Origin of the sequence: Pseudomonas sp. VS40 (assembly GCF_018587885.1) — a bacterium.
In the GTDB taxonomy this organism is placed as follows: domain Bacteria; phylum Pseudomonadota; class Gammaproteobacteria; order Pseudomonadales; family Pseudomonadaceae; genus Aquipseudomonas; species Aquipseudomonas pergaminensis.
Map to the genome: position 1 here is coordinate 55,199 of NZ_JAGYWD010000009.1, position 54,479 is coordinate 109,677.

Annotated in this window: 62 protein-coding genes (2 of these 62 running past the window's edge); 37 read left to right on the plus strand and 25 right to left on the minus strand. The window is 61.8% G+C overall.

Annotation, left to right across the window (positions count from 1 at the left end; translation table 11 throughout):
- The 5 genes from KHP07_RS23970 to KHP07_RS23990 all read right to left on the minus strand — a co-directional run.
- A protein-coding gene (locus KHP07_RS23970) for a deoxyguanosinetriphosphate triphosphohydrolase (RefSeq protein ID WP_099492409.1) crosses the window boundary here: on the minus strand, nt 1–535 show its start. It extends 797 nt beyond the left edge of the window; only the first 535 of its 1,332 coding nucleotides appear in the window; it begins with the start codon at nt 533–535; the stop codon falls past the left edge of the window.
- Between the two features lie 71 nt (nt 536–606).
- Nucleotides 607–1,770 carry an EAL domain-containing protein gene (locus tag KHP07_RS23975; RefSeq protein WP_078047576.1) on the minus strand — a complete coding sequence of 388 codons (1,164 nt, stop codon included), beginning with the start codon at nt 1,768–1,770 and terminating at the stop codon, nt 607–609.
- 92 nt (nt 1,771–1,862) lie between these two features.
- The gene (locus KHP07_RS23980; RefSeq protein WP_078047577.1) at nt 1,863–2,204 is read right to left on the minus strand and encodes a hypothetical protein; all 342 of its coding nucleotides are present in this window, start codon (nt 2,202–2,204) and stop codon (nt 1,863–1,865) included.
- Nucleotides 2,201–2,584 carry a phage holin family protein gene (locus tag KHP07_RS23985; RefSeq protein ID WP_033901397.1) on the minus strand — a complete coding sequence of 128 codons (384 nt, stop codon included), beginning with the start codon at nt 2,582–2,584 and terminating at the stop codon, nt 2,201–2,203. Before KHP07_RS23985 ends, KHP07_RS23980 begins: the two co-directional genes overlap by 4 nt.
- Before the next feature lie 3 nt (nt 2,585–2,587).
- Nucleotides 2,588–2,902: an ElaB/YgaM/YqjD family protein gene (locus KHP07_RS23990; RefSeq protein WP_012723021.1), complete on the minus strand. Its 315-nt coding sequence runs from the start codon at nt 2,900–2,902 to the stop codon at nt 2,588–2,590.
- Nucleotides 2,903–3,249: 347 nt separating this feature from the next.
- Here KHP07_RS23990 and KHP07_RS23995 point away from each other — a divergent pair, with 347 nt between their 5' ends.
- Complete coding sequence (locus tag KHP07_RS23995) at nt 3,250–4,458, plus strand: ammonium transporter (RefSeq protein WP_078050887.1); 1,209 nt, start codon at nt 3,250–3,252, stop codon at nt 4,456–4,458.
- Here the strand turns inward: KHP07_RS23995 and KHP07_RS24000 are convergent.
- Nucleotides 4,445–6,169, minus strand: a complete 1,725-nt coding sequence (locus KHP07_RS24000) for a cation:proton antiporter (protein ID WP_100491208.1) — start codon at nt 6,167–6,169, stop codon at nt 4,445–4,447. The two genes, KHP07_RS23995 and KHP07_RS24000, sit on opposite strands and share 14 nt — an antisense overlap.
- 150 nt (nt 6,170–6,319) lie before the next feature.
- Here KHP07_RS24000 and KHP07_RS24005 point away from each other — a divergent pair, with 150 nt between their 5' ends.
- From KHP07_RS24005 to KHP07_RS24015, 3 genes are all read left to right on the plus strand, one after another.
- The gene (locus KHP07_RS24005) at nt 6,320–6,556 is read left to right on the plus strand and encodes a glutaredoxin family protein (RefSeq protein WP_078047579.1); all 237 of its coding nucleotides are present in this window, start codon (nt 6,320–6,322) and stop codon (nt 6,554–6,556) included.
- A 74-nt stretch (nt 6,557–6,630) separates the two neighbouring features.
- Nucleotides 6,631–6,966 carry a transcriptional regulator gene (locus KHP07_RS24010; RefSeq protein WP_078047580.1) on the plus strand — a complete coding sequence of 112 codons (336 nt, stop codon included), beginning with the start codon at nt 6,631–6,633 and terminating at the stop codon, nt 6,964–6,966.
- Between the two features lie 73 nt (nt 6,967–7,039).
- Nucleotides 7,040–7,930 (plus strand): pseudouridine synthase, encoded by an 891-nt coding sequence (locus KHP07_RS24015; RefSeq protein ID WP_214498142.1) that lies wholly within the window; start codon nt 7,040–7,042, stop codon nt 7,928–7,930.
- 55 nt (nt 7,931–7,985) lie between these two features.
- Here KHP07_RS24015 and KHP07_RS24020 read toward each other — a convergent pair whose 3' ends face one another.
- The gene (locus KHP07_RS24020) at nt 7,986–8,207 is read right to left on the minus strand and encodes a YgdI/YgdR family lipoprotein (RefSeq protein ID WP_010211805.1); all 222 of its coding nucleotides are present in this window, start codon (nt 8,205–8,207) and stop codon (nt 7,986–7,988) included.
- A gap of 79 nt (nt 8,208–8,286) precedes the next feature.
- Nucleotides 8,287–8,889 carry a molybdenum cofactor guanylyltransferase MobA gene (gene mobA / locus KHP07_RS24025; RefSeq protein ID WP_078047582.1) on the minus strand — a complete coding sequence of 201 codons (603 nt, stop codon included), beginning with the start codon at nt 8,887–8,889 and terminating at the stop codon, nt 8,287–8,289.
- Between the two features lie 76 nt (nt 8,890–8,965).
- On the opposite strand from mobA, the gene moaB reads away from it, so the two are divergent.
- Entirely contained in the window at nt 8,966–9,505 is a 540-nt protein-coding gene (gene moaB / locus KHP07_RS24030) for a molybdenum cofactor biosynthesis protein B (RefSeq protein WP_214498143.1), read from the plus strand.
- Nucleotides 9,489–10,715, plus strand: coding sequence for a molybdopterin molybdotransferase MoeA (locus KHP07_RS24035; RefSeq protein WP_214498144.1), 1,227 nt, complete (start codon nt 9,489–9,491; stop codon nt 10,713–10,715). Before moaB ends, KHP07_RS24035 begins: the two co-directional genes overlap by 17 nt.
- 127 nt (nt 10,716–10,842) lie before the next feature.
- Here KHP07_RS24035 and KHP07_RS24040 read toward each other — a convergent pair whose 3' ends face one another.
- Together KHP07_RS24040 and fliK are read right to left on the minus strand one after the other, a co-directional pair.
- Nucleotides 10,843–11,172 (minus strand): EscU/YscU/HrcU family type III secretion system export apparatus switch protein, encoded by a 330-nt coding sequence (locus KHP07_RS24040; RefSeq protein ID WP_078047584.1) that lies wholly within the window; start codon nt 11,170–11,172, stop codon nt 10,843–10,845.
- Entirely contained in the window at nt 11,169–12,746 is a 1,578-nt protein-coding gene (gene fliK, locus KHP07_RS24045; RefSeq protein WP_078047585.1) for a flagellar hook-length control protein FliK, read from the minus strand. The genes KHP07_RS24040 and fliK overlap by 4 nt, the downstream gene beginning before the upstream one ends.
- A gap of 200 nt (nt 12,747–12,946) precedes the next feature.
- Between fliK and ccmA the strand changes: the two genes are divergently transcribed.
- The 10 genes from ccmA to KHP07_RS24095 all read left to right on the plus strand — a co-directional run bounded on the left by ccmA (nt 12,947) and on the right by KHP07_RS24095 (nt 20,300).
- Complete coding sequence (gene ccmA, locus KHP07_RS24050) at nt 12,947–13,582, plus strand: cytochrome c biogenesis heme-transporting ATPase CcmA (RefSeq protein WP_078047586.1); 636 nt, start codon at nt 12,947–12,949, stop codon at nt 13,580–13,582.
- The gene (ccmB, locus tag KHP07_RS24055) at nt 13,579–14,247 is read left to right on the plus strand and encodes a heme exporter protein CcmB (RefSeq protein WP_025857894.1); all 669 of its coding nucleotides are present in this window, start codon (nt 13,579–13,581) and stop codon (nt 14,245–14,247) included. The genes ccmA and ccmB overlap by 4 nt, the downstream gene beginning before the upstream one ends.
- Nucleotides 14,248–14,334: 87 nt before the next feature.
- Entirely contained in the window at nt 14,335–15,090 is a 756-nt protein-coding gene (locus KHP07_RS24060; protein WP_214498145.1) for a heme ABC transporter permease, read from the plus strand.
- Nucleotides 15,087–15,263, plus strand: coding sequence for a heme exporter protein CcmD (gene ccmD, locus KHP07_RS24065; RefSeq protein WP_078047588.1), 177 nt, complete (start codon nt 15,087–15,089; stop codon nt 15,261–15,263). The genes KHP07_RS24060 and ccmD overlap by 4 nt, the downstream gene beginning before the upstream one ends.
- The gene (ccmE, locus tag KHP07_RS24070) at nt 15,260–15,715 is read left to right on the plus strand and encodes a cytochrome c maturation protein CcmE (RefSeq protein WP_078047589.1); all 456 of its coding nucleotides are present in this window, start codon (nt 15,260–15,262) and stop codon (nt 15,713–15,715) included. The genes ccmD and ccmE overlap by 4 nt, the downstream gene beginning before the upstream one ends.
- Nucleotides 15,716–15,718: 3 nt before the next feature.
- A complete protein-coding gene (locus KHP07_RS24075) occupies nt 15,719–17,707 on the plus strand; it encodes a heme lyase CcmF/NrfE family subunit (protein WP_078047590.1) in 1,989 nt (662 codons plus the stop codon).
- Entirely contained in the window at nt 17,704–18,240 is a 537-nt protein-coding gene (locus KHP07_RS24080) for a DsbE family thiol:disulfide interchange protein (RefSeq protein WP_016978490.1), read from the plus strand. Before KHP07_RS24075 ends, KHP07_RS24080 begins: the two co-directional genes overlap by 4 nt.
- Entirely contained in the window at nt 18,237–18,710 is a 474-nt protein-coding gene (locus tag KHP07_RS24085) for a cytochrome c-type biogenesis protein (RefSeq protein WP_078047592.1), read from the plus strand. The genes KHP07_RS24080 and KHP07_RS24085 overlap by 4 nt, the downstream gene beginning before the upstream one ends.
- Nucleotides 18,703–19,890, plus strand: coding sequence for a c-type cytochrome biogenesis protein CcmI (ccmI, locus tag KHP07_RS24090; RefSeq protein ID WP_214498146.1), 1,188 nt, complete (start codon nt 18,703–18,705; stop codon nt 19,888–19,890). Before KHP07_RS24085 ends, ccmI begins: the two co-directional genes overlap by 8 nt.
- Before the next feature lie 14 nt (nt 19,891–19,904).
- Nucleotides 19,905–20,300 (plus strand): hypothetical protein, encoded by a 396-nt coding sequence (locus tag KHP07_RS24095; protein ID WP_028615689.1) that lies wholly within the window; start codon nt 19,905–19,907, stop codon nt 20,298–20,300.
- A gap of 191 nt (nt 20,301–20,491) precedes the next feature.
- Here the strand turns inward: KHP07_RS24095 and KHP07_RS29990 are convergent, their stop codons facing one another.
- A complete protein-coding gene (locus tag KHP07_RS29990; RefSeq protein ID WP_502937544.1) occupies nt 20,492–20,596 on the minus strand; it encodes a DUF6124 family protein in 105 nt (34 codons plus the stop codon).
- A gap of 289 nt (nt 20,597–20,885) precedes the next feature.
- Here KHP07_RS29990 and phnC point away from each other — a divergent pair, with 289 nt between their 5' ends.
- The 13 genes from phnC (at nt 20,886) to phnP (ending at nt 31,302) form a co-directional block, all read left to right on the plus strand.
- Nucleotides 20,886–21,719: a phosphonate ABC transporter ATP-binding protein gene (phnC, locus tag KHP07_RS24100; RefSeq protein ID WP_214498147.1), complete on the plus strand. Its 834-nt coding sequence runs from the start codon at nt 20,886–20,888 to the stop codon at nt 21,717–21,719.
- A gap of 32 nt (nt 21,720–21,751) precedes the next feature.
- Complete coding sequence (gene phnD / locus KHP07_RS24105) at nt 21,752–22,753, plus strand: phosphonate ABC transporter substrate-binding protein (RefSeq protein WP_100491203.1); 1,002 nt, start codon at nt 21,752–21,754, stop codon at nt 22,751–22,753.
- Nucleotides 22,754–22,865: 112 nt separating this feature from the next.
- Entirely contained in the window at nt 22,866–23,648 is a 783-nt protein-coding gene (phnE, locus tag KHP07_RS24110) for a phosphonate ABC transporter, permease protein PhnE (RefSeq protein ID WP_058427920.1), read from the plus strand.
- 36 nt (nt 23,649–23,684) lie between these two features.
- Nucleotides 23,685–24,389 (plus strand): phosphonate metabolism transcriptional regulator PhnF, encoded by a 705-nt coding sequence (gene phnF / locus KHP07_RS24115; RefSeq protein WP_178076792.1) that lies wholly within the window; start codon nt 23,685–23,687, stop codon nt 24,387–24,389.
- 11 nt (nt 24,390–24,400) lie between these two features.
- Entirely contained in the window at nt 24,401–24,838 is a 438-nt protein-coding gene (gene phnG, locus KHP07_RS24120) for a phosphonate C-P lyase system protein PhnG (RefSeq protein WP_214498148.1), read from the plus strand.
- Complete coding sequence (gene phnH, locus KHP07_RS24125; protein ID WP_214498149.1) at nt 24,838–25,428, plus strand: phosphonate C-P lyase system protein PhnH; 591 nt, start codon at nt 24,838–24,840, stop codon at nt 25,426–25,428. The genes phnG and phnH overlap by 1 nt, the downstream gene beginning before the upstream one ends.
- Complete coding sequence (locus tag KHP07_RS24130) at nt 25,428–26,504, plus strand: carbon-phosphorus lyase complex subunit (protein ID WP_100491201.1); 1,077 nt, start codon at nt 25,428–25,430, stop codon at nt 26,502–26,504. Before phnH ends, KHP07_RS24130 begins: the two co-directional genes overlap by 1 nt.
- Entirely contained in the window at nt 26,497–27,339 is an 843-nt protein-coding gene (locus KHP07_RS24135) for an alpha-D-ribose 1-methylphosphonate 5-phosphate C-P-lyase PhnJ (RefSeq protein ID WP_078047600.1), read from the plus strand. Before KHP07_RS24130 ends, KHP07_RS24135 begins: the two co-directional genes overlap by 8 nt.
- On the plus strand, nt 27,336–28,136 hold the full coding sequence (phnK, locus tag KHP07_RS24140; protein ID WP_078047601.1) for a phosphonate C-P lyase system protein PhnK: 801 nt from the start codon (nt 27,336–27,338) through the stop codon (nt 28,134–28,136). The genes KHP07_RS24135 and phnK overlap by 4 nt, the downstream gene beginning before the upstream one ends.
- Nucleotides 28,136–28,855 (plus strand): phosphonate C-P lyase system protein PhnL, encoded by a 720-nt coding sequence (gene phnL, locus KHP07_RS24145; RefSeq protein ID WP_214498182.1) that lies wholly within the window; start codon nt 28,136–28,138, stop codon nt 28,853–28,855. Before phnK ends, phnL begins: the two co-directional genes overlap by 1 nt.
- The gene (locus KHP07_RS24150; RefSeq protein ID WP_214498150.1) at nt 28,845–29,990 is read left to right on the plus strand and encodes an alpha-D-ribose 1-methylphosphonate 5-triphosphate diphosphatase; all 1,146 of its coding nucleotides are present in this window, start codon (nt 28,845–28,847) and stop codon (nt 29,988–29,990) included. Before phnL ends, KHP07_RS24150 begins: the two co-directional genes overlap by 11 nt.
- The gene (gene phnN / locus KHP07_RS24155) at nt 29,990–30,562 is read left to right on the plus strand and encodes a phosphonate metabolism protein/1,5-bisphosphokinase (PRPP-forming) PhnN (protein ID WP_214498151.1); all 573 of its coding nucleotides are present in this window, start codon (nt 29,990–29,992) and stop codon (nt 30,560–30,562) included. Before KHP07_RS24150 ends, phnN begins: the two co-directional genes overlap by 1 nt.
- Nucleotides 30,553–31,302 carry a phosphonate metabolism protein PhnP gene (phnP, locus tag KHP07_RS24160; protein WP_214498152.1) on the plus strand — a complete coding sequence of 250 codons (750 nt, stop codon included), beginning with the start codon at nt 30,553–30,555 and terminating at the stop codon, nt 31,300–31,302. The genes phnN and phnP overlap by 10 nt, the downstream gene beginning before the upstream one ends.
- An 81-nt stretch (nt 31,303–31,383) precedes the next feature.
- Here phnP and KHP07_RS24165 read toward each other — a convergent pair whose 3' ends face one another.
- On the minus strand, nt 31,384–32,262 hold the full coding sequence (locus tag KHP07_RS24165; protein ID WP_100491196.1) for a LysR family transcriptional regulator: 879 nt from the start codon (nt 32,260–32,262) through the stop codon (nt 31,384–31,386).
- 182 nt (nt 32,263–32,444) lie between these two features.
- Here KHP07_RS24165 and KHP07_RS24170 point away from each other — a divergent pair, with 182 nt between their 5' ends.
- The 4 genes from KHP07_RS24170 (at nt 32,445) to KHP07_RS24185 (ending at nt 36,948) form a co-directional block, all read left to right on the plus strand.
- Nucleotides 32,445–32,633, plus strand: coding sequence for a type II toxin-antitoxin system HicA family toxin (locus tag KHP07_RS24170; RefSeq protein ID WP_073859991.1), 189 nt, complete (start codon nt 32,445–32,447; stop codon nt 32,631–32,633).
- An 11-nt stretch (nt 32,634–32,644) separates the two neighbouring features.
- Nucleotides 32,645–33,049: a type II toxin-antitoxin system HicB family antitoxin gene (locus KHP07_RS24175; protein ID WP_078047607.1), complete on the plus strand. Its 405-nt coding sequence runs from the start codon at nt 32,645–32,647 to the stop codon at nt 33,047–33,049.
- A 393-nt stretch (nt 33,050–33,442) separates the two neighbouring features.
- Nucleotides 33,443–34,972, plus strand: a complete 1,530-nt coding sequence (locus KHP07_RS24180) for a M10 family metallopeptidase C-terminal domain-containing protein (protein WP_078047608.1) — start codon at nt 33,443–33,445, stop codon at nt 34,970–34,972.
- A 242-nt stretch (nt 34,973–35,214) separates the two neighbouring features.
- On the plus strand, nt 35,215–36,948 hold the full coding sequence (locus KHP07_RS24185) for a M10 family metallopeptidase C-terminal domain-containing protein (RefSeq protein WP_214498153.1): 1,734 nt from the start codon (nt 35,215–35,217) through the stop codon (nt 36,946–36,948).
- Nucleotides 36,949–37,032: 84 nt separating this feature from the next.
- Here the strand turns inward: KHP07_RS24185 and KHP07_RS24190 are convergent, their stop codons facing one another.
- A complete protein-coding gene (locus tag KHP07_RS24190; protein WP_214498154.1) occupies nt 37,033–38,229 on the minus strand; it encodes an MFS transporter in 1,197 nt (398 codons plus the stop codon).
- 176 nt (nt 38,230–38,405) lie between these two features.
- On the opposite strand from KHP07_RS24190, the gene KHP07_RS24195 reads away from it, so the two are divergent.
- Nucleotides 38,406–39,020 carry a DUF5666 domain-containing protein gene (locus KHP07_RS24195; protein WP_078047611.1) on the plus strand — a complete coding sequence of 205 codons (615 nt, stop codon included), beginning with the start codon at nt 38,406–38,408 and terminating at the stop codon, nt 39,018–39,020.
- A 129-nt stretch (nt 39,021–39,149) separates the two neighbouring features.
- Here the strand turns inward: KHP07_RS24195 and KHP07_RS24200 are convergent, their stop codons facing one another.
- From KHP07_RS24200 to gcl, 8 genes are all read right to left on the minus strand, one after another.
- Nucleotides 39,150–40,154: a sulfate ABC transporter substrate-binding protein gene (locus tag KHP07_RS24200; RefSeq protein ID WP_033897617.1), complete on the minus strand. Its 1,005-nt coding sequence runs from the start codon at nt 40,152–40,154 to the stop codon at nt 39,150–39,152.
- A gap of 105 nt (nt 40,155–40,259) precedes the next feature.
- Nucleotides 40,260–41,084, minus strand: coding sequence for an ion transporter (locus KHP07_RS24205; RefSeq protein ID WP_028615697.1), 825 nt, complete (start codon nt 41,082–41,084; stop codon nt 40,260–40,262).
- Between the two features lie 31 nt (nt 41,085–41,115).
- A complete protein-coding gene (locus tag KHP07_RS24210) occupies nt 41,116–41,991 on the minus strand; it encodes an urea transporter (protein ID WP_214498155.1) in 876 nt (291 codons plus the stop codon).
- A gap of 120 nt (nt 41,992–42,111) precedes the next feature.
- A complete protein-coding gene (gene pyk, locus KHP07_RS24215; RefSeq protein WP_078047613.1) occupies nt 42,112–43,527 on the minus strand; it encodes a pyruvate kinase in 1,416 nt (471 codons plus the stop codon).
- A complete protein-coding gene (locus tag KHP07_RS24220) occupies nt 43,517–44,797 on the minus strand; it encodes a glycerate kinase type-2 family protein (RefSeq protein WP_078047614.1) in 1,281 nt (426 codons plus the stop codon). Before KHP07_RS24220 ends, pyk begins: the two co-directional genes overlap by 11 nt.
- A gap of 169 nt (nt 44,798–44,966) precedes the next feature.
- The gene (locus KHP07_RS24225) at nt 44,967–45,857 is read right to left on the minus strand and encodes a 2-hydroxy-3-oxopropionate reductase (RefSeq protein WP_078047615.1); all 891 of its coding nucleotides are present in this window, start codon (nt 45,855–45,857) and stop codon (nt 44,967–44,969) included.
- A 173-nt stretch (nt 45,858–46,030) separates the two neighbouring features.
- The gene (hyi, locus tag KHP07_RS24230) at nt 46,031–46,813 is read right to left on the minus strand and encodes a hydroxypyruvate isomerase (protein WP_078047616.1); all 783 of its coding nucleotides are present in this window, start codon (nt 46,811–46,813) and stop codon (nt 46,031–46,033) included.
- Nucleotides 46,814–46,823: 10 nt separating this feature from the next.
- Nucleotides 46,824–48,599 (minus strand): glyoxylate carboligase, encoded by a 1,776-nt coding sequence (gene gcl / locus KHP07_RS24235; protein WP_078047617.1) that lies wholly within the window; start codon nt 48,597–48,599, stop codon nt 46,824–46,826.
- A 256-nt stretch (nt 48,600–48,855) separates the two neighbouring features.
- On the opposite strand from gcl, the gene KHP07_RS24240 reads away from it, so the two are divergent.
- Nucleotides 48,856–49,296 (plus strand): GlcG/HbpS family heme-binding protein, encoded by a 441-nt coding sequence (locus KHP07_RS24240; protein WP_214498156.1) that lies wholly within the window; start codon nt 48,856–48,858, stop codon nt 49,294–49,296.
- Nucleotides 49,297–49,430: 134 nt separating this feature from the next.
- On the opposite strand, the gene KHP07_RS24245 is transcribed toward KHP07_RS24240, so the two are convergent.
- Nucleotides 49,431–49,889: an REP-associated tyrosine transposase gene (locus KHP07_RS24245; protein ID WP_078047619.1), complete on the minus strand. Its 459-nt coding sequence runs from the start codon at nt 49,887–49,889 to the stop codon at nt 49,431–49,433.
- 225 nt (nt 49,890–50,114) lie between these two features.
- On the minus strand, nt 50,115–50,720 hold the full coding sequence (locus KHP07_RS24250) for a TetR/AcrR family transcriptional regulator (RefSeq protein WP_078047620.1): 606 nt from the start codon (nt 50,718–50,720) through the stop codon (nt 50,115–50,117).
- Between the two features lie 134 nt (nt 50,721–50,854).
- Here KHP07_RS24250 and KHP07_RS24255 point away from each other — a divergent pair, with 134 nt between their 5' ends.
- Nucleotides 50,855–51,769: a DUF808 domain-containing protein gene (locus tag KHP07_RS24255; RefSeq protein ID WP_214498157.1), complete on the plus strand. Its 915-nt coding sequence runs from the start codon at nt 50,855–50,857 to the stop codon at nt 51,767–51,769.
- 52 nt (nt 51,770–51,821) lie between these two features.
- On the opposite strand, the gene KHP07_RS24260 is transcribed toward KHP07_RS24255, so the two are convergent.
- Complete coding sequence (locus tag KHP07_RS24260; protein WP_078047623.1) at nt 51,822–52,610, minus strand: MlaA family lipoprotein; 789 nt, start codon at nt 52,608–52,610, stop codon at nt 51,822–51,824.
- Nucleotides 52,603–53,901, minus strand: coding sequence for a lipid asymmetry maintenance lipase MlaY (mlaY, locus tag KHP07_RS24265; RefSeq protein WP_078047624.1), 1,299 nt, complete (start codon nt 53,899–53,901; stop codon nt 52,603–52,605). Before mlaY ends, KHP07_RS24260 begins: the two co-directional genes overlap by 8 nt.
- Before the next feature lie 236 nt (nt 53,902–54,137).
- Between mlaY and KHP07_RS24270 the strand changes: the two genes are divergently transcribed.
- Nucleotides 54,138–54,479 carry the 5' portion of a hypothetical protein gene (locus tag KHP07_RS24270; protein ID WP_214498158.1) on the plus strand. It continues 27 nt past the right edge of the window, so only the first 342 of its 369 coding nucleotides appear in the window; it begins with the start codon at nt 54,138–54,140; its stop codon lies beyond the right edge, outside the window.

Here is a 54,479-nt window from a genome sequence, read left to right on the forward strand (position 1 = left end):
CCAAGGTCGCGTAGGTCAGCCGGGTACCGCCGTCGAACTGGTGGTATTCCAGCTGGGTGAGCACGCGAAAGCCCTGGGCGTTGCCTTCGAAGTTGAGGAAATCATTACGCTCGGCACTGCTCATGTCATCCAGCCAGCCGCGCCCTGCGGCCTGCTGGAACCAATGACGGATGGCATCTTCGCCGGAATGTCCGAACGGCGGGTTGCCGATGTCATGGGCCAGGCAGGCCGATTGCACCACCATGCCCAGGTCGCTCGGGTCGCACCAGTCGGGCAGGGCGCTGCGCAGGGTTTCGCCGACGCGCATGCCGAGGGAGCGTCCCACACAGCTGACTTCCAGGGAGTGGGTCAGGCGCGTGTGGATGTGGTCGTTGCTGGAGACCGGGTGCACTTGGGTCTTGCGCCCCAGGCGGCGGAATGCACCGGAGAAGATAATACGGTCATGGTCTTTGTGAAACGGGCTACGTCCCAGTTCTTCCGGGCTATGCAGCGGCTTGCCAAGACGTTCGCGAGTCAGCAGGGTGGGCCAATCCAAGGCGGGTACTCTCCGTGCGGTGAATGACCCTCCCAGCTTCCCGGTTCAGTGCCGCCTGGGCAAGCAAAAATCTACAGCCCGACGGCGTCGATATCGATTAACAGCAAACGCTGACCGTTATTGAAGAATTGTCCGGCGGTGAGGCAGTACTGGTTGGTGGTCGCGTCGCGGTAGGTCGAGGACAGGGTCAAGCGTCGCTCCTCCCACCCTTCGGCCAGCAGGTGATAGAAATACGGACGCCACGACCAGTTGTGGCCCAAGTAACGGCTGTCGGCTTGCCAGGCGTCTTGGCGCCATTCGAAGTTGGGCGTCAGTTGCGTGCCGTGTCGGTCGCACTGGTAGAAGCGCAGCAGCCAGGGAAAGGCCTGCAACGGCGGCAGCTGGTTCAGAGGCGCCTGTGCCTGGGCCCAGGTTTGCAGGATCTTCATCAGTTCGGCCAACTGCTGGCGCAGTTGCATGATGCGCCCGCGCTCAGCCAGTTTTTGCTGGACGTATGCGGTGCGCAATTGGGCGAAGCGCGGCACGAAGGCGTCGGTGGCGAACCATTCGAGCTGCGCCTGGGCGAACAGATAGCCCTGCACATAACGCGAGCCACACTCCAGGGCGAAGCTCAACTGCGCTTCGGTCTCCACGCCCTCGGCAATGATCCAGCACCCGGTCTTCTCCGCCATCTGCGCCAGCGCACGCACCACTTCGCTGCTTGGCCCGCCCCGAGCGGCGTCCTGAAACAAGCGCATGTCCAGCTTGAGAATGTCCGGCTGCAACGCCAGTACCCGATCGAGTTGGGAATAGCCGGCGCCAAAGTCGTCAATGGCGATGCGCGCACCGGCTTCGCGATAACGCACCACCACGTCCGACAGGCGCTGGATGTCGCCACCCAGTTCGGTGATCTCGAACACAATGCGTCGCGGGTCGACGCCATGGCTGTGAATCTGCTTCAGGCTCGGCAGGGCTTGGCCCGGGCGCAGGCGGTTGATCCAGCGCGGCGAGATGTTCAGGCTCAGGAACCAGTCTTCGGGGGCTTCATGCAGGCGGCTCAGCGCATTGTCGCGCAACTGCCGGTCGAGACGGCGCAAGGCCACGCCTGGCGTGCGCGGGTCGGCGAACAGTGGGCCCACGGACTGCAGGCGGCCGTCAGCCTGGCGCAGACGGCCGAGGGCCTCGACGCCGGCGATGCGGCCGGTGGCGGTGTCGATAAACGGCTGGAAGCAGGCGAGCGGTTGCCCGTCGATCACGGGGCCTCCTTAAGAGAGGTGGCGAAAAAAGGCCCGGCCCTCGAAAACGAGGGCCGGGCCGATTCTGTTAGCAAGAATGCAGCCAGCCAGCCTCAACTTTTACGCGAAGTGCCCTGCATGGCCAGTTTGATCAGCGGGATCAAGCCGGCACCCAGGCGCACCAGGCGTGTCAGGCTACCGATACCGCCACCCTTGGCACCTTTGCCGGTGAAGAAACCCATCAGCGTCACGGCGGCCACGCCCCACAGCGGCGCGTGCTTGATGCCCAGGCCGTCCTGCCAGCTCTGCCCCATGGTGCGCACCTTGTTCAAAGGCAGCATCAATTGCTGGGACTCGTGGCGGATCTCCTGACGGTGCATTTCCATGCGCAGGCGAATCAGCGCCTTGCGCATTTCGCGCCGCGACGTGTTTTGAGGCATTTCAGTCATGCTCATGGCAACAGGCGCTCCCGGTCGTTGGCCAGCTCTTCGAGGGTGGCGTGGAACGGCGTGGATTCATCGAACACCGCCGCTTTCAAGCGCACCCCGCAAAACGCTGCGGCCAGGGTGTAGAACACGCAGAGGCAGATGATCCCGGTCAGGCGATAGCCGGTGTCCCATACCAGGATCATCACCAGCGTCGACAGCCCCACCAGCAACAGCAGCGCAAACACCAGCGCCAGGCCGGCAAACAGCAGCAGGCTGACGGTGCGAGCCTTCTGTTCCTGCAATTCGATGCCAAACAATTCGACGTGACTGTGCAGCAAGCCCAACACGGCCGCGCCCAGACGCCTAGAGGTTGTCCCTGTGGACGAGCCAGTTTCGCCGATAGACATGATTTAGCGCCTTGTAGCCAGCAGGCCGATCAGAAAGCCCACGCCGGCGGCAATGCCGACCGACTGCCAAGGGTTGGCCTGCACGTAATCTTCGGTCGCGGTGACGGCCGCCTGACCGCGTTCGCGCAGGGAATCTTCCGTCTGCTTGAGGGTTTCGCGGGCCTGGAGCAGGGTGTCGTGGATCTTGGCGCGCAGCTCATCGGCCTGGTCACCAGCGAGCACTTTGGTGTCGTCCAGCAACCTTTCGGTATCAGTCACCAGGGTTTGAAAATCCGCCATCAGTATTTCTTGAGCAGTCTTTGCAGTTCTTCTGGCCATGGTTATCTCCGTGATTGGCTGATCGTGTACGTCTGTTTTCGAGTCACCGGCGTCGGTGAAGGTTCAGTTCAATTGTGTGGTACAGCTTTTGCTTTGCCTTGGTGCGCAGGCCCCTGGGCCTGCGCTGAATCCGGGCGGCCCTGGGCAATGCCTTGAAAAACCTTACCCTAAATAACTGAAACTCGCGGAAAAACCCTGTCGGCAACGGCCTGTCGTGTTGATCGCTGCGCTAAAGCGGTTCACACCCTCTGAAGAGGGGTGGGACCGGTGGAGCCAATTTAGTGCGCGCAACCCCGGCTTGAACCGCTTTGGTGCTTTTTGCCTTTATTGCAGGCCTGCCAACCTCCATGGAAAATTTGCAAAGTGCGGTGGACACGCTTGTCCACAGCTCCAACACCCTGTTTATCCTGATCGGTGCGGTCATGGTCCTGGCCATGCACGCCGGCTTCGCGTTCCTGGAAGTCGGCACGGTGCGCCAGAAGAACCAGGTCAACGCCCTGTCCAAGATCCTCAGCGACTTCGCCATCTCGACCCTGGCCTATTTCTTTATAGGCTATTGGATCTCCTACGGGGTGAGCTTCATGCAACCGGCGGCGGTCATCAGTGCCGACCACGGTTATGGCCTGGTGAAGTTCTTCTTCCTGCTGACCTTCGCGGCAGCGATCCCGGCGATTATTTCCGGTGGGATTGCGGAGCGCGCGCGGTTTGCACCACAGCTCTGCGCCACCGCATTGATCGTGGCGTTTATCTACCCGTTTTTCGAAGGCATGGTGTGGAACGGCAACTTCGGCCTGCAGGCCTGGTTGCTCGCGACCTTCGGGGCCAGCTTCCATGATTTCGCCGGTTCCGTGGTGGTCCATGCCATGGGTGGTTGGCTGGCCCTGGCGGCAGTGTTGTTGCTCGGCCCGCGTAACGGGCGCTACCGCGAAGGGCGCCTGGTGGCGTTTGCGCCGTCGAGCATTCCATTCCTGGCGCTGGGCTCGTGGATTTTGATCGTCGGCTGGTTCGGCTTCAACGTAATGAGCGCGCAGACCTTGAACGGTGTCAGCGGCCTGGTGGCAGTCAACTCGCTGATGGCGATGGTCGGCGGCACCGTCGCGGCCCTGATCATCGGCCGCAACGACCCTGGCTTCCTGCACAACGGCCCGTTGGCGGGGTTGGTGGCGATCTGCGCCGGTTCCGACCTGATGCACCCGGTGGGCGCGCTGGTCACCGGGGCCGTCGCGGGGGGTCTGTTTGTGTGGTTCTTCATCGCCGCCCAGGATCGCTGGAAGATCGACGATGTACTCGGTGTGTGGCCGTTGCACGGCTTGTGTGGCGTGTGGGGCGGCATTGCCTGCGGCATTTTCGGCCAGACCGCCCTGGGTGGCCTGGGCGGCGTGAGCCTGATCAGCCAGTTGATCGGCACGGCCCTTGGCGTGCTGGTGGCGCTGGTCGGCGGGCTGGTGGTGTATGGCGTGATCAAGCGCGTATACGGGCTGCGCTTGAGCCAGGAAGAGGAGTATTACGGCGCGGACCTGTCGATCCACAAGATCGGTGCGGTCAGTCAGGATTGATCGGCTCGTCTGCCTGCCGGTAAAAACCGTGCAGCAGGCGATAGCGGTTCTGTCGCACCTCATCGACCCGCGCCTGTACCTGCTGGTCCGGCAGGCCCAGCAGGATCAAGGCGTGGGAGGCGAGCATCAGGCTCGACTCCAACAGCTCGGGCACCACTTCGCTGGCGCCTGCGGCTTTCAGCTCGGCGAGCTGGCTGTCGTCGCGGGTGCGCACCAGGATCGGCACCTCGGTGTTGATCCGGCGTGCCTCTTTAAGCACCGCCAGGGCGACATCACTGTTGTCCACCGCAATCACCACCAGCCGCGCACGTTCCAGGCCGACCGCACTGAGCAGGGCGCCACGCCGACAATCGCCATAATGCACGCTGCTGTCCTCGGTGGCCGCTTCCTGCACCCGTTCCGGGTCGTCATCCAGGGCGATAAACGCCTGTTGCTCCTTGCGCAGAAAACGTCCGATGGATTGGCCGACGCGGCCATAGCCGCAGATCACTGCGTGCCCGCGTAGCTCGGCGTTCAGCGCGGTGATTTCTTCCAGTTGCACTTGCTGGTTGGGCTTGCGGTGCAGGCGCAGGGCGATGCCTGGGGCGGCGCGTAACAGCAGGGGCGTCAGCAGCATCGAACAGAAGGTGGCAGCGAGTAGCAAACCGTTGAATTCGTCGGGGATCAACCGGCTCTGCTGCATCTGCGCCATCAACGCAAAGCAAAACTCGCCGCCCTGGGCCAGGGCCAGGCCACTGCGCCAGGCGGTCTCGCTGTCGCTGCCGCGCAGTTTGACCAGCGCGGCCACCACGCAGCCTTTGACCAGCATCAGCGTGAGGGTGAGGCCGAGGATCAGCAGGCTATGGCTGACAAACAGCTGCAGGTCGATGAGCATGCCGATGCTGACGAAAAACAGCCCCAGCAAGATGTCGCGAAACGGACGGATGTCCGCCTCGATCTGATGGCGGTAGTGGCTTTCTCCCAGCAGCATGCCGGCCAGGAACGCACCGAGGGCAGGGGACAGCCCCAGCAGGTGCGTGAGCCAGGCGGTGAGCAACACAATCACCAGCGCCAGCAGCACAAACAGCTCCGCCGAATGGGACGCGGCAACCTCATGGAACAAACGCGGCAACAACCAACGGCTGGCGAGCAGCAGGCCGACAAACAGCACCACGGTCTTGCCCAGGGTCAGTGGCAACGCCCAATACCAGGCTTGCTCGCCGGTGCCGGCAAACACCGGCACCAGGGTCAGCAGCAGCACCGCCACCACATCCTGGAACAGCAACACGCCAATAGCATTCTGGCCATGGCTGCTGAAGATCTCCCCCAGGCTGGTCAACTCCTTGCTGACGATGGCCGTGGATGACAAGGCCAGCCCGGCACCCAACATCAAGGCGATGCCCGGTGCGACACCCAGCATCATCAACAACAGCCCCAGGACTAGACCGCAACCCAGCACCTGCAAGCTGCCCAGGCCAAACACCACGCGGCGCAGGGCGAGCATCTTCGTCAGGGAAAACTCCAGGCCCAGGGAAAACAGCAGGAACACCACGCCCAGTTCGGCAAGGTCGGGCAGCTCTTCGCTGTCATTCACCCAGTCCAGCGCAGTGGGCCCCACGGCCAGGCCGACACACAGGTAGCCCAGCACGGGCGGCAACTGCAGCCGGCGAAACAGCGCAATCACCACCAGGGATGAGGCCAGAATGATCAGCAGGTTGGCAAACACACGCATCTCCGTTGCAAAGGGGCAGGCAAAAAGCCGCGAGAATCGCTGAATCAGTTATAGGCCATGGTGACCTGGGTCAGGGTTTTTGTGGTGGTGGGCTTCATGCCGCCAGCGGGCTTAGAATGTTGGCCTACTTTCTGACCAGGTCCAATCGCCATGCTTCCTGAATGCCAGTTATTCGGCACCCTGGGTTGCCATCTTTGTGAGATTGCCGAGGCTGAAATCATGCCGTTGGTCGAACACGGGTTGTTGGTGGAGCTGGTGGATATCACCGATCCCGACGACCTGACCGTGGCCTACGGCCTGCGGATTCCGGTGCTTCGCCGGGTGGACACCGGGGCGGAACTGGATTGGCCTTTTGACACACAACAGGTCGTGACCTTCCTTCGTTGAGTGTTATGCGATGGCAGGTTTCCAAATATTAAGTTACTGTATGTTTGTACAGCGATTGAATTGAGGGAACGCCCGTGGTGAATGTCGAACAACTAAAAAGCAGCGTCAATCGCATGTCCGCCGACGTTGTGCGCGACGCGGTGAATGAGCTGCGCCTCGATGGCCTGGTCACGGAAGGCAAGACGCCGTTCAACAAAGTGCATTTCAATACCTGCTTTGCCGAGATCGAGGCATTGTTCCAGCGTGCCGGTTACCACAAGCAGCTGGACGTGGTGGGGTATCAGGGCTTGTTGTACGCGTTGTACGATCCAGGCCGCTGGGAAGCGGTGGACGTGCTGCGCTGGCTCAAGGAGTTCACCGAGGCCGCCAGTGCCTCGAAGCTCCTGCGGGCGGAGTTGGCCAAGGCCTGAGATCCGCCCTAGGCTCAATCCCGCTGCATGCGGGATAATGCCAGCCTGTTTTTTCCAGGCTTCGAGCACATCCATGTCCACATCCGGTTTTTCTGCGTCCCAGCACCAAGCCAGCACCTTGTACCTGCCGCCCGGCCCTTGGGCGACGGTGCTCGATTGCCTGTGCGAGCACTTCCCGGCGATTGGCCGTGAACACTGGCTGGACCGCATCGCCCGGGGCCGGGTGCTGGACATCAACGGCAGCCCGATCAGCCTGGACCTGGCCTACAAGGAAGGCCTGTGTATTTATTACTTCCGCGAAGTGCCCAACGAGAAAGCCATCCCGGTGCAGGAAACCATCCTGTATGCCGACGAGCATCTCGTCGTCGCCGACAAACCGCATTTTTTGCCCGTGACGCCGGCCGGGGAGTACGTCGAGCAAACCCTGCTGCGCCGCTTGATTCGCCGTCTGGACAACCCGTCACTGGTGCCTTTGCACCGCATCGACCGGCATACGGCGGGGCTGGTGCTGTTCTCGGCCAACCCGGCCAGCCGCTCGGCTTATCAGCAACTGTTTCCCACACGCCAGATCGATAAGTTCTATGAAGCCATCGCGCCGGCCCTGCCAGGCCTGACGTTCCCCCTGGTGCATAAAAGCCGCATGGTGGATGGCGAGCCGTTCTTTCGTATGCAGGAAGGCGCCGGTGCCGCGAACACCGAAACGGCTGTGGAAGTGCGGGAAAAGAATGGCGATCTATGGCGCTACGGCCTGTTCCCCGTCACCGGCAAGAAGCACCAGTTGCGCGTACACATGACCGCACTCGGCGCGAGTATCTGTAATGATCCGTTCTACCCCGATGTGATCAAGGAGGCCGTGGACGACTACGCCAACCCGCTGAAGCTGTTGGCCCAGGGCGTGCGGTTTATCGACCCGGTCACAGGTGTCGAACGCAGCTTTCGCAGCCAGATCACCCTCGACTGGTAACCGCCAGAAACAACAAGGCCCGCGCGAGGCGGGCCTTGTTGGCAAACGCTAAGATTTACAGGTCTTTAACGGTGCGAACCTGATCTTTGTTGATGCGGGTGCGCTTGCCGTCAAGTTGTTCGAATTCGTAGAAACCCGAATCTTCGTTGTATTTCGGGGTGTCGACGGCCTGGATTTCGCGACCGTCATTCAGGGTGATCACTGTTGGCGAGGCGCAACCGGCGAGGGTGGCGAGGCCCAGTGCAAGCATGAGAGCGGCGATGGTCCGTTGAGTCATGAGTTCGTCTCCGAGAGAATTCTTTTAAATAGCTGACCTTGTGACGCGTACGGCGTCGACAAAGTTCCTTGTGCGAGGTTCATTCTGACACGCCCGACGGCGTCTGTAACAGCTCCGGCGTATTAAGGTTGGCCAGGCGCGGGTCATTCGCCGGGCACTCCAGGCCCACGCCGCCCTGTTGCAGGAAGATCTTGCGCGGGCTGCGTTCGCCCGCGTGCCAGGCGCTATCCACCGCGTCCCGCAGGGCGGTCGGGACGATGCAGATCAGCGGTTCCCAAAACTCACCATGGCGCACCATCACCGGCCACCGAGGGTTGCGTCCTGCGGTCTCACGCAGTTCGGCGAGCAGTCGGGCGTCGATCTGCGGCACGTCGCACGGCAATATCAGCAAGTGCCCATGACGCGCGGCGGCGAGCCCCGCACGGATACCCGCGAGCGGGCCGGGAAAGTCCGGGCTGTCATCGCTCACCAGTTGGTCGGCATACGGTGCGTACCGGTCATGATTACGGTTGCACGAGATGATCAGATCGTCTGTCAGCGGGCGCACCAGGCGCTGCAAGTGCGCGATCAAAGGTTGCCCGCGCCACTCCAGCAAGCCTTTGTCCTGCCCGCCCATGCGCTGGCCGCGCCCACCCGACAGCAGCAGGATCGAGCAGGGCAGGGGTGAATAATCAGTCGACATGGCGGTTCCGCTGCGGCAGGTAAATAGGGGCCTGTGATATAACATCGGGCTGTTCCTTCGACAACCGGACCGTGCCATGAAAACCAAGGCAGATGCGCCCTTCGTACCCCTGAACATCGCTGTACTGACCGTCAGTGACACCCGCACCCTCGAAACCGATACCTCCGGCCAGGTCTTCGTCGACCGCCTCACCGCCGCCGGCCACCACCTGGCCGAGCGCGTGCTGCTCAAGGACGACCTCTATAAGATCCGCGCCCAGGTCGCCCACTGGATCGCCGAAGACGTGGTGCAAGTCGTGCTGATCACCGGCGGCACCGGCTTCACCGGCCGTGATAGCACACCCGAGGCGGTCAGCTGCCTGCTGGACAAGCAGGTCGACGGCTTTGGCGAACTGTTCCGCCAGATTTCCGTGGCCGACATCGGCACCTCCACTGTGCAGTCCCGCGCCCTGGCCGGTCTGGCCAATGGCACCCTGGTGTGCTGCCTGCCGGGCTCTACCAATGCGGTGCGTACCGGCTGGGACGGCATCCTCGCCGAGCAGTTGGACAACCGTCACCGCCCGTGCAATTTCGTGCCGCACCTGAAGCAGGCCGAGCCTTGTGAATCCCGTGGGTAAGCCCGGCAAGACCGGCGCCCTGATGCCGGTGGAAGACGCCTTGCAACAACTGCTGGCCATGGCCGCAGCCGCGCCGATCCGCGAGCAGGAAACCTTGGCCCTGGCGGACTGCGACGCTCGCGTACTGGCGCAGGACCTGGTCTCCACCCTCGACCTGCCGCCGTGGCCGAACAGCGCCATGGACGGTTATGCCGTGCGCCTGGCGGACTGGACCGGTGAACCTCTGGTGGTCAGCCAGCGCATCTTCGCCGGCCAGGCGCCACAACCCTTGGCCGCCGGCACCTGCGCGCGCATCTTCACTGGCGCCCCGGTGCCCGAAGGTGCCGACTGTGTCGAGATGCAGGAAAATGCCGTGGTGCACGCCGATGAGCGCGTGAGCTTCACCGAAGCCCTGCACATCGACCAGAACATCCGCCCCCAAGGCCAGGAAACCACCGTCGGCGAGTTAGTGCTCACCGCCGGCACGCGCCTGGGCCCGATCGAGCTGGGCCTGGCCGCCTCCCTCGGCCATGACCGCCTCGCCGTGATCCGCCGCCCACGGGTGGCTGTGCTGTCCACGGGCGACGAGTTGATCGAGCCCGGTTTGCCGCTGGGGCCGGGGCAGATCTACAACAGCAACCGTCGGGTGTTGTGCTCATGGCTCACCCGCATGGGCTGTGAAGTGATCGACGCGGGCATCCTGCCGGATGATCTGGAGAAAACCCGGAACTGCCTGGCAGGCCTGGGCGCGGTCGACCTGATACTGTCCACGGGCGGTGTATCGGTGGGCGAGGCGGACTTCCTCGGCATCGCCCTGCGTGAGGAGGGCGAGCTGGCGTTGTGGAAACTGGCGATCAAACCGGGCAAGCCGCTGACCTTCGGCCACTTCCGTGGCGTGCCGGTGATCGGCCTGCCGGGCAACCCGGCTTCGACGCTGGTGACCTTCGCGCTGCTGGCACGCCCTTATCTGCTGCGCCGCCAGGGCGTGCAAGACGTCGAGCCGCTGCGCGTTGAAGTGCCGGTGGGGTTTGACTGGCCCAAGCCAGGCAACCGCCGTGAGTACCTGCGCGGGCGGATCGAACAGGGCAAGGCGATCATCTACCGCAACCAAAGCTCCGGCGTGCTGCGCAGTGCGGCGTGGGCGCAAGGGTTTGTGGAGGTGTTGGAAGGCACGACGTTGGAGATCGGCGATACCGTCAATTTCATCCCGCTCAGTGAAGTCCTGAACTGAACACAGATCAAAAATGTGGGAGCGGGCTTGCTCGCGAATGCGGTGTTTCAGCCACTAAATGTGCTGACTGATCCACCGCTTTCGCGAGCAAGCCCGCTCCCACAGTTAGTTTTGTGTTGTCGGTGAGTCAGTAGTCGTCCCCACGCTCCGTCACGTCGCGTTCCACCGGTCCCGCGTCCGGGTCATACCCCACCGGGAACTTGCCTTTCAACGTCCACGCAAACGCAATGATCTCGGCCACCGTGCGGTATAGCTCCTCCGGAATACTGTCGCCCAGCTCCATGCGCGCCAGCAGCTTCACCAACTCGGCGTTTTCATAGATCGGCACTTCATTCTCGCGCGCCAGTTTAAGGATGGCTTCGGCCAGGGCATCGTCGCCTTTGGCCGTCAGGGTCGGCGCCTGCTGGCCGTCGTACTTGAGGGCAATCGCCTGGCGCGGTGGCGGCGGGTTCTTCATGCGGTTTCATCCACCCAGCGTTGCTCCAATCCGGTTTTAGGCCCGCGCGGCGGTGTGCCGAGGTGGCAATCGAGGTCGCCGACGTTGATGCCGGAGGTCACCAAGCGTTCGCGCAGGTTGCCCAAGTGGCTTTCGATCAAGCTGGCGGTGAAAGGCCGGGAAGCCCACAACTGGCTGGACAGTTTGCCCTGGCTCAATTGCGCCTGGACCTGCAACGGGCCCAACGGCTCCATGTCGAAGGCGAGTTCGACGCGCCAGAGCATTTGCTTGGCGTCCTTCTTGTCCTTGCGCTCGGGCTGGTCTTTGTCTGGTGCGGGTTCTTCGCGTTGGAATTTGACCTGCAGCGGCACGATGTCCTGCAACGTACGCATCGGGATTTCCAGCTGCCACGTGGTCTGCAGGCGGCCGTCGGCGGTGGTGCCGGTCTGTTCCAGGCTCGACAACTGGTGGCTCTGCAACCGCGAGATGGCCCCGGCGGCCAGGCGCAGCAGATTTTCCAGGTCGCCTTCGCCTTCGAGCTTCGCCATCAGTCGCTCGGGCAGCGGGAATCCGGCAGGCAACTGCCGGGCGCTGACTTGGCCGAGGGTGTTCAGGGGGCTGCGCACAAAGTTGGGAAGCACTTGGGCCAGGGTATTGGCGGCGAGGATGGCATTCATATTGGTGCTGGCGGGCAGGGCGGGCAGCAAGTCCGCGACCAGGCGCAGCAGCGCGCCTTTCATGTCCAGCGGTGGGATCTGCGGGTTTTGCCCGGCCAGCAGCTTGGCTTCCAGAAAGGCGCCGCTGTTCTGGATGACTTGCGCCAGTACCTTGGGATTGCTGACCTGGGCCAGGTCCGGCAAGGCGGCCAGCAGACGGTCGGCGGCGGCGCGCAGGTCGGCGGAGGTGCTGTCGCCACGGGGCAGGTTCTGCAGCGCGGTGAACACCGCGTCCAGTGAGCCTTGGCGGCTTTGCTGGGTTGACAGTTGCTGGGTGACGGCCAGTTGATCCTTGAGCCCGCTCAGCGGCACAAAGCTCAGGGTCTGCGCGTTTTGCACCACGGCGCTGAGCAAACTGCCGACGCGCAGGGGTTGCGGGCTTTCCACGGTCAGGGTCGCGCCCGCCAGGGCGTTGTTGAGCACGGTGACCAGCGAGCGGTAGATCGCCGGTTGCGCCGTGCCCTGGGGCAGCATCTGGGTGGTCAGCACCTTGGCTTGCAACAGCGTGCCCACCGGCATCTGGTGGGTGTCGATGCGGGTGAGGGCGGCGACATTGGCGCTCAAGGCCTGTTGCAAGCTCAGGGTGAGGTTGCCCGCAGTCGTCTGGCTTACGGCGACATTGCTGCCCAGCGGCAGCGGCTGCGGGCTGCTCGCCTGCACCAGGGTCTGGCGACCGCCTTCAAGGGTCAGTTTGAGCAGTAACTGGAAGGCTTCACCGCCTTGTTTCAGGGCGATGACTTCAGCGTTCGCGGTTTTCCCGGGGTCGATCAGGCCGATCTGTGGCTCCAGCAGTTTCAGCAACTCACCGGCTGCGGGCGCAGGGCCAGGCCCGGCTGGCGGGGCGGGTGGAAGCGTAGGAAGGTTGATCTCACCGGTCATCGCGCGCGTCGTCTCTGGGGAAATTGCCCTCTTTAGAGTAGGGCATCACATGTATAATGCCGCCCGTCTGCAAAGAGAGCGGTAAAAACCTCACAACTATTTGATCCAGCTCTCTAAAATCGGTCGCCAAAGCCGTTATTGTGCATTTCTCTTTAACGGCCGCTGCACCGCCGACTTGAACCGTAAAGGCCCGCGATCTTTTGACCAGCCCTCTTCTTGAAGCCGTAGCGCTCTCCTGTGAACGCGACCTGCGCCTGTTGTTCGAGCACCTCGAACTGCGGCTGACGGGCGGCGACATGGTGCAGGTCAGCGGCCCCAACGGCAGCGGCAAGACCAGTTTGCTGCGCCTGCTGGCGGGGTTGATGCAGCCGACCGCCGGTGAAGTTCGACTCAACGGCAAGCCCCTTAACGAACAACGCACTGAGCTGGCGCGCAATCTTGTGTGGATTGGCCACGCTGCCGGCATCAAGGACGTGCTGACCGCCGAGGAAAACCTCAGCTGGCTCAGCGCCCTGCATCATCGCGCTTCGCGCGACGCCATCTGGCAGGCCCTGGCCGCTGTCGGCCTCAAGGGCTTCGAAGACGTGCCCTGTCACACCCTGTCTGCCGGCCAACAGCGTCGCGTGGCCCTGGCGCGTTTGTACCTGCCGGGCCCGCCGCTGTGGATTCTCGACGAACCCTTCACCGCCCTCGACAAACAAGGCGTGGCCCAGCTGGAAGAACACCTGGCCCACCATTGCGAGCAGGGCGGCCTGGTCGTCCTCACCACTCACCACACCTTGGCGCGCATGCCTGCTGGCTACCGCGACCTTGACCTGGGCCGGTGGTCGCTATGAGCGTCTTCGCCCTGCTGGTCGCCCGCGAAGCGCGGCTGCTGTGCCGTCGCCCGGCCGAACTGGCCAACCCGCTGGTGTTCTTTGCGATTGTCATCGCGTTGTTTCCGTTGGCGGTCGGTCCCGAGACTAAACTGTTGCAAACCTTGTCCCCCGGACTGGTGTGGGTGGCGGCGCTTTTGTCGGTCCTGCTCTCGCTGGACGGGCTGTTTCGCAGTGATTTCGAAGACGGTTCCCTCGAACAGTGGGTCCTTTCGTCGCACCCTTTGCCACTTCTGGTACTGGCAAAGGTACTGGCACACTGGGCTTTTTCCGGCTTGGCGCTAGTCTTGCTCTCGCCGCTGCTGGCGATGATGCTGGGCCTGCCCGTCGAATGCCTGCCGGTGTTGCTCCTGTCCTTGTTGCTCGGTACGCCGGTGCTCAGCCTGTTGGGGGCGGTGGGCGCAGCGTTGACCGTGGGCTTGAAGCGGGGCGGCCTGTTGTTGGCCCTGCTGATTCTGCCTTTGTACATCCCGGTATTGATCCTGGGCAGCGGCGCCTTGCAAGCCGCGCTCATGGGCATGCCGGCGACTGGTTATCTCCTGTGGCTTGGCAGCCTTGCCGCCCTGGCGGTAACCCTGACACCCTTTGCTATAGCGGCTGGCCTGAAGATCAGCGTCGGCGAATAATGAGGTCTGGCTAAGCGTTATGCCTTAGCCAGTAAAGACCCTGAGAGCTTCTTGCCAAGACAAGAGGCCACCGTGATGGAAACAGCAATGAACTGGACCTGGTTTCATAAGCTCGGCTCGCCCAAATGGTTCTATGGCATCAGCGGCAAGCTGCTGCCGTGGTTGAGCGTCGCCGCCGTGTTGCTGATCGGCATCGGCCTGGTCTGGGGCCTGGCCTTCGCGCCGCCGGACTACCAGCAAGGCAACAGCTTTCGCATCATCTATATCCACGTGCCTGCCGCGATGCTGGCCCAGTCCTGCTACGTGATGCTGGCGGTGTGCGGCATCGTCGGCCTGGTGTGGAAGATGAAACTCGCGGACGTGGCCCTGCAATGCGCCGCGCCCATCGGTGCGTGGATGACCGCCGTGGCGCTGGTCACCGGCGCGATCTGGGGCAAGCCCACCTGGGGCTCGTGGTGGGTGTGGGATGCACGACTAACGTCCATGTTGATCCTGCTGTTCCTGTACTTCGGTCTGATTGCCCTGGGCAACGCGATCAGCAATCGTGACAGCGCCGCCAAGGCCTGTGCGGTGCTGGCGATTGTTGGCGTGATCAACATCCCGATCATCAAATACTCGGTGGAGTGGTGGAACACCCTGCACCAGGGCGCCACCTTCACCCTCACCGAAAAACCGGCAATGCCCGTGGAAATGTGGGCACCGCTGCTGCTGATGGTGCTGGGGTTCTACTGTTTCTTCGGTGCCGTGCTGCTGCTGCGCATGCGCCTCGAAGTGCTCAAGCGTGAAGCCCGCACCAGTTGGGTCAAGGCCGAAGTGCAAAGCAGCCTGGGAGCGCGCGCATGAGTTTTGCTTCTTTCAGCGAGTTTCTCGCCATGGGCCATCACGGCCTGTATGTCTGGACGGCCTATGGCATCTGCCTGGCGGTGCTGGCCCTCAACGTCGCCATGCCGATCCTGGCTCGCAAGCGTTACCTGCAACAAGAGGCGCGTCGTCTGCGCCGGGAGACCGATAAGTGAATCCGCTGCGTAGAAAGCGTCTGTTGATCATCCTTGCCATCCTGGCCGGCGTCGGCATTGCCGTGGCCCTGGCCTTGAGTGCCCTGCAGCAGAACATCAACCTGTTCTACACCCCGACCCAGATCGCCAATGGCGAAGCGCCGGTCGACACGCGCATCCGCGCCGGCGGCATGGTGGAAAAGGGCTCGCTCAAGCGTTCCGGAGATTCCCTCGACGTGACCTTCGTGGTCACCGACTTCAACAAAGCCGTGACCATCACCTATCGCGGCATCCTCCCGGACTTGTTCCGCGAAGGCCAAGGTATCGTCGCCCTGGGCAAACTCAACGCTGACGGCGTGGTGGTGGCCGATGAAGTGCTGGCCAAGCACGATGAGAAATACATGCCGCCGGAAGTCACCAAGGCCCTGAAAGACAGCGGCCAATCCGCGCCAACGCCTGCCAAGGAGGGCTAAGCCATGACGTCCGCACTGTTTATTCCGGAGCTGGGCCAGTTGGCGATGATCCTCGCCCTGTGCTTTGCCATCGTCCAGGCCGTAGTGCCATTGCTCGGCGCCTGGCGCGGTGACCGCTTATGGATGAGCCTGGCGCAGCCGGCTGCCTGGGGCCAGTTTGCGTTCCTGCTGTTCGCGTTCGGTTGCCTGACCTACGCCTTTATGACCGACGACTTTTCCGTCGCCTACGTGGCCAATAACTCCAACAGCGCGCTGCCCTGGTACTACAAGTTCAGCGCCGTGTGGGGCGCCCACGAAGGGTCGCTGCTGCTGTGGGCGTTGATCCTCGGCGGCTGGACCTTTGCCGTGTCGGTGTTCTCGCGCCAACTGCCGCAAGTGATGCTGGCGCGGGTGCTGGCGGTGATGGGCATGATCAGCATCGGCTTCCTGCTGTTCCTGATCATGACGTCCAACCCGTTCAGCCGCATCCTGCCGCAGATCCCGGCGAACGGGCATGACCTCAACCCGCTGCTGCAAGACATCGGGCTGATCGTGCACCCGCCGATGCTCTACATGGGTTACGTCGGTTTCTCGGTGGCCTTCGCCTTCGCCATCGCCGCCTTGCTTGGCGGACGCCTCGATGCGGCCTGGGCGCGCTGGTCGCGGCCGTGGACCATCGTCGCCTGGGCGTTCCTCGGGATTGGTATCACGCTTGGCTCCTGGTGGGCCTATTACGAACTGGGTTGGGGCGGCTGGTGGTTCTGGGACCCGGTGGAAAACGCCTCCTTCATGCCCTGGTTGGTCGGCACGGCGCTGATTCACTCGCTGGCCGTCACCGAAAAACGCGGCGTGTTCAAGAGCTGGACCGTGCTGCTGGCTATCGCGGCGTTTTCCCTCAGCCTGCTCGGCACATTCCTTGTGCGTTCGGGCGTGCTGACCTCGGTGCACGCGTTTGCGTCCGACCCTGAGCGCGGCGTGTTCATCCTGATCTTCCTGCTGTTTGTGGTCGGCGGCTCCCTGACGTTGTTTGCGTTGCGCGCGCCAGTGGTCAAGAGCCAGGTCGGTTTCAACCTGTGGTCGCGGGAAACCCTGTTGCTGGGCAATAACCTGGTGCTGGTGGTGGCCGCGTCGATGATCCTGCTCGGCACCCTGTACCCATTGGTGCTGGACGCCTTGAGCGGTGCCAAGCTGTCGGTGGGCCCGCCGTACTTCAACGCGTTGTTTATCCCATTGATGGGCCTGTTGATGGTGGTGATGGCGGTCGGCGTGCTGGTGCGCTGGAAAGACACGCCGGTCAAATGGCTGGCCGGCATGCTGATGCCGGTGCTGCTCGGCAGCGTGGCGTTGGCGGTGATCGCCGGGTTTGCCTACGGCGACTTCAATTGGGCGGTGCTCGCCACCTTCCTGCTCGCCGCCTGGGTATTGCTGGCCGGCGTGCGCGACCTCTTCGACAAGACCCGCCACAAAGGCCTGATCAAAGGCCTGCCAACCCTGACCCGCAGCTACTGGGGCATGCAGATCGCCCATATCGGCATCGCCGTGTGCGCCCTGGGCGTGGTGCTCTCCAGCCAGAACAGCGCCGAGCGCGACCTGCGCCTGGCACCGGGCGAGTCCATGGACCTGGCCGGTTACCACTTCATCTTCGAAGGCGCCAAGCACTTCGAAGGGCCGAACTTCACGTCAGACAAAGGCACGGTACGCGTCGTCCGCAACGGTAAAGAGATCGCCGTGCTGCACCCGGAAAAACGCCTGTACACCGTACAGAGTTCGATGATGACCGAGGCCGGTATCGACGCCGGTTTCACCCGCGACCTCTATGTGGCGCTGGGTGAACCCCTGGGCGAGGGCGCCTGGGCGGTGCGGGTGCATGTGAAACCGTTTGTGCGCTGGATCTGGTTCGGCGGCTTGCTCACCGGTTTCGGCGGTTTGCTGGCCGCGATGGACCGGCGTTATCGGGTCAAGGTCAAGAGCCGGGTGCGTGAAGCCCTCGGCCTGCAGGGAGCGGCGGCATGAAGCGTTGGTTGATGGTGGTACCGCTGGCGATGTTTCTGGTGGTGGCGGTGTTCCTGTATCGCGGTCTTTATCTGGACCCGGCCGAGCTGCCCTCGGCCATGATCGGCAAGCCGTTCCCGGCGTTCAGCCTGCCAACGGTGCAGGGCGACAAGACCCTGACCCAGGCCGACCTGCTGGGCAAACCCGCCCTGGTCAACGTGTGGGGCACCTGGTGCATCTCCTGCCGCGTCGAGCACCCGGTGTTGAACAAGCTGGCCGAGAAGGGCGTGGTGATCTATGGCATCAACTACAAGGACGACAACGCCGCAGCCTTGAAATGGCTGGCCGAGTTCCACAACCCGTACCAGCTGGATATCCGCGATGAAGACGGTAACCTTGGCCTGAATCTCGGTGTCTACGGCGCTCCGGAAACCTTCTTTATCGATGCCAAGGGCGTGATCCGCGACAAGTACGTCGGCGTGATCGACGAGGTGGTCTGGCGCGAACAACTGGCTGCCAAGTATCAGGCGCTGGTCGATGAGGCCAAGCCATGAAGCGTCTGTTAGCCGCTGCGGTGCTGGCGCTGGGGTTGGCCGGCGTGGCCCACGCCGCCATCGACACCTATGAATTCGCCAAGGACGGTGACCGCGAGCGATTCCGCGAACTCACCAAGGAACTGCGCTGCCCCAAGTGCCAGAACCAGGACATCGCCGACTCCAACGCCCCCATCGCCGCCGACCTGCGCAAAGAGATTTTCCGCATGCTGGGGGAGGGCAAGGACAACCAGCAGATCATCGACTTCATGGTCGACCGCTACGGTGATTTCGTGCGCTACAAACCGGCCCTCACCGGCAAGACCGCGCTGCTGTGGTTCGGCCCTGCCGGGCTGTTGCTGGCGGGCGTGGTGGTGATGGCGGTGATCGTGCGCCGTCGCCGCGCCGCGCCGACCGATGGTTCCGACGCGCTGTCCCTGGATGAGCGTAAACGCCTCGACCAATTGCTGGACACCAAGACTGATGATTGATTTCTGGCTCGCAGCCGGCTTGCTGCTTCTGATTGCCCTGAGTTTCCTGTTGATCCCTGTGCTGCGCGGCCGCCGCGCCCAGCGTGAAGAGGACCGCACCGCGTTGAACGTGGCGCTGTACCAAGAACGTGTCGCCGAGCTGCAAGTGCAGCAGGACGAAGGCGTGCTCAACGCCGCACAACTCGACACCGGCCGCGCCGAAGCGGCGCGTGAATTGCTGGCTGACACGGAAGGCTTGGAGAAACCCCGCGAATCGCGCCTGGGCAAGCCACTGCCATTGCTGGCAGCGTTTTTGGTGCCGGTCCTCGGCGTTGCGCTGTACCTGCATTACGGGGCCAGCGACAAGGTTGAACTGACCCGCGAATTCTCCCAGCCGCCGGTGTCCATGGAAGACATGACCCACCGCCTGGAACGTGCTGCCGCCGCCCAGCCGGATTCGCCGGAAGGCCTGTACTTCCTTGGTCGTGCCTACATGGCCCAGGATCGCTCCGCCGATGCGGCCAAAGTGTTCGAGCGCACCGTCGCCCTGGCCGGTCGTCAGCCGGAACTGCTCGGCCAGTGGGCCCAGGCGCAATACTTTGCCGACAATAAACAGTGGTCGCCCAAGGTGCAGGCGCTGACGGACGAGGCGTTGAAGCTTGATCCGAAGGAAGTCACCAGCCTCGGCCTGCTCGGTATCGCGGCGTTTGAAGGCCAGCGTTATCAGGAAGCGATCGACTACTGGAACCGGCTGTTGGCGCAACTGCCACCGGAAGACAATTCCCGTGCAGCCCTGCAAGGTGGCATTGATCGCGCAGCTGAGAAGCTGAAAGAAAACGGCGGCACCGTCGCCTCTCAAAAAGCCGCGATGAAAGTTCGGGTGGATCTGAGCGCCGACGTGAAGGCCAAAGCCCTGCCCACTGACAGCGTATTCATCTTCGCCCGCGCGGTCTCCGGCCCACCAGCGCCATTGGCGGCCAAGCGCGTCACCGTCGCCGAGCTGCCGATCACCGTTGAACTGGGCGATGCCGACGCGATGATGCCGCAGTTGAAACTGTCGAACTTCCCCGAAGTCCAACTGGTTGCGCGCATATCCCGGGCCGGTGTTCCGACCGCTGGCGAATGGATCGGCCGCAGCCAACCCTTGGCCAGCAGCACCACTGCCGTGCAGCAGCTGACCATCGACAGTCCGGACAAGTAATCGAGGAAACGCTTATGACCGCATTTGCACGCATCACCTTGCTCAGCCTGGTATTGGGGCTGAGCGCTTGTGCGGTCCACCGCCCACCTCCTGCGCCCACCGGCCCGACCATCCCACCGTCAGGCCCGTCGACCCAGCCGAGCACCAAGCCCTCGGGCCCGGTGACTCCAGCACCGAAACCCGTGCCGACCAAATCGCCGACCTTCGCCCCACCACCGGGCGCGGCCAGCCACTGGGACGGCAAGATGCAGGTGTATGTGCTGGAAGAACAGCCCGACACCTTCTACCGCCAGCGCACCTACTACCGCTGGAGCAACGGCTGGAGCCGCTCGATCAGCCCGAACGGGCCGTGGGAAGAGACCGACGTGCAAGGCGTACCGCCGGGACTGAGCAAGCAATACGCACAATGACAAAAGGCGACCTTCGGGTCGCCTTTTTCTTGCCTGTGAAACATGGTCTCCAATCCAATGAAGATCACCTGTGGGAGCCGGGCTTGCCCGCGATGGCGGCGTGTCAGGCACCGAATCAATTGCAGCTAAACCGCCATCGCAGAGGTGCGGCGATCCGACAAGCCAGTTCCCACAGGAGACCTCATCGGCTGTCAGGCCACCGGACACGCCCGATTCAGCGCTTCATCCACCAACAACTGCGCAATCTCAATCATCTGCACCACTGCCAGCACCTGCTTGCGACCCGAGCTATCCAGAACCTAGCGACGGCGCTGCCTGAATGAACACGGTGGCCTTACTGGGGCTGCTGCGCAGCCCAGCGCGGGGCAAGCCCGCTCACCACAGCAAGCCCGCTCACCACAAAAAAGCCCATTCACTACTTAGCTGGGGTTGCTTTTAGATCCACTTCCAACCTTTCACAAAACCTTCATCCAGCCGACCCCCTCCAGTCATGTGCAAGTAATAGCACTGACACCTCCCGCGCCTACTGTCGTTTGAACTCAACCGCAGCCATCCCCTGGCTGTTCAAACAAGACAGAGAAGCCCATGACTCACGCTATCCATGTCGATCACTTGAACAAGACCTTTGCGAAGAAATCCGCATTGGTCGACCTCGAACTCACCGTTGCCGCAGGTGAGATGGTCGCGCTGATTGGCGCTTCCGGTTCCGGCAAGTCCACCTTGTTGCGCCATTTGGCCGGCCTGGCCTGTTGCGACAAGAGCAATGGCGGCAGCGTCAAGGTGTTGGGCCGGGAAGTGCAGGCCAGTGGGCGCTTGAATGGCAAGGTGCGGCGGTTGCGCGCAGACATCGGCTACATCTTCCAGCAGTTCAACCTGGTCAATCGCCTGAGCGTGCTCGACAACGTGCTGCTCGGTTGCCTGGGTCGCATGCCGCGCTGGCGCGGCAACCTGGGGTTGTTCAATGCCGAGGAAAAGGCGTTTGCCCTGGAGTCCCTGGCACGTGTGGGCCTGGCCGACCTGGCTGCTCAACGTGCATCCACCTTGTCTGGCGGCCAGCAGCAACGCGTGGCGATTGCCCGTGCCTTGACCCAGCGCGCCGAGGTGATCCTCGCCGACGAACCCATCGCCTCCCTGGACCCGGAGTCAGCACGCAAGGTGATGGAGATCCTCGCCGACATCAACCGCCGCGACGGCAAGACCGTGGTGGTGACCCTGCATCAAGTCGATTACGCCATGCGTTATTGCCCGCGGGCCGTGGCGCTCAAGGGCGGTCGGATTCATTTCGACGGGCAGGGCAGTGCGATGAGCAGCCAGTTCCTCAATGACTTGTACGGTGCCGACGTCGACACCAGCCTGATGTTTTCCGACCACTCCCGCCACACCACCGTGACCCCTCGGCTGGCCCTGGCACGCGCTTGAAACCCTACTCACGACCCACAGGAATTCCTTCCATGTTGAACCGTATCGGCCAAGTGTTTCTGTCCGCCGCGTTGTTGGCCAGTGTCGCCATGGGCAATGCCTACGCGGCCGACAAAGCCATCAATTTCGGCATCATGTCCACCGAGTCTTCGCAGAACCTCAAGAGCATCTGGCAGCCGTTCCTGGATGACATGCACAAGAAGACCGGCCTGACCATCAACGCCACTTTCGCCTCCGACTACGCCGGCCTGATTCAGGGCATGCGCTTCAACAAGGTCGATGTGGCCTGGCTCGGCAACAAGGCCGCGATGGAAGCGGTGGACCGCTCCAACGGCGAGATCTTCGCCCAGACTGCCGCCGCCAACGGTGCCGCCGGTTACTGGAGCGTGTTGATCGTGCGCAAGGACAGCCCGATCAACAACGTCGAGGACATGCTCAAGAATGCCAAGAACCTGACCTTCGGCAACGGTGACCCGAACTCCACCTCGGGCTACCTGGTGCCGGGCTACTACGTGTTCGCCAAGAACAACGTGGATGCCGCCACGGCGTTCAAGCGCACGTTGAACTCCAGCCATGAAGTCAACGCGTTGAGCGTGGCCAAGGGGCAGTTGGACGTGGCCACCTTCAACACCGAAAGCTGGGACCGTCTTGAAGTGACCCAGCCGGACAAGGCCGCGATGCTCAAGGTGATCTGGAAATCACCGCTGATCCCGGCCGACCCGATGGTGTGGAGCAAGGCGCTGAGCGACAGCGAGAAAACCAAGATCCGCGACTTCTTCGCCCACTACGGCGACACCGATGAAGAGAAGGCCGTGCTGAAGAACATGCAGCTGGGCAAGTTCCTGCCTTCCAGCGACGACCAACTGTTGCCGATCCGCCAGCTGGAGCTGTTCAAGCAGCGCACCACCATCAGCGCCGACGACAAGTTGGAAGCGGCTGACAAGGCCAAGAAGCTCGCCGACATCGATGCCGACCTGGCGAAGCTGCAACAACGCATCTCCGAGCTCGACAAAAAGACCGCAGCCAACGGCTAAACCCCTGTGGGAGCTGGCTTGCCTGCGATTGCGGTGTATCAGCTAGCACATTTGTGACTGACAGACCGCCATCGCAGGCAAGCCAGCTCCCACATTTAGATCGAGGACAACCATGACCACTTTGCATGCTGAAGCAGTGGGTAAAAGAACTTGGCCGCAATACCTCGGCTGGGGCCTGTTCCTGGTCCTGCTGGCCTGGGCCTGGCACGGCGCGGAAATGAACCCGCTGGCGCTGTACCGCGATTCCGGAAACATGGCGACCTTCGCCGCCGACTTCTTCCCGCCCGACTTCCACGAATGGCGCTCCTACCTCAAGGAGATGATCGTCACCGTACAAATCGCCCTCTGGGGCACGGTGCTGGCCATCGTCTGCTCGGTGCCGCTGGGCATCTTGTGCGCCGACAACATCACCCCCTGGTGGGTACACCAACCCCTGCGCCGGGTGATGGACGCGTTCCGCTCCATCAACGAAATGGTGTTCGCCATGTTGTTCGTCGTTGCGGTCGGCCTGGGTCCGTTCGCCGGCGTATTGGCCCTGTGGATCAGCACTACCGGCGTACTCGCCAAACTGTTTGCCGAAGCCGTCGAAGCCATCGACCCAGGCCCGGTGGAAGGCGTGCGTGCTACCGGCGCCAGTGCCCTGCAGGAAGTGATCTACGGCGTGATCCCCCAGGTGATGCCGCTGTGGGTGAGCTACGCGCTGTACCGCTTCGAAGCCAACGTGCGTTCGGCCACGGTGGTGGGCATGGTCGGCGCGGGCGGGATCGGCGTGATCCTCTGGGAAAACATCCGCGCCTTCCAGTTCGTACAAACCTGCGCGGTGCTGCTGGTGATCATCGTGGTGGTGAGCTTGATCGACGTGCTGTCCCAACGCCTGCGCAAGCAGTTCATCTGACCTCGGAGGGGTGCCCGCGCGGCGCTTTTTTTAAGCATGCAGTTGTCTAGACAAGATGAGCCGGTGTACCGCGAACTCGCGGACATCCTGCGCCGTGAACTCAGCAGCTACCAGGCCGGTGACTTCCTGCCCGGCGAAGTGCACATGGCCGAGCGTTTTGGCGTCAACCGCCACACCTTGCGCCGCGCCATCGATGAGTTGGTGTTCGAGGGCAGCCTGTTGCGCCGCCAGGGTAAGGGCACCCAGGTGCTCGACCGCCCGCTGATTTACTCGATGGGCGCCGAGACCTCTTACAGCCAGTCGCTGTCGGCCCAGGGCGTGGGCGTGCAGGCGCTGTTGCTCAAGCGCCGCTACTGCTACGCCAGCCGCGATGAAGCACAGCACCTGGGCATCGCCGAAATGGCGCCGATGATCGAACTGCAAACCCTGCGCAAGCTCGACCACCAGCCCGTCAGCCTGATCCGCCACCGCTACTGCGCCAGCCGTGCGCCGTTGCTGGCCGACTACAACGGCGGTTCCTTGCGCCAATACCTGCGCGAACGTGACCTACCGCTGACCCGCACCCAAAGCCTGATCGGTGCGCGTTTGCCCAACCGTGATGAAGCCGCGCTGCTGCTGATGCCTCGGCACTTGCCGGCCCTTACCGTCTTTACCCTTTCCTGCGATCGCGACGGCCGCCCGGTGGAGCTGGCGCAGTCCACCAGCCGTTCGGATCGCTTCCAGTACCAAGTGGTGACCTGATGGAGACCTTGATGAATCTGTCCCCGCGTCAGCATTGGATTGGTGTGCTCGCCCGCGCCCAACTCAGTGAACTGCAACCTCACGAAGCCGCGTTGAAAGACGCGGAATACCAACTGATCCGTGCCCCGGAAGTCGGCATGACCCTGGTGCGTGGCCGCATGGGCGGCAATGGCGCGCCATTCAACGTCGGCGAAATGAGTGTGACCCGCTGCGTGGTGCGCCTGGCCGATGGCCGCACCGGCTACAGCTACCTGGCCGGGCGCGACAAGGTCCATGCCGAGTTGGCCGCCCTGGCCGACGCTCACCTGCAAGGCACTCAACCCAGCATTTGGCTCAGCGATTTGATCACCGCGCTGGCCAGTGCCCAGGCTCAGCGCCGCGCGCTAAAAGAAGCCGACACCGCGGCCACCAAGGTCGAGTTCTTCACCCTCGTGCGAGGAGAAAACTGATGAATGCGCAACTGTTGCAACCGGCGTTTGTCGACCCGGTGCTGGATGCCCAGCGCGGTTTTCGTGCGGCCCTCAAAGCCTTGGCAGAACCCGGTTTGATCCAACACCTGCCGTCCGCGCCGCGCCTCGATGGGCTGGCGCCGGCCACCTATGCACTGTGCCTCGCGCTGCTGGACGGCGACACGCCGCTGTGGCTTTCACCGAGCTTCGACACGCCGCTGATCCGCGCCAACCTGGCCTTCCACTGCGGCTGCCCGTTGACGTCGAATCGCGAAGACGCGGCCTTCGCGCTGCTCGGTGAACAGGACCTGCTCGACCTCAGCGGCTTCGACCACGGCAATGACCGCTACCCCGACCAGTCCTGCACCTTGCTCGTGCAGCTCACCGACCTGGAGTCCGGTCGCGGCCTGCTCTGGCGCGGCCCGGGCATCAAGGCCCCGCGCCAGGTGCACCTACCGGTGCCACAAGCCTTCTGGCAGGAACGTCAGCGTCGCGAAGCCTTCCCCCGTGGCCTGGATGTGTTGTTTGCCGCCGGCCATCACCTGATCGGCCTGCCACGCAGCAGCCGCATCGCAGAGGAGCACGCCTGATGTACGTAGCCGTCAAAGGTGGCGAACAGGCCATCGACAATGCCCACCGCCTGCTGGCGAAAAAGCGCCGGGGCGACACCGCGATTCCTGAATTGAGCGTGACGCAAATCCGCGAGCAATTGCCATTGGCCGTGGCGCGGGTGATGACCGAGGGCTCGCTGTTCGATGAGGAGCTTGCCGCGCTGGCGATCAAGCAAGCGGCGGGGGACCTGGTGGAAGCGATCTTCCTGCTGCGTGCCTACCGCACCACGCTGCCGCGCTTCAGCCCGAGCCTGCCGATCGATACCGCGCACATGTCGCTGAGCCGGCGCTTGTCGGCCACGTTCAAGGACGTGCCGGGCGGTCAATTGCTCGGCCCGACCTTCGACTACACCCATCGCCTGTTGGATTTTGCACTGCTGGCCGAAGGTGAATATCCAGGCCCGCAAACCACGCCCGATGCGCGCATCGAAGCCTGCCCACGGGTGCTCGGCCTGCTCGCCAAAGAAGGCCTGATCAAGAATGAAGCCGACGACAACGCCACCGTCGCCGACATCACCCGCGACCCGCTGGAGTACCCCGCCAGTCGCGCCGAACGCCTGCAAGCCCTGGCCCGAGGCGATGAAGGTTTCCTGTTGGCACTGGGCTATTCGACCCAACGTGGCTACGGCCGCAACCACCCGTTTGCCGGCGAGATCCGCATCGGCGATGTGGAGGTGTGGATCGACCCGGAAGAATTGGGTTTTCCCATCTGCCTGGGCAGCATCGAGGTGACCGAGTGCGAGATGGTCAACCAGTTCGTCGGCTCGGCCACCGAGTTGGCGCAGTTCACGCGCGGGTATGGCCTGGCGTTCGGGCACGCCGAGCGCAAGGCCATGGGCATGGCGTTGGTCGACCGCTCGCTGCGCGCCGGGGAATACAACGAAGAGATCGTCTCGCCGGCCCAGCGTGAAGAGTTCGTGCTGGCGCACTGCGACAACGTCGAGGCCGCCGGCTTTGTCTCGCACCTCAAATTACCGCACTACGTGGACTTCCAGTCCGAGCTGGAACTGATCCGCAAACTGCGTCAACCCGCCGAGGGCTCCCGCCATGAATGACACGGCCTACAACTTTGCCTACCTCGACGAACAGACCAAACGCATGATCCGCCGCGCCTTGCTCAAGGCCGTGGCGATCCCGGGTTACCAGGTGCCGTTCGGTGGCCGCGAGATGCCATTGCCGTACGGTTGGGGCACCGGCGGCATGCAATTGACCGCCGCGATCCTGGGGGATGATGACGTGCTCAAGGTCATCGACCAGGGCGCCGACGACACCACCAACGCCGTCTCCATCCGCCGCTTCTTCGCCCGTACCGCTGGTGTCGCCACCACCGAAGCCACACCGGACGCCACGGTGATCCAGACCCGCCACCGCATCCCGGAGACGCCGCTGCAGGCTGGCCAGATCATGGTCTACCAAGTGCCGATCCCCGAGCCGCTGCGCTTCATCGAACCGTCGGAAACCGAGACCCGCACTATGCACGCCTTGAATGATTACGGGGTGATGCACGTGAAGCTTTACGAAGACATCGCCACCTTCGGCCATATCGCCACCAGCTACGCCTACCCGGTGATGGTCGACGAGCGCTACGTGATGGACCCGTCGCCGATCCCTAAATTCGACAACCCCAAGCTCGACATGAGCCCGGCGCTGATGCTGTTCGGCGCCGGTCGCGAAAAGCGCCTGTACGCGGTGCCGCCGTATACCCAGGTCACCAGCCTCGACTTTGAAGACCACCCGTTCGAAGTACAGAAATGGGAGCACAACTGCGCCCTCTGCGGCAGCCATGAGTCGTTCCTCGATGAGCTGATTCTGGACGATGCGGGAACCCAGAGTTTTGTCTGTTCCGACACCTGGTATTGCGCCCAACGGGTTCTGGAGAACAACCAATGAGCCAGGTTCTTTTGAAGCAAAAAGCCGGCGCACCGCTACTGCAAGTGCGTGACCTGTCCCTGTTGTACGGCCCGGAGAAGGGCTGCCAGGGCGTGAGCTTCGATTTGTACCCCGGCGAAGTGCTGGGCATCGTCGGCGAGTCCGGCTCGGGCAAGTCCACCTTGCTCTCGCTGTTGAGCGGCCGGCTGCCACCGCAGGCGGGGAGCATCGGCTACCGCAGCAAGGACGGCGAATGGCTGGATTTGTACAGCGCCAGCGAAGCCGAGCGCCGCACGTTGCTGCGTACCGAATGGGGCTTTGTCGAACAAAACCCTCGCGACGGTTTGCGCATGGGCGTGTCAGCCGGCGCCAACATCGGCGAGCGCCTGATGGCCCAGGGCGTGCGCAATTACACGCAACTGCGCGGTGCCGGTCTCGATTGGTTGAGCCAGGTGGAAATCGACCCGCAGCGTATCGATGACTTGCCGCGCACCTTCTCCGGCGGCATGCAGCAACGCCTGCAAATCGCCCGCAATCTGGTGTCGAGCCCGCGCCTTGTGTTCATGGACGAGCCCACCGGCGGCCTCGACGTGTCGGTGCAAGCGCGCCTGCTCGACTTGCTGCGCAGCTTGGTTCGCGAGCTGGATCTGGCCGTGGTGATCGTCACCCACGACCTGGCCGTGGCGCGCCTGCTGGCAGACCGCTTGATGGTGATGCGGCGCTCGCGGGTGGTGGAAACCGGGCTCACCGACCAGATCCTCGACGATCCACAGCACCCTTACTCTCAACTGTTGGTGTCTTCGGTATTGCAGCCATGATGAATGCCTTGATCGAGGTCCGTGACCTCTCGAAAACCTTCACCCTGCACCAGCAGAGCGGCGTGGTACTCAATGTGCTGCGTGGGGTGGAGTTCAGTGTGCAGGGCGGTGAATGCCTGGTGCTGCACGGCCAGTCCGGCGCGGGCAAGAGCACCTTGCTGCGCACCTTGTACGGTAACTATTTGCCAGCGGGTGGCAGCATTCGCGTGCGCCATGCTGGCGAGTGGCTGGAGTTGGTCGGCGCCGAGCCGCGCGACATTCTCCAGGTGCGCCAGCAGACCCTGGGCTACGTCAGCCAATTCCTGCGGGTGATCCCCCGCGTGGCCTGCCTGGATGTGGTGATGGAGCCCGCCCTGGCCCGTGGCTGGTCGAAAGCCGATGCACAACAGCACGCCGAACATCTGCTGACTCGCCTGAATATCCCTCAGCGTCTGTGGCAACTGGCGCCCGGTACGTTCTCCGGTGGCGAGCAACAGCGCGTGAATATCGCGCGCGGATTCATGGTGGCCTGGCCGGTGATGCTGCTGGACGAACCCACCGCGTCCCTGGACGACAACAACCGCCAGGTGGTGCTGGAACTGATGAACGAAGCCAAGGCCGGGGGCGCCGCGCTGATCGGCATCTTCCACGATCGCGCCGCCCGTGAAGCGGTGGCCGACCGCCATTTCGACATGACCCCCACGCCCGTTGCCGCAGAGGAATACGCCCATGCCCGCTGAACAGATCCTCAGTAATGCCCAGATTGTCATGGCTGATCGCATGTTCCTGGGTTCGGTGGTGCTGCGCGACGGCAAGATCGTCGACCTCGCCGAAGGCCGCAGCCAGCTGCCCCAGGCCCAAGACCTGGGCGGTGATTTCCTCTTGCCGGGCCTGGTGGAGTTGCACACCGACAACCTGGAAAAACACATGACCCCGCGCCCCGGCGTGGACTGGCCGTCGACGTCGGCCGTGCTGAGCCACGATGCGCAGATCATCGCAGCGGGCATCACCACGGTGTTCGACGCGGTGTCCATCGGCGACGTGAACCCCAAGGGCAACCGCATGAAGAAACTGCCGGCGATGCTCGACGCCATCGCCCAGGCGGAAGGCGCCGGCCTGACCCGCGCCGAGCACCACCTGCACCTGCGTTGCGAGCTGTGCCACCCGGACACGCTCAGCGTGTTCCGCGACCTGGTGGAAAACCCGCTGGTGCAACTGGTCTCGGTGATGGACCATTCGCCGGGCCAGCGCCAGTTCGTGCTCGAATCCAAGTACCGTGAGTACTACATGGGCAAGTACCACCTGAACGACGAAACCATGGACGCGTTCATCGTGCTGCAAAAGGCCAACTCCCTGGCGTACAGCGACCGCTATCGCGCGGCGATCGTCGAGCATTGCCTGGCGCGTGGCCTGTCGGTGGCCAGCCATGACGACGCGACCCTGGCCCATGTGGAGGAGTCGGCGCGCTACGGCATGACCATCGCCGAATTCCCCACCACCCTGGAGGCCGCGAAGGGCTGCCAGGCGCTGAACATGAAAGTCTTGATGGGCGCGCCGAACGTGGTGCGCGGTGGGTCGCACTCGGGTAATGTGGCCGCCGCGGGCCTGGCGGGCGAGGGATTGCTGGATATACTTTCCAGCGACTACTACCCGGCCAGCCTGTTGCAGGCTGCGTTCGTGCTGGCCGACCAGCAGGACGGCGGCGACTTGTCGCGGGCGGTCAAGATGATCAGCCTGGCGCCCGCACAAGCGGCAGGCCTCAAGGATCGCGGCGAAATAGCCCTTGGCCTGCGTGCCGACCTGGTCCAGGCCCGCAGCCGCGAAGGGCTTCCTGTGGTGCAACAAGTATGGCGACAAGCGAAGAGGGTGTTTTGATGGCAGGCAGGTTGATCTATCTCATCGGGCCTTCCGGCTCGGGCAAGGACAGCCTGCTGGACGCCGCACGCCCCCGTTTGGCCGAGCGCGGTTGCCGCATTGTGCGCCGCGTCATCACCCGCTCGGCGGAAGCGGTGGGCGAAGCAGCGCAGGGCGTGAGCCCCGAGGCATTTGCGACGATGCAGGGCGAGGGCGCGTTTGCCCTCAGTTGGCAGGCCAATGGGTTGTCCTACGGCATTCCCAAGGAAATCGACGACTGGCTGGCGGCGGGTGACGACGTGCTGGTCAACGGCTCGCGCGCGCACCTGGCGCAGGCGCGCGAACGCTACCCGACGGCGTTGGTGCTGCTGCTGACGGTGGATCAGGCGGTGTTGCGCCAACGCTTGATCGCACGCGGGCGTGAGGCGCTGGCGGACATCGAAGCGCGGCTGGCACGCAATGCGCGGTTTACCGCCGAGCTGATTGCCGGCAACGGGGCAGGGTTGTTTGTGCTGGATAACTCCGGTCCGCTTGCTCATACGGTCGAGCGCCTGCTCTGCTGCCTCGACCACGGTCATTCGGCATGCGCCTGACCCTGCTCGGCACCGGTGACGCGCGGCAAGTCCCGGTGTACGGCTGTGAATGCCCCGCGTGCGGTCTGGCGCACAGCGACGAAAGCCTGCGCCGCCGCCCGTGCAGCGCACTGATCGAATGCGGCGACCAGCGCTGGCTGATCGACAGCGGTTTGCCCGACCTCACCGAACGCTTCCCGCCGCGCAGCTTCAACGGGATTTTCCAGACCCACTACCACGCCGATCATGCCCAGGGTTTGCTGCACCTGCGCTGGGGGCACGGGTGGGTGATTCCGGTGCACGGCCCAGCGGATCCGGAGGGGTTGTCGGACTTGTACAAGCATCCTGGCATCCTGGATTTCAGCCAGCCCCTTGCCGAGTTTGAAACACGCCAATTTGGCGAGTTGAGCGTCACAGCGTTGCCGTTGCAGCATTCCAAGCTAACCCTGGGCTACCTGCTGGAAGGCGAGGGGCGACGCATCGCCTACCTCACCGACACCGTCGGTCTGCCACCGGCAACCCTGGCCTGGTTGCAACGCGAACCATTGGACGTGCTGGTGCTGGATTGCTCCATGCCGCCGCAGCCGCAAGCGCCGCGAAATCACAATGACCTGACGCTGGCGTTGCAGAGTATCGAGGACACCGGCGCGCAGTTGGGCGTATTGACCCATGTAGGGCATACGCTGGACGCCTGGTTGCTGGAACATCGCCGCGAGTTGCCACGGCATGTCACGGTCGGCTGGGATGGCCGGATCATCTGAACACCCCCAACCGCGTAGGAGCCGGCTTGCCGGCGCCTACAGGTGATCGGTATTCGATCAGTCGACGGATACAGGACGGCCCTACGCCATTAACCCTTCAACGTATTCGATAAACGCCTTGGCCTTGGCACTCGGCATTCGACCCGTCGGTAGTACCGCCCAGAGATCCTTCGGCGGGAGTTCCCAGTCGGTCAACACAGCTTTCACCTCGCCCCTTGCCAATTCCGGGCCGAACATCCATTCGGACGTCATCGCCAGGCCGTGGTGGGCGAGCACGCCAGCGCGCAAGCCTTCGGAAGAAGTGACGCGCAAGCGCCCGCGAGCAGCTATGGCCTGCTCGTGCGGGCCTTGTTTGAAGGGCCAGAGCGGGCTCTCCCCGAGGCTGTAGATCACGGCCTGGTGGTTGAGGATATCTGCCGGGCTTTGTGGCTCGCCGAAACGTTCGAAGTAGGCCGGTGTGCCGAACACCCGGCTTGGGCTTTGGCCTAGCCGGCGAGCAGTAAGACCGGAGTCACTCAGGTTGCCGATACGCAGGGCGACGTCGATGCCATCTTCAACCAGGTTGAGGATGCGGTCGTCGAGCAACACGTCGATGTTCAGGCCAGGGTGCTGGTCAAGGAAGGGGCCCAGGTTGGGAATGATCCGCATGCGGGAGAATGTCACGCCGGCGCTGACCCGCAGGTTGCCCGTTAATCCTGCACCCGCGCCACGGGCGGCCTCGTCAGCTTCGTCGGCTTCGAAAATCGCGCTCTTGGCTTTTTCGAAAAACGCCAGGCCTGCCTCGGTGGGCGTCAGGCCCCTGGTCGAACGCAGCACCAACCGCACGGCCAGGCGTGCTTCCAATTGCGCGATGCTTTTGGACACGGCGGGTTGGCCGATGCCCAGGCGCTTGGCAGCGGCCGAGAAAGAGCCGGTCTCCACGACGTGAACGAAGGTTTCCATGGCAGTGAGACGGTCCATCGGGTGTTCCTGTTGGCTGGGCGGCGCTCAAGCCTAAGGCGATGGGCTGCCGGTGTCATGCGTTTCCCGTAGCGTACTTTCAATATTCAGTAAAACAGCCGTCAGTCAGGCGTGTGAATTTTGTGCTTGAGTAAAGATAACTCCAGGGTTACTTTTATTCAGGCCAAGCCAAGGAGGCTCGGGTGCAAAGCAGGTTATTGATCAAGGAACTGCAAGAGGCAGGTTGGGTGCTGGATCGGGTCACGGGAAGTCATCATATTTTTACCCATCGCTATAGCCCGTACACCCTTCCAGTGCCCCATCCAAAGAAGGACTTGCCGCTGGGCACCGTCAGAAGCATCAGGAAACGCGCCGGCTTGTTTCAGTTTTAAGGAGAACATTCATGCAATACCCAATCTGTATCGAATGGGGCGATGACTTCACTGCCACCGGTATCCAGATCCCCGATATCCCAGGTGCAGTCACCGCCGGGGACAGTTTTGAAGAGGCGTACAACGCCGCCGTGGAAGTCGCGCACATCATGCTGCAAGAGATCGCCGCAGAGGGCGGGACGATTCCGATGCCCACGTCGGTCGCCCAGTACCATGCCCACGAGGACTACGCCGGGATGGGCTGGGGTATGTTGGAACTGGACGTCACGCCCTACCTGGGCAAAACCGAGAAGGTCAATGTGACCCTGCCCGGTTATGTCATCCAGCGCATCGACCGCTATGTGCGAGAGCACAAGGTCAAAAGCCGCTCGTCATTCTTGGCGGACGCGGCATTGGAGAAGTTGGTGCGGTCCTAGGGCAGTCAGGCCATGACTGGGCAGCAACGCGAACGGCTGGAGGCGAGGCTGTCAGATAAGGGCGGTACTTTCGCCTGATTTTATTCAAGTATGTTTGGTTGGTTTCCTAATGTTTGAAATTAAGATCCTGACTGAATTTAGTTGTTTGTTCACAAGGTTTTTCGTGCGGAAAATCAAGTGTCTATCGATTTTAGTATGTCGAGATAACAGGTTTTCTAATGGCAGTGGTGTGTTTTTTTTACGGGTGTGTTTATTAAGCGGTATTGCAAAGCAATAGGGGTGGCGAAGGGGTGATTAATTTGGGAGTTTTATTCACCTGACAACGGATGGGTCAGCGTTTGTATTTCACCTACATGGACGGATTGCTCTTCACCACCCAGAGTATTAATCGTCATGCATATTCCGGTCAGGCAGCCTTCCCAGCAACCGCCTGCGCACCCGTCGCACGCCCTGATGTCAGCGTTTGATAACGGCGCTTTCCGATGGCCAAGTAATAAGAAGTCGTTAAATACCGATCAGGCGGCTAAGCAGATAACGCGAGGTAACTTCAAGTTTCATGATCGAAATCGAGACGGTAAAGTTGTGGTGGGCTTTAGTTTCTCTAGCGGTTTTACCGCGCATCAGAAAGAACGTGCCCGGCAGGTATTGAAGTCTTATGCCGACGTTGCCAACATTTCCTTTATCGAAAACAGTGCCCATGTGGATGGGGCCATTGTCATAAGAGGCATGCCGGGTTCCTGGTCGGGCTGGGCAGACTTTCCCAACCAGTACCAATCGAACGTAACGGCAAATGTAGGCACAGGAGGCGCGGGCGCCAACCCTAAAGTGGGTAGTCACTTCTTGTCCTTGTTGGTCCATGAATTGGGGCACACCCTGGGCCTGGAACATCCGGGCCGTTATAACGGCGGTGGAAGTTATGAGTTCAATGCTGACTATGCGCAGGACACCAAGGCCCGCAGCGTCATGAGCTATTGGTCGGAGCGTAAGCAACCGGGGCATGACTTCAACCGACAGCAACCGGCTGCGCCCATGATTGACGATATTGCGGCCCTCCAGCGCCTGTACGGGGCGAATATGCGCACTCGTAATACCAACACTGTTTATGGGTTCAACTCCAACACCGAGCGTGAGCACTACAGCCTCAAGAGCGCCCGCGACGAACCCGTGTTCAGCGTCTGGGATGGCGGCGGCGAGGACACCCTGGATTTTTCCGGCTTTGGCCACAGACAAAACATCAACCTCAATGCCGAGGCGTTTTCGGATGTCGGGGGGCTACGGGGGAACGTGTCGATCGCCAAGGGCGTGGTCGTGGAGAATGCCATTGGCGGTTCCGGCAGCGATTCGTTGACGGGTAACCACGCCAATAACCGCTTGAAGGGTGGAGGCGCCAGCGACACGTTACGCGGCGGTGCAGGTGCCGACACGTTTGTGTACGACCGCGTCAGCGATTCAACACCGCAGGCACCTGATTTTATCCAGGACTTCACCAGCGGCAGCGACAGAATCGATGTGGCCGGCGTACTTCGAGAGGCGGGTCTCACGTCGTTGACCTTCGCTGATGCCCTCAGTGGGCGTGCGGGCGACGCCGTGCTCAGTCACGACGCGGCAACCGGGCGTTCCACACTGTCGGTGGATACCAAGGGCAAGGGTAAGGCTGATCTATTGATCACCAGCCAGGGTGAAATCAAGCAGGCGGATGTGATCTGGAGCGGTGAAAGCGCGGCCGTGACGCCCTTACCCACGCTCGAACCCACGGCAGAGCCCACTCCAGAACCGGAACCTGATCCCGGGCCAGACTCCACGCCAGAACCGGTTCCCCACCCGGCTCCAGGGTACGGTCCCGGGCTGCTAGAGCGGGTGGGCAAACAAATACTTTCAGGTATCTCGAGCGCCGCGAAGTGGATATTCGGGTGGTTCCGGTAAACGCTTGGAAATGTAAACACTGTCGCCAGTCGTTAACAGTTTCTAAGAACAGAAGTTGATATAAATTTTAATCGGTTATTTGTTTTCAGTGAGTGGCCAGCGTTTCACTTTGTATAAGTAATGTGCTTGTTTGGTGTATTTATTACGTGCGATTTTGCAGCTGAGTTAATAGTGTGTTTGTTAGTAAGTTGCTCTTATGTAGAGCGTTGTCTTGTTGCTACTGAAAATCCAGAGGGCGGTTCATGAAAACAACAAATATTCCCACAGTTGCGAGCACGGCTGGGGCTTTGAATTATCACGCTATGAGATCGGCGATGGGTCAAACTTCCTACACGACGGATCAGGCGGCGAAACATCTTACTCGAAGGGGGCTTAAATGGATGGATAAAGACAACGATGGGAAAGTCGACCTTTCTTATACGTTGGACGCGAGATTCACCTCCGATCAGAAGGCGCGGATCAGGGAGAGTCTCAAGTCCTGGGCGGAGGTGACCAACGTGACGTTCAAGGAGAATACCCAAGGGCGTGATGGCTCCCTCAATATCTCAGCCATACCAGGATTCGGTGGGGGCGTCGCGTCCCTGCCCACGGGGAACTCGGTGGGATCGGTAAATATCGGTACTGGCGGTGCTGATGGAAAGCTGGAACATGGGACGCAGTTTGATCTGGTAGCGGTCCATGAACTCGGTCATGCCCTTGGCCTTGAGCATCCTCACGGAGCGGGCCCGAGTTATCAGGAGGACTCAACCGCCTACACCGCCATGAGCTACCGCAATGCGTCTTTTGGCGATCATCCTTACAACGGGAAGAAAATCGCTGCCCCCATGCTGCACGATATCGCTGCGGTGCAGAGGTTATACGGTGCGAACACCGATACTCGAAAAACCAACACGATCTACGGTTTCAATTCCAATACCGGTCGAGACTTCTACAGTCTTGAGAGCGCCAAGGACAAACCTATTTTCAACGTTTGGGACAGTGGTGGGATCGATACCCTGGACTTCTCCGGTTTTCGCCAAAATCAGAAGATCAACCTGAATGCCGAATCCTTTTCGGACGTCGGAGGCATGAATAACAATGTTTCCATCGCCAAAGGCGTCACGGTGGAAAATGCTGTCGGTGGTTCCGGTGATGACACCCTGATCGGTAACGAGGTCGGCAATCGCCTCAAGGGTGGGAATGGAGCGGATACGCTTGAAGGCGGGGGCGGGGCAGATGTTTTTGTCTTTGAAGGCGCCGCAGATTCCACGCCAGAGTCGCCTGATCAGATTCTGGATTTTGTCAGCGGCACTGACAAAATAGGCCTGTACGAGTTGTTGAACCGCGCTGCCTTGAAACATCTTTATGTGGTTGATTCCTTTACCGGCCGTGCTGGCGATGCCGTGTTGAGCTACAACGAGAGCACCGCTGAGGGAAGTTTGTCTATCGACATGACAGGGAATGGAAAACCCGACTTTCAGGTGAAAAGTAAAGGGAAAATTCATTACATGGATTTGTTGGTCACGCCTGAGCCAGCCATCCCAATCGAACCCACGCCGACCTCAACCAAAGGTACGCCGACAGCGACGGATCCAACCCCTCCTTCAACGTCCGATACGCCAAGGACAAAAAGAGAGGGCGATACAAAAGACGCTAGGGACGGCAAGACGCACACCTACAATTCTGCTTCTGAATCGAACTGCCGCAAGTTCGATACCTTGGATGACTTCATAAGTGGCAAGGATAAGCTTGATATCTCCAACATGGCTGCAAAGTCGGGTGTCACGTTGACACAGGTAGAAAGGTTCTCGGGTAGGGCGGGTGAGGTCTACATCAGGAAGTCATATGAAGACGATCGGTACTGGGTTGCCGTTGATTTGGATGGAGACCAGTACACCGATTTTCTTGTCAACAGTCCTAAGGTGATAAGGGCCGGGGACATTGTGGGGATGAAGTTGAACTCAGCCTATTATCGGTCGCTATCCTCACGTACTTGAGGGCACTGCGTCCTCTTGGGCGATGACCCAGCCAAAGCTGCCCTACATCACTGGCGGGCGGCTTTGGCAAAGGGCGCCAATACCTCAGGCAGTTGCTACTGACGTCTCACGGGAAGCACTCAGAAAACGCAGCAACGCCACCAGCGGGAATGCACTGCCCACCAGCATCACTCCCAGCCAGCCGCCATGTTCATACACGCTGCTGGCAATCGCCGAGCCGAAGGCGCCGCCGATGAAAATGCTGGTCATGTATAGCGCGTTCAGGCGGCTGCGGCTGTTGGCGTCCAGGGCGTAGATGGCGCGTTGGCCGAGCACCATGTTCATCTGCACACAGAAGTCCAGGACGACACCCGTCACCGCCAGGCCGATCACGCTGTACAACGGGTGCACGAAAGCCGGCAGGAAACTCAGCGCGGCGAACAGCATGGCCAGCAGCGAAGCGCGGTGGGTGTGACCGGCATCGGCCAGGCGGCCGGCGATGGGTGCGGCAATCGCACCCAGCGCACCGACCAGGGCGAACAGGGCGATCTCGCTTTGGCTCAGGCCGTGATTGCGCGCCAGTTCCAGTGGGGCGGCGGTCCAGAACAGGCTGAAGGTGGCGAACATGCAGCCTTGGTAGAACGCTCGTTGGCGCAATACCGGCTGCTCACGCAGCAAGGTGCCGAGGGAGCGCAACAGTTGGCCATAGCTGGCGCTGTGGTCGGGTTGGCGCTTGGGGATGGTGATCAGCAGCACCACGCTGATAAACGCCATCAACGCCGCCGCCGCCATGAACATCGCGCGCCAGCCGAAGTGGTCCGCCACCACGCTGGACACCGGCCGTGCCAGCAGGATACCGAGCAACAGGCCGCCCATGATGCTACCGACCACCCGGCCACGGGACTCGGCGGGCGCCAGGTGCGCGGCCAGCGGAATCAGGATTTGCACCGATACCGAGCTGAAACCGACCAGCAGCGACACCAGCAGGAACAGGTTCGGCTGCTCGGTGACCGCTGCACCCAACAGGCTGACGATGGCGAGCACGGTGGTGGCAATCATCAGCTTGCGGTTTTCCAGCAGGTCACCCAACGGCACCAGGAAAAACAGGCCCAGGGCGTAGCCGATTTGCGTCAGCGACACGATCAGGCTGGCCATGGCGGGTGTGAGGCCGATGTCCGGGGCGATCAGTTCAATGATCGGTTGTGCGTAGTAGATGTTGGCAACGATGGCACCGCAGCAAAACGCGAACAGCATCACCATGCTCCGGGTCATGGTGGTTGTAGCGTGGGACGTAGCGTTCATGGTGTTCTCATAAAAGCGAAGGAAAGTGGTGCGAGCCTAAAGACAACACCGTAGCCCGGGTAGGCCGCTGGCAGTGATAACACTCATGCCCGGTAATGATGAGTGAATCGTTAACTTTCTGCGCGAAGGGTGATGATACATTCAGGCACAACTGCCGAAACAGGAAATTGATGGTCATGAAAATCACGTTGAACAAAATGCTCCTGGCTTCCACGCTCGCCGCCGCCATGGCTGTGGGCCTGGCCCAGGCTGCCGAAGCCCCACGCGTAGGTGTACGCGGCGCCATTACGGCGATGGAGGGCGATGCGATGCACGTCAAGGTCAATAGCGGTGAGGAAGTCATCGTGCACCTCACCCCGGCTACCCAGGTGCGCGCAGTCACCCTGGCCAAGATCGATGAGATCAAGCCGGGCAGCTACATCGGCTCCGCCGCCATGCCCAACGCCGACGGCAGCCTGACGGCGCTGGAAGTGCACGTGTTTCCACCGGCCATGGCCGGCACCGGCGACGGGCATCGTGCATTTGATTTGAAGGAAGGCAGCAGCATGACCAACGGCACCGTCGGCGACCTGGTGGTCAGCAACGGGCGGACGTTGACCGTGAAATACAAAGGCGGCGAACAGAAGATCGTGGTGCCGGAGGATGTGCCGATCGTCAACCTGGAACCGGGCGATCGCAGCCTGCTCAAGCCGGGGGTAAAGGTGGTGTTGTTTGCGGCGCAGGGGGCGGATGGGACCATTACCGCGCAGGCCATCTCAGCCGGTAAAGATGGTGTGACACCGCCAATGTAAAGTCTGGCGCAGAACCAAATGTGGGAGTGGGCTTGCTCGCGAATGCGGTGGATCAGCCAATGAATCTGTTGACTGACACACCGCATTCGCGAGCAAGCCCGCTCCCACTGTTTTACCGCGTTTATTCAGTTATTGACCGGAGTAGATCTGGTCAAACACCCCACCATCATTGAAGTGGGTCTTCTGCACGGTACGCCAGTCACCAAAGGTCTTCTCTACCGACAGGAAGTCGACTTTCGGGAAGCGGTCGGTGTACTTGGCCAGCACTTTCGGGTCACGTGGACGCAGGTAGTTGTTGGCGGCGATTTCCTGGCCTTCCGGCGACCACAGGTATTTCAGGTAGTCCTCGGCGGCCACGCGGGTGCCTTTCTTCTCGACTACTTTGTCGACCACCGACACCGGCGGCTCGGCTTCGGCGGAGACGCTTGGGTAGATCACTTCGAACTGATCACGGCCGAATTCACGGGCGATCATCTCGGCTTCGTTCTCGAAGGTCACTAGCACGTCGCCAATCTGGTTGGTCATGAAGGTCGTGGTGGCGGCACGGCCGCCGGTGTCCAGCACCGGTGCCTGCTTGAACAACTTGCCGACAAAGGCCTTGGCCTTGTTTTCGTCGCCGCCGTTCTTCAGCACATAGCCCCAGGCCGACAGGTAGGTGTAGCGCCCATTACCCGAGGTTTTCGGGTTGGGCACGATCACCTGCACGCCGTCTTTCAACAGATCCGGCCAGTCTTTCAGTGCTTTCGGGTTGCCTTTGCGCACGATGAATACGGTGGCGGAGGTGAACGGCGCGCTGTTGTTCGGCAGGCGGGTGACCCAGTTGTCCGGCACCAGTTTGCCGTTGTCGACCAACGCGTTGATGTCGGTGGCCATGTTCATGGTGATCACGTCAGCCGGCAGACCGTCGATCACCGAGCGCGCTTGTTTGCTGGAGCCGCCGAAGGACATCTGCAGGGTCAGTTTGTCGTTCGGGTGCTCGGCTTCCCAGTGCTTCTGGAACGCAGCGTTGTAGTCCTTGTAGAAATCGCGCATCACGTCGTAGGAGACGTTGAGCAGTGTGACGGGGGCGGCCTGGACGGCGCCCGCCAGGGCAAGGCCGGCGGCCAGGAGGGAGGCGCTAACGAGTTTTTTCACTGCTCATTCCTTGTTGTTCGAGAAGGTGGTCGATTGAGTAGGGGCAATTTGCCAGCGACTATAGCGGGCGCCGCATAGACGTTTAAAGATTAAAACGTACTTTGCTTATTCCACTTTACGGAAAAGGTTACTCCCGCAGCGCGAGCAGAAGGCGGCATTCGGCTCATGGCTGTTCTTCTTGCACACCGGGCAGTCGGTCTGCAGCTGTTCGCCGCGCATGGCGCTGGCCAGTTCGGCGGTGAAAATACCGGTAGGTACGGCAATGATCGAATAACCGGTGATCATCACCAGCGACGAAATCACCTGGCCCAGCGGGGTCTTGGGCACGATGTCGCCAAAGCCTACGGTGGTCAGGGTCACGATGGCCCAGTAGATGCCCTTGGGAATGCTGGTAAAGCCATGCTCCGGGCCTTCGATCACGTACATCAAGGTGCCGAACACCGTGACCAGCGTGCACACGCTGACCAGGAACACCACGATCTTCTGCTTGCTGCCGCGCAGCGCCGCCATCAGGTAGTTGGCCTGCTTGAGGTACGGACTGAGCTTGAGCACGCGGAAGATCCGCAGCATCCGAATGATGCGGATAATCAGCAGGTACTGCGCGTCGCTGTAATACAGCGCAAGGATGCCGGGGACGATGGCAAGCAAATCCACCAGCCCATAAAAGCTGAAGGCATAGCGTAACGGCTTCGGCGAGCAATACAGGCGCAACCCGTATTCGATCAGGAAGATCAGCGTGAAGCCCCATTCGATATAGGCCAGCACATCGGCGTAGTTCTGGTGTATCTGGTCGATGCTGTCGAGCATCACGATCACCAGGCTGGCGAGGATGATCAGCAGCAAGATGCCGTCAAAGCGCCGCCCGGCGACCGTGTCACTTTGAAAAACCATGACGTAGAGCCGCTGGCGCCAGTCGTTGTTGCTGTCCATAAATCCCGCCTGAAACGAAGTTCGAGCAAGCCTAGGGGGATTCGAAGGGCCTGTCCATGCGGGGTTTCTGAAGCACGCGACCGCCTGCGCGCACCAGCCAGCAGGCGAGGATGAACGGTGCGGTCAATGCCGGCAGGTGCAGGGCGGCGAAGCCTGGCGTGAGAAGGATCGCCAGCAGGATGCCGAGCAGCGGCAACCAGGGGTGGCGACGCACCTGGCTCAGGGCCAGCGCCGCCAATGCCGGGTTGTAGCTGTGCAGGCCGAGCAGGGCGCTGGCGGGTTCTTGCAGCCACAGCGCTATCAGCACGCCGGCGGTGGAGCCGACCAAGGCCCATACGGCGGCGCGGCGGTTGGCCAGCCACAGGCCCAGTGCAATCAAGGCACCGGCCACTGGCTGGTCCAGCAGCATGATTTGCGCCAGCCCGGTGAAGGGCGCGGTGAGCGCGGCCAGGGTGTCGGGTTCGCTCAGGCTAAAGGTGCTGTCAGGTACTGTGCCTATCAGCAACCAGCCGAGCAGGACAAACGGCGCGGTATAGGCCGGCAAGTCATCCGGCTGGCTGGCGTGCTTCAACCATTGCCGCGTGAGGATCGCACTCAAGCCGCCGCCCGCCAGGATCAGCGGTGGCAGCAAGGCCGACCAGGCGAAGTGCTGGCTGATCAACAAGCCCAGCAGTACGCCGTTGTAGCTATACAGCCCGGCCTGGCGCTCGGCCTTGGGATAGCCCCGGCGCTGGGCCGTGAGCAAGCCCGCGACGCCACCCAACAAGGCGCCGCCGAGCAAGGTCGGCGCGCCGATCAGGATCGCCAGCAGGCACAGCAGGCCGCACAGCGGCTGGCGTTGCAGGAAGATCTGGCTGAAGCCGTTGAGCAGCGCTTCGGCCCAGTCGGGGCAGGTGGGGTTGTGCATGGTGGTTAGTCAGTGAGACTGAGTTGCCCCCATCGCAGGCAAGCCAGTTCCCACATTTGACTGTGTTCGCAGATCAAAATGTGGGAGCCGGGCTTGCCCGCGATGGGGCCCGAACAGGCGCTAGATCAACGTCTCTATACGCAAAGAGTTGGTCGACCCCGGCTGCCCGAACGGCACCCCCGCCGTAATCACCAACGTATCCCCACGCTCCGCCATCCCCTGTGCCTGGGCAATCTCCAGCGCCGTGGAGCACACCTCATCCACCTGGCGCAGCCGGTCATTGACCACCGAATGCACGCCCCACGCCACGCTCAAGCGCCGCGCCGTGGACAGGTTGGGCGTGAGGTTGAGGATCGGCGCTACCGGCCGCTCCCGCGCCGCGCGCAGGCTGGAGCTGCCGGACTCGCTGTAGTTCACCAGTACCGCCACCGGAAGGATGCTGCTGATACGGCGGATCGCGCAGCTGATGGCGTCCGACACCGTGGCATCCGCCTTGGGCCGGCTGACATCCAGTTGGGTCTGGTAGTCCGGGCCGTTTTCCACCTGGCGGATGATCTTGCTCATCATCTGCACGGCTTCCAGTGGGTATTCGCCGGAGGCGGTCTCCGCTGACAGCATCACCGCGTCGGCGCCTTCGGCCACGGCATTGGCGACATCGGTGACTTCGGCACGGGTCGGCGCCGGAGAGAAGCGCATGGACTCCAGCATCTGCGTCGCCACCACCACCGGTTTGCCCAGCTGGCGGCAGGTACTGATGATGTCCTTCTGGATCTGCGGCACGCTCTCGGCCGGCACTTCCACGCCCAGGTCGCCTCTGGCCACCATGATTGCATCGCTCAGTTCGGCGATTTCCTGCAGGCGCTGCACGGCCGAGGGTTTCTCGATCTTGGCCATCAGGAAGGCCTTGTCGCCGATCAGCTCACGGGCTTCGCGGATATCTTCCGGGCGCTGCACGAACGACAGTGCCACCCAGTCCACACCCAGTTCCAGGCCGAAGCTCAGGTCGCGCCGATCCTTGGCGGTCAGTGGGCTCAGTTCCAGCAGGGCTTGTGGAACGTTTACACCTTTGCGGTCCGACAATTCGCCGCCATTGAGCACGGTGGTGTCGATGGCGTCGGCATGTTTGGTGATCACCCGCAGGCGCAATTTGCCGTCATCCAGCAGCAAGTCCATGCCGGGCTCAAGGGCCTGGATGATTTCCGGGTGGGGCAGGTTGACCCGGCGCTGATCGCCCGGGGTCGGGTCCAGGTCCAGGCGCAGGGCCTGGCCGCGCACCAACTGCACCTTGCCCTCGGCAAAACGCCCGACCCGCAGCTTCGGCCCTTGCAGGTCCATGAGGATGCCCAGCGGGTAATTCAACTGGCGCTCCACCTGGCGAATCCACTGGTAGCGTTGTGCATGGTCGGCGTGGTCGCCGTGGCTGAAGTTGAGCCGGAAGATATTCACCCCGGCTTCCACGAGCTCGCGGATGTCATCGATACCGTCGGTAGCCGGGCCTAGGGTGGCGAGGATTTTGACCTTTTTGTCAGGCGTCATGTTTGGCAGTCTCAAGGATCAGGATGGCGCGAAAGTCGTTGACGTTGGTGCGCGTCGGCTCGGTGACGATCAAACCGTCGAGGGCGGCGAAATAGCCGTAGCCATTGTTGTTATCCAACTCGTCGCTGGCCGACAGGCCGAGGGCTTCGGCGCGCCGGTAACTGCACGGGGTCATGATCGCGCCGGCGTTGTCTTCCGAGCCGTCGATGCCGTCGGTGTCACCGGCCAGGGCATACACGCCGGGCAGGCCCTTGAGGCTGTCGGTGAGGCTCAGCAGGAATTCCGCATTGCGCCCGCCACGGCCATTGCCGCGCACGGTCACGGTGGTTTCGCCACCGGAGAGGATCACGCACGGCGCCGCCAGCGGCTGGCCATGCTGGACGATCTGCCGGGCGATGCCGGCGTGCACCTTGGCCACGTCCCGCGCTTCGCCTTCGAGGTCGCCGAGGATCAACGGGCTGAACCCGGCCTGGCGGACTTTTACCGCCACCGCTTCGAGGGATTGCTGGGGGCGTGCGATCAGTTGAAAGTGGCTGCGCGAGAGCACTGGGTCGCCAGGCTTGACGGTTTCCGAGGCCGGGTTCTGCAACCAACTGCGTACCGCGGCGGGGACTTCGATGCCATACCGCTTGAGGATCGCCAGGGCCTGTTGCGAGGTGCTCGGGTCGCCGACCGTGGGGCCGGAGGCGATCACCGTGGGCTGGTCGCCCGGCACATCGGAAATCGCATAGGTGTACACCGTGGCCGGCCAGGCTGCTTTCGCCAGGCGACCGCCCTTGATCGCCGAGAGGTGCTTGCGCACGCAATTCATCTCGCCAATGGTGGCGCCGGATTTGAGCAGGGCTTTGTTGATGGCCTGCTTGTCGGCCAGGGTGATGCCTTCGGCGGGCAGTGCCAGCAGGGCAGAGCCGCCGCCGGACAGCAGGAAGATCACACGGTCGTCTTCGCCAAGGTTGCTGATCAACGCCAACACGCGCTGGGCCACGGCCAGGCCAGCGGCGTCGGGCACCGGGTGGGCGGCTTCGACCACTTCGATTTTCTTGCACGGCGCGCCATGGCCGTAGCGGGTGACCACCAGGCCGGTGACTTCGCCCTGCCAGCAGTTTTCGACAACCAGGGCCATGGCGGCGGCGGCCTTGCCGGCACCGATTACGATCACACGGCCACTGCGGTCGGCGGGCAGGTAGGGTTCGAGGACTTGCCGGGGGTGGGCGGCGTCGATGGCTGTGGCAAACAGCTCGCGAAGCAGGTGTTGCGGATCGACCGACATAAGCGGGCTCCCGGGGATTCTTGTTATTAGGGGTGAGACTTGGAATAGGGATTAAAGGTGGGAGCTGGCTTGCCTGCGATAGCAGTGTGTCAGGCAGCAAATCTCTAGCTGGAAGACCGCTATCGCAGGCAAGCCAGCTCCCACACTGGATTGCATTTCAAGTGAACACTTACTTATCGCGAATCGAGAAATTCGCCATATGTTCCAGGCCCTTGATCAGCGCCGAATGGTCCCAGTTACCGCCGCCAATCGCCGTGCACGTACTGAACACCTGCTGGGTGCCGGCGGTGTTCGGCAGGTTGATCCCCAACTCCTTCGCACCGGCCAGGGCCAGGTTGAGGTCCTTCTGGTGCAGGTTGATACGAAAGCCCGGATCGAAGGTGCCCTTGATCATGCGCTCGCCATGCACTTCGAGGATTTTCGACGAAGCAAACCCACCCATCAGCGCTTCACGCACCTTGGCCGGGTCGGCGCCGTTCTTGGCGGCGAACAGCAACGCTTCGGCCACCGCCTGGATGTTCAGCGCCACGATGATCTGGTTGGCGACCTTGGCGGTCTGGCCATCACCATTGCCGCCCACCAGGGTGATGTTCTTGCCCATGGCCTGGAACAGCGGCAAGGCGCGTTCAAAGGTCTGCGGCTCGCCGCCGATCATGATGCTCAGGGTGCCGGCTTTGGCGCCGACTTCACCACCGGACACCGGCGCATCCAGGTATTGCGCGCCGACCTCGTTGATCTTCGCCGCGAACGCCTTGGTGGCGGTGGGGGAGATCGAGCTCATGTCGATCACGACTTTGTTTGGCGACAGGCCTGCCGCCACGCCGTCTTTGCGGAACAGCACATCATCGACCTGTGGGGTGTCGGGCACCATCACAATGATGAACTCGGCTTCCTGCGCCACTTGCTGTGGGCTGGCCAGGGCCACGGCGCCAGCATCGATCAGGGCTTGCGGGGCCTTGCCGTGGTGTTCGGAGAGGAACAGTTGGTGACCTGCTTTCTGCAGGTTAGCGGCCATGGGTTGGCCCATGATGCCGGTGCCGATGAATCCGATTTTAGCCATGATCAATTCCTCTTTTTATTCGATGGGCAGACCTGACCCGGTCTGCCAAACACAGGAGGTCTAAATGTGGGAGCGGGCTTGCTCGCGAAGGTCTTTCATTCAACAGGTGCGTCGACTGATACACCGCTTTCGCGAGCAAGCCCGCCCCCCACATAGGGGTTTTGGGGCGTTGGTTAGATGGCGTTATGGGTTTTGAGCCAGCCCAGACCCGCTTCGGTAGTGGTCAGCGGCTTGTATTCGCAGCCGACCCAACCCTGGTAACCGATGCGGTCCAGGTGTTCGAACAGGAAGCGGTAGTTGATCTCCCCGGTGCCCGGCTCGTTGCGGCCCGGGTTGTCGGCCAGCTGGATGTGGTTGATCTCTTCCAAGTGCGCGGCCATGGTGCGGGCCAGGTCGCCTTCCATGATTTGCATATGGTAGATGTCGTATTGCAGGAACAGGTTGTCGCTGCCGACCTGCTCGCGAATCGACAGGGCCTGCGCCGTGTTGTTCAGGTAGAAGCCTGGGATGTCGCGGGTGTTGATCGCTTCCATCACCAGCTTGATGCCCACCGCTTGCAGTTTTTCAGCGGCGTACTTGAGGTTGGCGACGAAGGTTTTTTCCAGGGTTTCGTCGTCAACGCCTTGTGGCCGGATGCCCGCCAGGCAGTTGATCTGGGTATTGCCCAGCACTTGTGCATAGGCGATCGCCAGCTTGACCCCGGCACGGAATTCCTCGACCCGGTCCGGGTGGCACGCCAGGCCGCGTTCGCCCTTGGCCCAGTCACCGGCCGGCAGGTTGAACAGCACCTGGGTCAGGCCGTGGGCGTCGAGTTGTGCCTTGATTTCGGCAGAGCTGAATTCATACGGGAACAGGTACTCGACCCCTTGGAAGCCGGCATCGGCGGCCGCTTTGAAACGGGCAAGGAAGTCCTGTTCGGTAAACAGCATGGACAGGTTGGCGGCGAAACGCGGCATAAGGTTCTCCTTAATCGAGCAGGGAAATGGCAGTCGGCGCATCGTTGCCGACCAGGGCCAGATCTTCGAATTCGTTGACGGCGTTGATCTCGGTGCCCATGGAAATGTTGGTCACGCGTTCCAGAATAATCTCAACGATCACCGGAACCTTGAATTCTTCGATCATTTCCTCGGCGCGGCGCAGGGCCGGCGCGATCTGGCTTGGCTCGAACACACGCAGGGCCTTGCAACCCAGGCCTTCGGCGACGGCGACGTGGTCTACGCCATAGCCGTTGAGTTCCGGCGCGTTGAGGTTGTCGAAAGACAGCTGCACGCAGTAGTCCATTTCAAACCCGCGCTGGGCCTGGCGGATCAAGCCCAAGTAGGAGTTGTTCACCACCACGTGGATGTACGGCAGCTTGAATTGCGCACCCACGGCCAGTTCTTCGATCATGAACTGGAAGTCGTAGTCACCCGACAGCGCCACCACCTTGCGGCTCGGGTCGGCCTTGACCACGCCGAGGGCGGCGGGGATGGTCCAGCCCAACGGTCCGGCCTGGCCGCAGTTGATCCAGTGACGTGGCTTGTACACATGCAGGAATTGCGCGCCGGCAATCTGCGACAGGCCGATGGTGCTGACGTAGCAGGTGTCTTTGCCAAACACCTGGTTCATTTCTTCATAAACGCGCTGTGGCTTGACCGGCACGTTGTCGAAGTGCGTCTTGCGGTGCAGGGTGGCTTTGCGCTGCTGGCAGTCGTTCAGCCAGGCACTGCGGTCCTTGAGCTTGCCGGCGGCTTTCCACTCGCGGGCCACTTCAATAAACATCGTCAGCGCGGAACCGGCGTCGGAGACGATGCCCAGGTCAGGGGTAAATACGCGGCCAATCTGCGTCGGCTCGATATCGACGTGAATGAACGTGCGGCCCTCGGTGTAGACCTCGACCGAACCGGTGTGACGGTTGGCCCAGCGGTTGCCGATGCCCAGCACCACGTCTGACTTGAGCAGCGTGGCGTTGCCATAACGGTGGGAGGTTTGCAGGCCGACCATGCCCACCATTTGCGGGTGATCGTCCGGGATGGTGCCCCAGCCCATCAGGGTCGGGATAACCGGGATGCCGGTGAGTTCCGCGAATTCAACCAGCAGCTCGCTGGCGTCGGCGTTGATCACGCCACCACCGCTGACCAGCAGTGGGCGTTCGGCCTGGTCCAGCAGGGCCAGGGCTTTCTCGACCTGGATGCGCGTTGCCAAAGGCTTGGCCAGGGGCAGCGGCTGGTAGGCGTCGATGTCGAATTCGATCTCGGCCATCTGCACGTCGAACGGCAGGTCGATCAGCACCGGGCCTGGGCGGCCGGAGCGCATTTCGTAGAAGGCTTTCTGGAAGGCGTAGGGCACCTGGCCCGGCTCCAGGACGGTGGTCGCCCACTTGGTCACCGGCTTGACGATGCTGGTGATGTCCACGGCCTGGAAGTCTTCCTTGTGCATCCGGGCGCGGGGGGCCTGCCCGGTAATGCACAGGATCGGGATCGAGTCGGCCGAGGCACTGTACAGGCCGGTGACCATGTCGGTGCCCGCCGGGCCCGAGGTACCGATGCACACGCCGATATTGCCGGCCTTGGTGCGGGTGTAGCCCTCGGCCATATGGGAGGCGCCTTCAACGTGGCGAGCAAGGACGTGATCGATGCCACCCACTTTCTGCAAGGCCGAGTACAGCGGGTTGATCGCGGCGCCTGGGATACCGAAGGCGGTGTCTACGCCTTCACGGCGCATCACCAGGACTGCGGCTTCGATTGCTCTCATTTTGCTCATGATTTTGGTGCCTCTTGCGTTTTGTAATTGTATACAAGTGGTGTCTGTTCAAAGTGTATTCACGGCGGGCGGCGCAGGTCAATGCATTTTCTAATCTGGCCTTTGCGTTCGTCGGAAGCACTTTTTTCGACGTGTGGAGCCTTTGTGCGAAAATATTGTATACAAAATAAAAATTCATTGTGTTCTATTTGTTTGATCGAGCATCTGATCATTCAGACCTCCACCGCTTTCCCAATAACAAAAGAAGGACGGCACCATGAGCGCTTTAACCTTGAAACTCGCTACCCAGCTGGCCAGCCAGGCCCTCAGTGCAGGGCGCACCATCTGCGCTGCGCCGCTGACCATCGCCGTGCTCGACAGCGGCGGCCATTTGATCACCCTGCAACGCGAAGACGGCGCCAGCCTGCTGCGCCCGCAAATCGCCATCGGCAAGGCCTGGGGCGCAATTGCCCTTGGCAAGGGCTCGCGCCTGCTGGCACTGGACGCACAGCAACGCCCGGCGTTTATCGCTGCGCTGAACAGCCTGGGGCAGGGCAGCGTGGTGCCTGCGCCGGGTGGGGTATTGATTCGAAATCCGGAAGGTGCGGTGCTGGGGGCGATCGGGATCAGCGGGGATACGTCGGACATTGATGAGCAGTGTGCGATCACGGCGATCGAAGGGGTGGGGTTGATGGCGGATGCGGGGGTGTCTGCCTAGTTTTTTGCTGATCTGTCGGGCCTTATCGCGGGCAAGCCCGCTCCCACACTTGATTGGGTTCACACATTTATATTTGTGAATTCGTTCAAATGTGGGAGCGGGCTTGCCCGCGATGACAGCGACTCGGTACCCCGTCAAAGCCAAATGGCGTCCCACAGAGGGTAGTCGCCAAACTTCTTCACGAGGCCCGCCCGCAGAGGGTTGGCCACGATGTACCGGGCTATTCCTTCAAGGCTTTCTTCCCGCCGTACGGCATGGTCATGGAAACCTGGTTGCCATAGACGTCCTTGACGGCCGGAAACCGCATTTACGATTCGCGTGCTTTTAGACTTCACCTGACGCATCAGATCGGCAAGCGAGCCCTTTTCCAGGGAGATCAACCAATGGAAATGATCGGGCATCACTACCCAGGCCAGGGAAGTCACCAATCCCTGATTCTGGGCAATCCTGAACTGCTGTACGACCAGGCGACCCAGTTTGAAATCATTGAATATAGGTATTCGATCAAGGGTGTTGCTGGTCAACAAATAGATGCGATTGGGCTCGTCATAGCGACCAATACGCAGACGATTTGAAGCGGGTTGATCAGGCATTCCTTGGCCTCTCTTCAGATGGTGTCCTGAGAGGCTAGATCTCGATGGCTGATGCTGATTGGCAGGCTTTTGGCAGGATGTGTCTGGGAGGGCGCTTTCGCGAGCTAGCCCTCTCCCACAGTGGTTTTGCGGTGTTCATACATGGTGTGTCTGGCACAAAACACCTGTGGGAGCGGCGGTGCGACGACTCGACTTGCTCGCGAATGGCACAGGCACCGCGGTGTATCAGTCCGGCTCACACCCCTTCAACACCAACCGAATAATCGTCTGCGCCGCCGCTTCATAATCCGCTTCATCCAGCTTGGCCTTCCCGGTCACCGCCGAGATCTGCCAGTCGAAATCCGCATAGGTCTGCGTGGCTGCCCAGATACTGAACATCAGGTGGTTGGGATCAATCGCCGCGATCAGGCCGCGATCCACCCAGTCCTGGATACAGGCGATGTTGTGCTTGGCCTGGGCGTTGAGCTGTTCGACCTGGTCGGCGCTGAGGTGCGGGGCGCCGTGCATGATTTCGCTGGCAAAGACCTTGGAGGCAAATGGCAGGTCGCGGGAGATACGGATTTTCGAGCGGATGTAGTTGCTCAGTACTTCCTTGGGCGCGCCGTCCGGGTTGAACGGTGTGGAAGCGGCCAGGATCGGCTCGATGATGCTTTCGAGCACCTCGCGGTAGAGGTTGTCCTTGGACTTGAAGTAGTAGTAGACGTTGGGCTTGGGCAGCCCGGCCTTGGCGGCGATGTCGCTGGTTTTGGTCGCGGCGAAGCCTTTGTCGGCGAACTCCTCGCTCGCCGCCCGCAGGATCTTTTCTTTATTGCGCTCGCGAATGGTGCTCATAAACCCAGTGATTCCTTGCCATGACAGGCGGTTGCGCATGGTAGCACCGGCCATCTGCGGGCCTCAACAATGTGCCCGTAAAGCGTTGCGCCGCGCTATGCTCGGCGCATCCCTCTCTAATGGAAGCCCGATTCATGGCAGGAAGCAGCTTGTTGGTGTTGATCGACGATATCGCCGCGGTACTCGATGACGTAGCCCTGATGACAAAAATGGCGGCGAAGAAAACCGCCGGCGTGCTCGGCGATGACCTGGCGCTCAATGCCCAGCAGGTCTCCGGGGTGCGCGCCGAGCGGGAAATCCCCGTGGTGTGGGCAGTGGCGAAAGGTTCGTTCGTCAACAAGTTGATCCTGGTGCCGGCCGCCTTGCTGATTAGTGCATTCGCACCGTGGGCGGTGACGCCGCTGCTGATGCTCGGCGGTGCCTACCTGTGCTTCGAAGGTTTCGAGAAGCTGGCGCATAAATTCCTCCACAGCAAGGCCGACGATCATGCTGAACATGCGCAGTTGGTCGAGGCCGTGGCCGATCCGGCCACCGACCTGGTGGCCTTCGAAAAGGACAAGATCAAAGGCGCCATCCGCACTGACTTCATTCTCTCGGCCGAGATCATCGCCATCACCCTTGGCACCGTGGCTGATGCGCCACTGATGCAGCAGGTGGTCGTGCTGTCCGGTATCGCTATCGTCATGACCGTGGGCGTCTACGGGCTGGTGGCCGGCATCGTCAAGCTGGATGACCTGGGCCTGTGGCTCACCCAGAAGCCCGGCCAGATGGCGCGCAGTATCGGCGGCGCCATTCTGCGCGCGGCGCCCTACATGATGAAGAGCCTGTCGGTGATCGGTACGGCGGCGATGTTCCTGGTGGGCGGCGGGATTCTCACCCATGGCGTGCCGGTGGTGCATCACTGGATCGAGACGGTGAGCCAGGGCGCAGGTGGGGTGGCGTGGTTGGTGCCGACGCTGCTGAATGGCGTGGCGGGGATCATTGCCGGGGCGGTGGTGTTGGCGGTGGTCAGCGGGGTGGGCAAGCTCTGGAAAACTGCTAAGGCTTGATCGCGCGACAATAAAAAAGGCCATTCAATCGAATGGCCTTTTTTGTGGGCGGTTACTCGGCAATCTGCAGCTTTCGCGATTCCGTATAGATGTAGCGCACCTTCTCGTACTCGAACGGCGAGTTCATCTGGCCATACCGGAAGCTGGTCTGATAACGCTTGTCCACTGCACGCAATGCCCAGATTTCCGGGTGGTTGGAGCTGACTTCGGACACGTTGAGGAAGTTGATCTGGGTTTCCGCGCCGTAGTCGACGATCAGGCCGGTGGTGTCGCGCAGGTTCGACGGCCCGAAGATCGGCAGCACCAGGTAAGCGCCGCCGGGCACGCCGTAGAAGCCCAGCGTCTGGCCGAAATCTTCGCTCTGGCGCGGCAGGCCCATGGCGGTGGCCGGGTCCCACAGGCCGGCGATGCCGATGGTGGTGTTGACCAGCAGGCGGCCGGTGGTTTCCAGCGAGCGGTGGCCCTTGAGCTGCAGCAGGCTGTTCAACAGGTTGGGCACATCGCCCAGGTTGTTGAAGAAGTTGCTCACGCCGGTCCGCAGGAAGCTGGGGGTCACATAGGTGTAGCCGTTGACCACCGGCAGGAACACCCATTGGTCGAAGCGGTAGTTGAAGTGGTACACGCGACGGTTCCACGATTCCAGCGGGTCATACACGTTGAGTGCGGTGAGCGACGAGCGCTCGAACTCACGCTGGTCCAGCCCTGGGTTGAACTTGAGCTTGGTCAGCGGCTCCTTGAAACCGTCGGCGCCGACATTGACCGGCTCGTGGGCCTTGCTGTTGTCGGCATTGGCAACGCCCGCGCACATCAAGGCGGCAAGCAGCAGAAGATATTTAGCCACGGAAGAACTCCAGCATGGCGTCGGCGTTGACGCGGTAATTGAGGTTGCCGCAGTGGCCGCCCAGCGGGTAGACGGTCAAGCGATCGCCGAAGGTTTTACGCAGGAAACCGAGGTCACCAGGGCCGAGGATCACGTCGTCGGCGTTGTGCATGACGGCGATCTTCGGGTTGGTGTGCAGGTAGTCCTTGAGGGCATACAGGCTGACCTGGTCGACCAGTTGCAACAGGCTGCCGCCGTCGGAACGGGCGCGCCACATCGGGATCACTTGTTCGGTGAGGTAGCAGTCGAAGTCACATTGCAGTGCACGCTTGAGGAACGGCGTGAGGCTGGTGCCTTCGGTGATCGGGTATTTCGGCGGGATGATCAAGCCACGGCGGTTGATCAAGTCCGAGGTAAAGGCGATGTCAGCCGCCGAGAACCGGAACGAGGTGCCGATCAGCATGGCCATCTGTTCGTTGGTCAGGTGCTGTTTGGATTGCTGGAAGTCATAGAGCAGGGCGTCGTTCAGGTCGATGTAGCCCTTCTGCTGGAAGTAGCGGGTCAGCTTGTTCAGCACCAGCTCATAGAAGGTGGTGGTGTTATTGATGCCCTTGACCTCGGTCTGCACCAGCTTGTCGAGGTTGGTGATCGAGGTATAGAGGTTGACCGGCGGGTTCAGCAGCAGCACTTTCTTGAAGTTGAAGCTGCGACGGGTCTCGTCGAGTTTGCTGACGAACGCTGCATCCAGGGCACCGAGGCTGTAGCCGGTGAGGTAGAAGTCAGTCACTGGCAGCGAAGCGTTTTGCGCGCGCACGGCTTGCATCACGCGGTACATGTCTTCCGCGTCTTCCTGGGTGATCCCCGGGGTGGCAAAACGCGAGGCGGCGCTGATGAAGTCGAAGCTGGTCGGCGACGACAGCTGCACCACGTGGTAGCCGGCCTGGTAATACAGCTTTTTCAGGTATTCGTTGATGCTACTGTCAAACCGCGCACCGGTGCCTGCGATCAGGAAGATCAGCGGCGCGGCGCGGTCCTGCTTGGCGATGCGGTAGGTGAGCTTCTTCACCGCCCAGAAGTTGTCCGGCAGGCTGAACTCGCGCTCAGGGCGCATGTTCAGGGTGTAGTCGGATTGGTTGATCTCGTCATCACTCGGTAGCTTAGGCCGTAGGTCTGGCGGGGTGGTGGCGATAGTCGCTTCAAACGGGTTGGTCAAAGGGTAGCCATAGCTGGCTTGGTCGATGTCGACGGCCAGTGCTGACGCACTCAGAAAAAGGCTGCCCAGCAAGGCAGCACAGCGCAAGGAACGGAGCATGACTTAATCCCTAGGAGGAAACGTACTTAGTGAAGTTCGCAGGCTATGACCGCCGTCCAGTCGCCGAAGTGCCATCACGCGGCACGAAATGTCGGAAAAAAACGTCGGAATCGGGGTAATAGTAGCCAGACGATACACTTTGCCACGCTTTGGTGAACACTAATTGTGTGTATGCGCCTTGCTAACGGCTGCCGGGGCATTAAGCTGAGCGCCGTTTTTGCCTATCGGAGTACCCCATGTCCCGTCGTTTCCCGCTGATTTTGCTGCTTATTGCACTGCCACTGTGGCTGGCCGCCAGTTACGGTGCGCGCTATGGCTTTATGGAGGATGGCCAGTGGGTGGGGCTCTGCGCGGACGAGGCGAGTCGCTGGGAATGCCAGCTGCGTTCGAACCTTGGGTTGATGATCCACTTCAAGGTGCTGGGCTGGGCAGCGCTGATCACGTCGGTGCTGGCATTTTTTGTGCCGGGACGTGCGGGCTGGGGGTTGGCGGTGCTGGGGATGGTGTTCGGGTTGCCGGCACTGGCGCTGTACAACACCACGTTTGCGGTGTTTGCGGTGGTGATTGCGGGGTTGCGC

Bases quoted from the DNA above. Each gene is read 5' to 3' on its own strand.
- KHP07_RS24240 (WP_214498156.1), top strand. From the start codon at position 48,856: ATGAGCGCTTTAACCTTGAAACTCGCTACCCAGCTGGCCAGCCAGGCC.
- KHP07_RS24220 (WP_078047614.1), bottom strand. From the start codon at position 44,797: ATGTCGGTCGATCCGCAACACCTGCTTCGCGAGCTGTTTGCCACAGCC.
- KHP07_RS24225 (WP_078047615.1), bottom strand. From the start codon at position 45,857: ATGGCTAAAATCGGATTCATCGGCACCGGCATCATGGGCCAACCCATG.
- KHP07_RS24060 (WP_214498145.1), top strand. From the start codon at position 14,335: ATGAACTGGACCTGGTTTCATAAGCTCGGCTCGCCCAAATGGTTCTAT.
- phnF (WP_178076792.1), top strand. From the start codon at position 23,685: ATGCAGTTGTCTAGACAAGATGAGCCGGTGTACCGCGAACTCGCGGAC.
- phnC (WP_214498147.1), top strand. From the start codon at position 20,886: ATGACTCACGCTATCCATGTCGATCACTTGAACAAGACCTTTGCGAAG.
- KHP07_RS24130 (WP_100491201.1), top strand. From the start codon at position 25,428: ATGTACGTAGCCGTCAAAGGTGGCGAACAGGCCATCGACAATGCCCAC.
- phnK (WP_078047601.1), top strand. From the start codon at position 27,336: ATGAGCCAGGTTCTTTTGAAGCAAAAAGCCGGCGCACCGCTACTGCAA.
- KHP07_RS24095 (WP_028615689.1), top strand. From the start codon at position 19,905: ATGACCGCATTTGCACGCATCACCTTGCTCAGCCTGGTATTGGGGCTG.
- phnH (WP_214498149.1), top strand. From the start codon at position 24,838: ATGAATGCGCAACTGTTGCAACCGGCGTTTGTCGACCCGGTGCTGGAT.
- KHP07_RS24075 (WP_078047590.1), top strand. From the start codon at position 15,719: ATGACGTCCGCACTGTTTATTCCGGAGCTGGGCCAGTTGGCGATGATC.
- KHP07_RS24255 (WP_214498157.1), top strand. From the start codon at position 50,855: ATGGCAGGAAGCAGCTTGTTGGTGTTGATCGACGATATCGCCGCGGTA.
- pyk (WP_078047613.1), bottom strand. From the start codon at position 43,527: ATGACGCCTGACAAAAAGGTCAAAATCCTCGCCACCCTAGGCCCGGCT.
- KHP07_RS24250 (WP_078047620.1), bottom strand. From the start codon at position 50,720: ATGAGCACCATTCGCGAGCGCAATAAAGAAAAGATCCTGCGGGCGGCG.
- hyi (WP_078047616.1), bottom strand. From the start codon at position 46,813: ATGCCGCGTTTCGCCGCCAACCTGTCCATGCTGTTTACCGAACAGGAC.
- mlaY (WP_078047624.1), bottom strand. From the start codon at position 53,901: ATGCTCCGTTCCTTGCGCTGTGCTGCCTTGCTGGGCAGCCTTTTTCTG.
- gcl (WP_078047617.1), bottom strand. From the start codon at position 48,599: ATGAGCAAAATGAGAGCAATCGAAGCCGCAGTCCTGGTGATGCGCCGT.
- KHP07_RS24080 (WP_016978490.1), top strand. From the start codon at position 17,704: ATGAAGCGTTGGTTGATGGTGGTACCGCTGGCGATGTTTCTGGTGGTG.
- phnG (WP_214498148.1), top strand. From the start codon at position 24,401: ATGAATCTGTCCCCGCGTCAGCATTGGATTGGTGTGCTCGCCCGCGCC.
- moaB (WP_214498143.1), top strand. From the start codon at position 8,966: ATGAAAACCAAGGCAGATGCGCCCTTCGTACCCCTGAACATCGCTGTA.
- KHP07_RS24205 (WP_028615697.1), bottom strand. From the start codon at position 41,084: ATGGACAGCAACAACGACTGGCGCCAGCGGCTCTACGTCATGGTTTTT.
- KHP07_RS24015 (WP_214498142.1), top strand. From the start codon at position 7,040: ATGTCCACATCCGGTTTTTCTGCGTCCCAGCACCAAGCCAGCACCTTG.
- KHP07_RS24040 (WP_078047584.1), bottom strand. From the start codon at position 11,172: ATGAAGAACCCGCCGCCACCGCGCCAGGCGATTGCCCTCAAGTACGAC.
- ccmD (WP_078047588.1), top strand. From the start codon at position 15,087: ATGAGTTTTGCTTCTTTCAGCGAGTTTCTCGCCATGGGCCATCACGGC.
- KHP07_RS24000 (WP_100491208.1), bottom strand. From the start codon at position 6,169: ATGCGTGTGTTTGCCAACCTGCTGATCATTCTGGCCTCATCCCTGGTG.
- KHP07_RS24245 (WP_078047619.1), bottom strand. From the start codon at position 49,889: ATGCCTGATCAACCCGCTTCAAATCGTCTGCGTATTGGTCGCTATGAC.
- KHP07_RS24135 (WP_078047600.1), top strand. From the start codon at position 26,497: ATGAATGACACGGCCTACAACTTTGCCTACCTCGACGAACAGACCAAA.
- KHP07_RS24185 (WP_214498153.1), top strand. From the start codon at position 35,215: ATGAAAACAACAAATATTCCCACAGTTGCGAGCACGGCTGGGGCTTTG.
- KHP07_RS24005 (WP_078047579.1), top strand. From the start codon at position 6,320: ATGCTTCCTGAATGCCAGTTATTCGGCACCCTGGGTTGCCATCTTTGT.
- phnD (WP_100491203.1), top strand. From the start codon at position 21,752: ATGTTGAACCGTATCGGCCAAGTGTTTCTGTCCGCCGCGTTGTTGGCC.
- KHP07_RS23985 (WP_033901397.1), bottom strand. From the start codon at position 2,584: ATGTCTATCGGCGAAACTGGCTCGTCCACAGGGACAACCTCTAGGCGT.
- ccmB (WP_025857894.1), top strand. From the start codon at position 13,579: ATGAGCGTCTTCGCCCTGCTGGTCGCCCGCGAAGCGCGGCTGCTGTGC.
- KHP07_RS24195 (WP_078047611.1), top strand. From the start codon at position 38,406: ATGAAAATCACGTTGAACAAAATGCTCCTGGCTTCCACGCTCGCCGCC.
- KHP07_RS23990 (WP_012723021.1), bottom strand. From the start codon at position 2,902: ATGGCCAGAAGAACTGCAAAGACTGCTCAAGAAATACTGATGGCGGAT.
- KHP07_RS24210 (WP_214498155.1), bottom strand. From the start codon at position 41,991: ATGCACAACCCCACCTGCCCCGACTGGGCCGAAGCGCTGCTCAACGGC.
- phnP (WP_214498152.1), top strand. From the start codon at position 30,553: ATGCGCCTGACCCTGCTCGGCACCGGTGACGCGCGGCAAGTCCCGGTG.
- phnN (WP_214498151.1), top strand. From the start codon at position 29,990: ATGGCAGGCAGGTTGATCTATCTCATCGGGCCTTCCGGCTCGGGCAAG.
- phnL (WP_214498182.1), top strand. From the start codon at position 28,136: ATGAATGCCTTGATCGAGGTCCGTGACCTCTCGAAAACCTTCACCCTG.
- ccmI (WP_214498146.1), top strand. From the start codon at position 18,703: ATGATTGATTTCTGGCTCGCAGCCGGCTTGCTGCTTCTGATTGCCCTG.
- fliK (WP_078047585.1), bottom strand. From the start codon at position 12,746: ATGACCGGTGAGATCAACCTTCCTACGCTTCCACCCGCCCCGCCAGCC.
- KHP07_RS24175 (WP_078047607.1), top strand. From the start codon at position 32,645: ATGCAATACCCAATCTGTATCGAATGGGGCGATGACTTCACTGCCACC.
- KHP07_RS23980 (WP_078047577.1), bottom strand. From the start codon at position 2,204: ATGAGCATGACTGAAATGCCTCAAAACACGTCGCGGCGCGAAATGCGC.
- KHP07_RS24165 (WP_100491196.1), bottom strand. From the start codon at position 32,262: ATGGACCGTCTCACTGCCATGGAAACCTTCGTTCACGTCGTGGAGACC.
- KHP07_RS23995 (WP_078050887.1), top strand. From the start codon at position 3,250: ATGGAAAATTTGCAAAGTGCGGTGGACACGCTTGTCCACAGCTCCAAC.
- KHP07_RS24190 (WP_214498154.1), bottom strand. From the start codon at position 38,229: ATGAACGCTACGTCCCACGCTACAACCACCATGACCCGGAGCATGGTG.
- KHP07_RS24020 (WP_010211805.1), bottom strand. From the start codon at position 8,207: ATGACTCAACGGACCATCGCCGCTCTCATGCTTGCACTGGGCCTCGCC.
- mobA (WP_078047582.1), bottom strand. From the start codon at position 8,889: ATGTCGACTGATTATTCACCCCTGCCCTGCTCGATCCTGCTGCTGTCG.
- KHP07_RS24085 (WP_078047592.1), top strand. From the start codon at position 18,237: ATGAAGCGTCTGTTAGCCGCTGCGGTGCTGGCGCTGGGGTTGGCCGGC.
- phnE (WP_058427920.1), top strand. From the start codon at position 22,866: ATGACCACTTTGCATGCTGAAGCAGTGGGTAAAAGAACTTGGCCGCAA.
- KHP07_RS24180 (WP_078047608.1), top strand. From the start codon at position 33,443: ATGCATATTCCGGTCAGGCAGCCTTCCCAGCAACCGCCTGCGCACCCG.
- KHP07_RS24150 (WP_214498150.1), top strand. From the start codon at position 28,845: ATGCCCGCTGAACAGATCCTCAGTAATGCCCAGATTGTCATGGCTGAT.